Below are 52,593 nucleotides of genomic sequence, written 5' to 3'. Positions count from 1 at the left end.
TCAACGCCTTCGCGATCACCTTCGAAGGACGGCTCACACCGAGCACCACCAACTGAAACCGTCAGACCCGGTTACACCGGAAATCGGACAGTCTCGACGGAGGGAGAGATTCTCGCCAAGGTGAATTTGCCCGCCAACCAGATACGCGACTGCGAGAAATGGACGCAGGATCCCAGAACCGGAGCGCTCAAGCGTCGATGGACTTATCCAAATGCTCGCGGCTTCAGCGAGCCAGACGTGTTGAGTAACGTTCGAGAGCTGATTTGACGTGGCCGCGAACGACCACCTGCCCGAACTTGGCATCGAACCGCAGCGGGCTGCCGCCGCAGTGAGCTTCCTTGAAGGCTACGGCCGTTTGTGTGAGGCCGAGCTTGCAGAGATGGAACCGGGCAGCGAGACGTTCTGGAGGACGGCCACAGACGGTGCTTCGGCGTACCGTGAGGCGAGCCAGTGGGCCGCGATCCTGGAGGATCCCCGGTTGCCAGGGCTGATGGCGAAGGCCGCGACGCTCTATACCGCCACTGGGCAGGCGTTCGGTTGGTTCCTCAGCGTCGCGGGTCGACGATGGCGTACGTCGCCGGAGGCTCCCGTACAGCGGGAACACCTCGAGCAGCTCGCAACGGCGCTCGGCCTCGCCCAGTTCGAGGTATCCGTTCCGTCGCCGCTCCGGCACCCCCAACAGCAGGCCTACGCGTTCCTCGCGCTGGCGGGATGGGACGGGCTTGAACTCTCGCATGATTTCGTTCTCGATCGGATAGCGGCCGATCCGTCGGGGCGGCTCGGGACCGCCCCGGTTGGTGCGCTTGGCGTCCCGTTACGCGACTATTGGGCCATGGGCGCGGCGCTCTTAGGTCGCGATCGCGACGGCGTCCGAACCGTCGCACGTACGCTCGCCGCCATGGGTAACCGCTACGCGGTATCCGTCGAGCTGGCGCGAGTGAACTCGTACCTGTGGCGGAATGCGGCCGCGCCGGTCGACGTGGTGGACATGGACATGCTGGCAATATCGATGATCGCCGCCGACAGCTACGGTCGGGGTCGGCTTCGGGAGGCGGTCGCGAGCGAGCAAGATCGCCGGGAGATGTCACCCCTCGCGCGCACGCCGCTTGACGTTGCCGTGCAAGTGGCAACGGGAGGGTCAGGAAAGGCGGGGGTGTCATGAGCAATCAAACCGTCGTCCTCATACTCGGCCTCGCCGTGATCGCGGTCGTTGGACTGCTCCTGTGGCGAACCATCAGTGCCAGAGGGTCTGGCACGTGGAAGATTTCGGTCGGGGACCTCTTCAAGTCAGAACTTCAGCTCAGTCCCGCCCAGCAATCGGAGATGGAAGCGGAGCTGAAACGTGCGAACGAGGCTCGCGGGCCATCGGCTCCGGTGAGCCCGGCGCCGAAGCTGCCCAACGCACTTCCGCTCCGACGGATCTTGTGGGTGGACGACAACCCGGACGGCAACGTGTACGAGACTCTGGCCTTGGAGCGGCTGGGGCTGCCAGTAACGAAAGCAACCAGCAGCCGGGCCGCATGGCAGTACCTTGGCGCCGAGCAATACGGTCTAGTGATTACTGATCTCGGCCGGCCAAACGACTCGGTAGCCGGTGCTGTCTTCCTCGAACAGACCAAGACTCGGTTTCCCAAGATCCCCATCGTTGTCTACACGCTTGCTCCAGACATCCCGACCGCGGAACTTGTGGCAGCCGGGGCCAGTTTCGTAACCGAGACCCCGGGCAGGCTGCTCTCAGCGGTCGTAACCACGCTCTCGACGGCGAAGGACTGAGCCTGACGCGGTTGAGCGCCGTTCGATGCTGTCCCGAGCGGCCACCGGCGGCAGGTCGGATCCCAGTTATCGCGGCGGCTACGGCTGGGTCGTGGTTGCGATGTTCGGGATGTCCGTCAGTGGAGAACAGCTGAGACGCTTCACTGCGCCGATTCACCGGATCTTGGGCTCGCCCTCCTGGCAGGATCGTCCTCTGTCACGGGAGGACGAATCATGGACGCTCAACGACGAGCACCGTTTCACGGCCCATCTAGGCAGCAATCGTCCGGGCCGCCCCTTCGACTCCAGAGTGTGGGCGCTGCAGCGATCGGCATCTTCCTGCTCGCGGGTTGTTCCGCCTACGGTTCCTCCGCACAGGACGGCGCGCTTCGTCCGGCCGCTGCCATATCCACGTCGACGCCGTCGCCAACTGTCGAACTCACGGCGCTGCAGCGCGGCTATATCAAGCAGATCACCGCGCTCGACCCCGCCTTCGCCGAAGACCCTTCTCGCACCATCAGCCAGACCAAGCGGGTGTGCGCCTACTCGGCCAAGGTCACCCGCACAAGCGCCCAGGTGATTGCCTATACCCGCAAGACGATGACGGTCGCCAGCGCACGGCTGTCGTCGTCGGCCGCGCGGGACCTGCTCAACTACGGCAACGCCTACATCTGTACTGCCGAACAGAAGGCCGGAACTCGCGCCAGGGTCGCCAATGAAGAGAAGCGCAGGGCGGAAGCCGAGCGAAAGGCGCAAGAGGCGGCCCGATCCCAAGGATCGGGTTCCGGTGGTTCGGGTGGGTCCGGCGGATCGAGCGGTGGCGGATCGACTTCCGCTGGCGTCACACCAGGCGCCTTCTGCAAGCCGGCGGGCGCAGTCAGGATCGGCAAGAACGGCAAGACCTACACATGCAAGGGGCCGGGTCAGCCACGCTGGCGCCGTTAGTCCCTGTCACGTCTGGTTGGCGGTGCCGAACTAGGCTCCGCGCCGGGTCTCCTGCCCGTGTGATGGCTGGTGGGCTCCGTTCGGGTCGCCGCCGTCAACCCGGAATTGCGAGGTGGCGTCCACGGGCGACGGGTAACCGTTCTTGGGCGCCGGCCCGCTCTGGCGGATCGCGGCCAGACCACCGGCGGCGGGCTTCATGGTGCTCTGCCGGAACTGATTCGGGTCGACGGGCGTGCCGTACCCGTAGCCGTAGCCGTACCCGTCGTATCCGCCGCCGCGCTTCTTGCGGGGGGCGAAGTTGAGCACGGTTCCGAGCAGCTTGGCGTTGACCGCTTTCAGCGACTGGACGGCGCGGTCGAGCCCTTCACGCGTTGTCTTGCCGTGCCGGACGACGACGAGCGCGCCGTCGGCCATGGCCGCCACGATCGCCGCGTCGGTGACGGGCAGCAGGGGAGGGGCGTCGATGATGACGTAGTCGAAGTGAGTGCTGAGCGTCTCGAGCAGGCTGCTCATGTGCGCCGAGCCCAGAAGTTCCGACGGGTTGGGCGGCTTCGGACCCGACGGCAGCAGTGCGAGGTTCTCCTGGCCGTACGGCACGAGCACCTCGCGCAGGTCGTACTGGCCCGCGAGCACATTGGTCAGCCCGGCGCCGCTGCTGACGCCGAGGTACTTACTCATTGCCGGCTTGCGCAGGTCGGCCTCGACGAGCGCGACGCTGGCGCCGCTCAGCGCCAGGGTGAGGGCGATATTCGCGGACGTCGTGCTCTTGCCCTCGTCGGGCAGCGCCGACGTGACGACGATGACGCGCGGTGGGTCGTCGACATTCGTGAACTGCAGGTTCGTTCGCAGCGTGCGGAACGCCTCGGCACGACCCCCCTGGTCGCCGGACTGGACGAGAGGTTGCTGAGCAGTCAGGCGATCAAACGGAACGACCCCAAGCGGGATACCGTCAGTCACCTGCTCGATGTCGTTTGGGTTGGATATCGTTGTGTTCAATTGATCTCGGAACGTGGCCAGCGCAAGCCCAAGGATGAGTCCTACGACGGCCCCTGCCAACAGGTTTAGTGTGACATTCGGCGAAACGGGAGCCGTGGCAGGTGTTGCAGCTTTGGTCACTGAGACAAGGACTGGTGAGACGGCGTCAGGCTGCGCGGGGGTCTCGATCTTTCGAATAAATTCCGAAAACGCTGGCGCGAAAGCATTTGCGATATTGGCGGCACGTGAGGCACTCCTGTCCCGAACCGTTATTACAAGAATAGTCGTTCCTATAGGGCTGTCCGCAGAAAGCTCCTCGTTCAACTCTGTTGTTGAGTAAGGGAGCCCCAGTTCTGCAACGACTCTGTCGAGGACGGCGGGACTATCGATTAAGCTGGCGTAAGACTTTACGCGCTGCTGGGTAAAGGTGGAACCCTGCTGAAGGGAAGCGGCATTAGCGTCCTCACCACTGACGGACACAAAAAGGGTTGTGCTTGCGACATACATGGGAACGCGAGTAGACGTAAAAGCAGCGGCAAGTGCGAGCATCATAGACAAACTCAGTAGGACCACATACCACTGGCGCTGGACCACACTCAAGAGCTTGAGGTTCACATCGCTCCAACGTAGGCGGGCGGTCGCAGCGGAACGCTACGCATGCTGCGTCCCAGGGTACCCCCCTCCCTCAGCGGGCACGACACCAATTGCCGTAGCTCACAGCCCAGCAACATGCACGTCATGGAATCCCGGCGAAACCGGACCACAGGGGTATTACTGCGCCTACGAACAGTTACGCAGCTGAGTCAGATCGGCGGACCTCTTTCAGCACCGACCGCAGTTGATCGTATTGACTAGGGGTGGAGGCGAGTTGCGCCCCAGCCGCCCGCGCTTCGTCCGCGAGCAATCGCCGCTCATCCTCGCTCATGTTTGCGCACCGCGTTATCGCATCTGCGAGGCCAGTGATTGTGGCGGCGGCTAAGACGCCGCCGCCATGTCGAAGAACTTCTGGAGTCGCGCCGGAGTTCACACCAATAACAGGAATACCGAAGCCGAGGGCCTCAGCAGTCGTGCGGCCGTAGGCCTCGTTGCCGGAAGTCATGAGCGCCATGTCCGCCTGCCTATAGCGGCTCGCCATGTCTCGCTGCCACCCATTGAAACGGACACTTCTCCGAACTCCAAGCAAGATGGCGGTGGCTCTTAACCAAAAAAGCTGAAGCCAGGACCCGGTTCCGACCAACTCTAAGACGGCGTTCGTCCCCGCCCGTCGACTTACGGCGAGAGCGCGGATCGCCCGGTATTGACCCTTCTCAAAGGAAAAGAAGCCCGGGAGCAGCAACTTAAGTGGAGGTGATAATCTAATCGAACGGCCAGCCCGATCGACTGAATCCATTGGTCGAGGCGACACAAGGTGAATGCGCCTCGGATCGCCAGGGAAGAGGTCCAAAAGCTGTCTAGATACGAAATTGCTGATGCAGCATATTGCTATCGAGTTTTCAAAGATAGTTCTTGATATGAATCGCTTCGAGAGGCCGGAGCGTAGCTGCCTGTTAGTCGCCAAAGATTCCCTGACGATCCAGACATGCGGGATCGCCAACGACCTCGCCGCCATTGCGGCGGCGGGGAGAATAGATGTATTAGTCACGACAACGTCAGGATCCAGTTCCCGTAGTAGACAAGAAATGCGGTTCACGCTCAGGCGCGCTTGACAATAGCGGGCAAGACCCAGCGGAAAAAGATGGTGCTTAGGCCCCATCCAGGAAAATGCCGGCGCGAGGTACGTTTTGGCGCCAGCTTCGTGGAGTAAGTCTTGCAAGGGCCCCACGTTTGGAATCAGAACGGCAACTTCATTTCCGTCCATCACAGCACCTTGCGCGATCTCCAGTAGAGAACGCTCAGCACCAAGTAGTCCGCTGGAATGACCAACTAAGACCAACTTCACCTTGCCTCGCCCCTCGCGCCCGGGAGGGAGCCACTGTAACGGCCTCCCTCTTTTCGCATCCCAGCCCACAGGGCCAGCACACGAACTCTGAAACCAGCGCCGCGCCCTAGGGCGAATCCCAGTAGTGTCAGCATAGTGAAACGCAGTAGTCTTGGCGAATACCACCTGTATCCGCGTAGATTCAGGTAGAGAAGCTCGTTACGGATCTTATAGAAACTTGCCAATGGTGACCCGTGAGCCAAGGAGCCGCCACGTTCATGCCACACCTCAGCGCGACAGGCCAATCGTACTTTCCCGAGGCGGCGGAGTCGTTCCAGAAACTCGAACTCTTCCTTGTAGTGAAAGAATTGGCTGTTCATGAGGCCCGCCTGGAGGGCGGCCCCAACGCCGATAAGTAGGCCCGTCCCCGTTAGGACGTCCACGTCGTGATAACCAGCAGAGCATGTGCCATCGCAAACCACCGGCACCACCCTGGACCCAACGAGCCGAGCGGCGCTTGCGTACACCTTCCTCCTACCATCGACGCTGGTAGTTGTCTGCCTTGGACCTACAGCAACAGATCCATCCGCAAGAAGAAGTAGTTCTTCCAACGAGCCGGCGCCGACGGTCGAATCTGGATTGGTCAGCCAGGCCCAGTGAGCGCCAAGGACGTGTGCGTGCTCAAGTCCGGCGTTGATTCCAACTCCATAGCCGTCGTTGCTTGCGCGGGCAATCAGTTCAACCTGTGTCGGCAACTCCGATTCTAGACGTTTAAGATCGTCAAGTTCAGAACCGTTATCCACTACGACAACCTTGATATCCGGATAGAGCTCAAGTATGCCTTTTGAGCAGCGTAAGCAGTCGTCAGCTGAATTCCAGTTCACCAATATTGCCGCCACTCTGTCGAACTGCGGCCGGCCGAGCCCGTCCTGGGTATGCATCTGAGTCGATCTACCTGACCAACTTGCGCTGGCAATGCTTGGCAAAGTTCTTCACGGTGGAGGCCACCGCTTGAAGCAGGCTCTGCGCAAAGGCCCAACTAAGGTGGGCGATAAAGGGGTGAGACACTCTAGGATGGCGGAAGTTCGACTCTACATGAATATTCCAATTCGAAGCACGAAGGTAGGCGTCACCGTACTGATGATCCGGCTCTAGGTATGCTCCTTCAGCCCATTCGTTCCAGGCGTTGACGAAGACCAACCCGGTTCCAGGACGCTGCTCCTGTTCATCACGCCGAGCGCGGGTCAGCCAAAGTCCGTATCGCTCGGGGGTGGATCCATGGAATAGCGTCGCTTTCAGCATACGCCTCGGGGAATTATCCCAGCGCGGAACTAGACCTCTATGACGAGGAAACGGCGGCGTCGAACGATTTTCGTACCATCTCGCAAGACGCGAATACGACATCAGGCGACCGCGGAAATCTGGGTTAAGCGAATTGGGAGGATGCAGAAGGGCCGACGCGATCGTGTTATCTCCAACAGGAGGGAACTCTGCAGCTGCGTCAAAGCCAAAATCGCGGGGGTCAAGACCCGGTGATGTTTCTGAGGCGACCAGCCATAGCTCACCGATGTTGTGTTCGTGAGCCAACCTACGCCACTCGCTTGCGTAGTGCTTTGCGTCCGGAAGATGATCTACTCGATGGACAAGTAGGACGCATTTGTTGTCGCGACGGACGTAGCGGGAATCACTAAGATAGGGCACAAAAGATTCGAACACCCTTCTTGGTGTCTCGTTGTCGTAGTCTTGGGCCATGAGAATCTCATGATTCTTGCCGTCCCAGCGCCGAGACCAGTTCTCGTTCGCCCAGCAGATGGCGAAGGGCATGGAAATTTGCGATTCTAGATAGTTGTCAAGAGGCTGCTCGAGAAGGCGCACTCCAGCGAACCAGTAGTGGTAATAGCAGAATGCGTCAATCCCGTTCTCCATGGCGATCTTGGTCTGCCACTCGACAACGCTGGGGTCGAGGAGGTTGTACTCTCCAAAGGGAGTCGCCGGTTCGTTCGGCTGAACGTGACCCCTATATGCTGGTACTGCTCGCTTTACGTTGGTCCACTCAGTGAAACCAGCGCCCCACCAGTCGTCGTTCTCTGGAATGGCATGGAATTGGGGCAGATAGAATGCAATTGTCATTGGTGCCGCGTCAGGTTTCGTCAAAGTCGTTTCTACCCCTTGGTCGGACTGGAAAGTGTCGGATCGGCCGGACTTACAGCCATCTTCGACAGGCGTCGATTGCTAAGCCGGTAGACGGCGATAACCAACAAGAGATACCCTAAGACCTCATACAGCGAACCGCGCAGCACGATAAATAGCAATGCCGCCGTTGCCGGTGCCGTCAATTCAGAAGGTAGGGCCGATTCTCCCTGGAGCTGCAAAGTGGGACGAGAAGCAACACCGAACCAGGCTCCCAGACCCGCCATTAGAACGATCGTACCCGGAATGCCCGCTAATAGGTCTCCTTCGCCCCATAGAGGCATGCTCACATTTGTGTATTGCATTCCCGTGGCGTCGGCGACCACAGCGCCACCGGCCAAGCCTATGTATGGGCGAGCTAACAGAGGAACCCAGCGAACAACGGGAGCGATGGCGAGCTTCAGTGAACTTGGAAGTTGAGACCGATCGCTAGACGACAGTGACTGTTCGCGCATCAGCATTTCGAATGCGTCGAAATTGTAGGTGGTCAATGATTCGTCGGCAGCGACTATTTGAACCTTCTGAGACCCAGTCCCGTCGCCGCGTAGAGTGTCCAGGCTCGGAAAAAGCACGACGAGCAATACGACGCTGGCCGCGGGCAGCAAGCGCGATAAAGCGTGGCGTCCTAGCGCGGCCGCGCCAACAGATACCAGGAAGCTCCCCGTAAGAAACCGTGAGCCGAGGAGTGGATTCGTGGCAATCCCAGCAGTGATGAGCGGGGCCGCGACAGTTAGACGCTCACTGACGATTCCAAATCGCCACGCGACAATCATAAGTGACGGCACTAGAATCGCGCCAGCCGTAACAATAAAATACATTGTGCCGCCCAGAGGCAACTGAGCGATCGCCAACACTTGCTGTCGAAAATCGGCCCGAGCGTGAAAAAGGCTACCGCCCATCAGGGCAATAAATCCTGTTGTTATAAACGAATACCCGTAAGAGATTCGTTTGAGCGTCTGGCCAAGATCAATATTTCTGGGCGCTGCCACTGGCAGGTTCAACTCGTGCTCTTTGGGCCTTAGTTGGCGTTTCCCAATTGCCCAGCACGCTGCAGCGGAGGCTGCGCATCCAATGAGGACGAGACGCTGAGACGCGGACACTACTGTACTGGGCAATTCCGCCAACCACGGAAAGGCATCCTGTGAAAGTTGATAAGCCGGCGCCAATCCCATGAAGACAAGGACCCATGCCCAAAAGACGGCCAACGGCAGGTTGAAGCGTCGAGCTGCAGTCGCAATCGACATCCCAATGCTAGCTGTGGCAATTATAAGCAGTTGCTGCCATACGACCACTTCCCCCCAACGTCTTCCTCCGAATCCCAGCATCGCTTTAGTGGCTGGCAAACTCACCCACAGCGCAATGCTAAGCGTTGCGAGTGCAAATAGGATAGGGCGAGCGGCCAACGCCGTTGCCGGAGAAGTTCCACGGGCTGGCAGCCGGCGCAGGATCCGTGTCCCCGCCACTTTATCGGCCTCCCATGTTGCCATCCTATTGGCCCCCAAGATCGCGTGCAGGACGAGCGATTGTTCTGGAAAGCTTGGGATGTAGACGAGGGGAACTATTCCAGACAGCGATGAGCGCAACGGCCTGGATCAGGAGAACAAGAGTCTCAGTTATGAGGACCGCGACAAGAGCTCCTGTCGCTCCCCATGCACTCGATGAAAGAAATAGGGTGGGAACTCCCGTCAGTGCGCCTACGATAGCGGAGTAGCCAACCCATTTCTCGCGACCAAGGTGAACGAGACAGAGTCCCCCTGTCGCTCGCGAGGCGCAGGTCAGAAATGCCAAGAGCCCGCCAATCGCGAGCTGAAGCTTTGAGGGTGTGGCTACGCCAGAAAAGAGCAGTTCTGCACCTATCCGGCCGAAGAGGTACAATATGCTCCCCGCTAGTAGCCCGAGGATTACATTTGCCTGAAGGGCCAAGACCAAGCGTCTGCGTAGCTGTTCACCCTTTACATCGGAGAGCCATTTCTGCAGTGAATTGGGAACAGCTACCAGGAGCAGCAGCCCCAATCGCAAGAGGCGATCGGTAGCTGCATACGTGGCAACATCTGAAGGTCTTACAATCCCAACCACAACAATAGGTAGGCTGAGATAGACGAGGGAGAACGAGCGTCCGAATGTAATTGATAATCGCTGTCGGATCTCAAGCGCGATGGCCCGTGGTCGTAGGGCACCTCGGTGTTGGTCTCCAACCCCAGTCATTCTAATCGCTAGGATTAGACCGATAACGGATAGAACGGAAAGCAATATGGGAAATGCGATAAGAGGTGCTCCTGCGTAGAATGCGCCGTAGCTAGCTGCCGCTGCGATCACCCGTGGAAGGGCATCCGTGAGGAATATGAGGGATGGTTGCCCGGTGCCAATAAAGTACCAATTCAGAGACGTCCCGGCCAAGGCTGTTGCAACCGCGGTCAAAGCTGCGGCTAAGGGGTAAGCGGGCGCGACTTGGTAACTGATGGCCGCAGCAATAGTGGAGACTGGAACGAAGGTCGAAAAGGTGGTCGCGATTGCAAGCGATACCAACTCTCTTGTATTACCGCGAGAAGCGGATGCGGCCTTGCGTGGGCCATTGAGGCCCCAGCCTAGCTCCACCAGAGACGATGCAAAGACCCCGACTGCTTGTCCAATGGCGATGCTCGACAGACCAGGGGCGCCGAAGTGACGCGTGATGGCTGGGTAAACCAGGAACGGCCCCGCAATACCGATCGCAGGGATGAGAGCGAACTTGAGAAGTAGTACCAACTGTCCTTTGAGGGCCGAGCTTGATTGAACTCGGATAACCGAAGGATCTACTTTCAGCGAGTCTTTGTCTTCACCTGCTGAGGCGCTACCTGTCCGCACGCTGCTCATCCTGCGATATGTCCAGGGTTGGCGACGGCTGCGCGAATACGTATCTCTTGAGGCCGTGGGATCGGAAGAAGAGTGCTGCCGATCGAAGATGTGTCCGGAGCAAGGGGTTGCTCACCAGTCCGAACACACCATGCTTTCGACTTGCGCGTCCATGATTATGCACAAAGGTGGCGGCCGGTGAGAACACCACGCGCCACTCTTTTTTCCACATTCGAAGACACCAGTCTACATCTTCGAAATACAAGAAGTATCGGGCGTCCATAGCCCCCACTTCCGTGATGGCCTTTCGCCTCACGAGCATTGCTGCTCCAAGGGCCCAGTCCACATCCATCTCTGACGTGGAAGTTGCGGCCCGGCGGCTCGGCTCCTCGAAACGTGAGAGTTCGCGTTGGCCCGGTGGGAGGAGGCCCAGAATGGTTCGCCGGTAAAGGAGGGTCATGGGCCTGTAGAATCGGAAGACGCTGCTTTGAAAATCCCCATTGGGATAGAGAAGGCGAGGGACCGCAATGCCTATATCTAATGATCGGGAAAGGGTCTCGAGTAACTTTTCCAACCCGTCCCTATTTACCAGCACGTCGGCGTTTATAACAAGAACGTACTCCGATTGAGAGTCGGCTATGCCGGCATTCACTAGACGCGCAAAACCGACATTGTCTGAGAATGGCCTATATGAAACTTCCATACCTGAACGTTGTACCGCCAAGTTGGCGACTTCTTCGGCTTCGGAGTCGCACACGATGACTTCACTCACGCCTCCTATAGCTTTCAAGCTATGCAGGCAAGTAGCCAATTGTTCTGGAGTCTTGTAATGCGTCACGACGACCGAGATTGAGTTGAGAGGGTCGATCTCGGGCTTGGTGGATACCAGTGAAAGCCCCTCAGACGGCTGGGCCGTCTGCGTAGGGGCATCGCTTGGCTTGCTCATGTGCTATGCCTCCCGAGCGTTGACCCCGCCCGCTCCGTGGGTTGCAGTGGTCGTTCGACGTTCAGATCAATCGCGCGATACGGACATCAATGTCCATACGTGTTCATTTGTGTCTGTCAGAAGGTGGAGAAGCTGCAGTGTCTGGCCATGGCGAGCAGCTTCACCCTAGTGGCTCAGGCAGGGTCATCGGCAGCGATGCCCAGTTGCTTCCTTCTGTGACCTAGGTAGCATGTCGGACCTGTCGGATAGAAGGCGGTCGTTCACTCAAAATTTACTTACACTGCTGTTCAGTTAGTGAGATTGATGAGGTACTCCCCGTACCCAGACTTGCGCAGCGTCTCGGCTAACTCTTGAAGCTGCTCACTATTGATCCATCCATTGCGCCAGGCCACCTCTTCGATACAGCCGATCTTGTTACCCTGACGCGCCTCGATGACTTGGACGAATTGGCCAGCGTCCATCATGGATTCAAAAGTGCCTGTATCTAGCCACGCCGTGCCTCGTTCAAGAACGGTGACGCGCAGCGAACCACGCTGCAGGTATGCGTCGTTGATGGCGGTGATCTCCAACTCACCTCGGGCGCTAGGCTTAATACTTTGGGCGATCTCCACCACGTGATTGTCGTAGAAGTAGAGGCCCGGCACCGCGTAGTTGCTCTTCGGCTGCGCAGGCTTCTCCTCGATGGACGTGACCCTGCCGTCGGCGTCGAAGTCGACGACGCCGTAGGCCTGCGGGTCCGACACGTGATAGGCGAAGATGCGCCCGCCGGTGATGTTGGTGTTGTCGGCGAGCGCCGTGCCGAGACCGGTTCCGTAGAAGATGTTGTCGCCCAGCACGAGGGCGACGGGTTGGTCGCCGATGAAGTCGGCGCCGATGATGAACGCCTGAGCTAGACCGTCCGGTGAGGGCTGCACTGCGTATGCGATCCGCATGCCCAGATCGGAGCCGTCGCCGAGAAGACGTTGGAACTGAGGGCCGTCATCGGGAGTGGTGATGATGAGTACCTCGCGGATGCCGGCCATCATCAGCGTCGACAACGGGTAGTAGATCATCGGCTTGTCGTAGATCGGCATTAGCTGCTTGCTGATGCCCTTCGTGATCGGGTACAGCCGGGTGCCAGACCCGCCCGCCAGGATAATTCCGCGCACCTGACAGTCCTCCTCAGCCGGTCACGACGCTGTCGGCCAGGCTGGCGTAGAACGCCCGGCACGTTTCGTAATCGGGTAGCAGACCCGACTCCGCGGCAGCCTGCAGACCCGGGGCCGCCAGATCCTTCTCCGACAGCAGTGGCTCCACGTCGCCCGAAAGCCCCCAGTCGATGCCGAGCCCCGGGTCTAACGGATTCAGGCCGTGCTCACCGGTGGGGTTGTACACCTCGCTGCACAGGTACATCACCGTCGCGTCATCCGTGAGCGCGGCGAAACCGTGTCCCAATCCTTCGGCGACGTACACGGCCGTTCGCTCGGCGTCGTCCAAGCGCACGGCATCCCACGTGCCGAACGTCGGCGAGCCGACCCGGATGTCGACCACGACATCCAGCACGGCTCCCCGCACGCACGTGACGTACTTGGCCTGCCCGCGTGGGACGTCGGCGAAGTGCAGCCCGCGGACCGTGCCCCGGCGCGACACGGAGAGGTTCGCCTGCCGGAGGTCGAGCCGGTGTCCCACCGCCTCGGCCAGCGGCTCGAAGCGGTAGGTCTCCAGGAACGCCCCCCGGTCGTCGCGGAACTGCCGCGGCCGGAAGGAAAAGGCGTCGGGGACCTTGAGTGGGCTGACCTCCATGGCCCAACCGTAATCAGGTCACAGGAGGACCGGCCCGTGTCGGCGGCACTGTGGCCAACATCCCATCCGAATTGCCCCCCAAAATCCCACCAGAAGAGGGGGCTATGGCCTGGACTGGGCAGGGGTATCGCGAGGGGCTCGATAACGTGGCATCCGTCGTCCGAACCAGATCGGGAGTCCCAGTGAAGATCCTTGTAACGGGTGGTGCCGGATTCATCGGTTCGGAGTTCGTGCGAAATCTGTTGTCAGAGGGGTACCGCGGGCTCGAGAGCCCCGGGGTAACCGTTCTCGACAAGCTGACCTATGCCGGTAACCCCCGCAATCTCGACCCTGTTTCTGATGTGCCGGGCTTCGAGCTCGTGCAGGGCGACATCCTCGACCGGCCGCTCGTCGACGACCTGATGCGCGGCACCGACCTCGTCGTGCACTTCGCGGCCGAGTCGCACGTCGACCGCTCGATCGCCGGGGCCGCGGACTTCGTGGTGACGAACGTGGTGGGCACGCAGACCCTGCTCGACGCGGCGCATCAGGCGGGCGTGGGGCGGTTCGTGCACGTGTCGACCGACGAGGTGTACGGGTCGATCGACTCCGGCTCGTGGTCGGAGTCGCAGCCGCTGGAGCCGAACTCGCCGTACTCGGCGTCGAAGGCCGGTTCGGACCTGCTGGCCCGGGCGTACGCGCGCACCCACGGGCTGGACGTGGTGATCACCCGCTGCTCGAACAACTACGGGCCGTACCAGTTCCCCGAGAAGGTCATCCCGCTGTTCGTGACCAACCTGATCGACGGCAAGAACGTGCCGTTGTACGGGGACGGGCTGAACGTGCGCGACTGGCTGCACGTGGAGGACCACTGCCGCGGGATCGCGTTGGCGGCGGCCGGCGGGCGCGGTGGCGAGGTCTACAACATCGGCGGCGGCACCGAGCTGACCAACCGCGAGCTGACCGAGCGGCTGCTGGCGGCGACCGGCCGGGACTGGTCGGCAGTGACCCCGGTGACCGACCGCAAGGGCCACGACCGCCGCTACTCGGTGTCGATCGCCAAGATCTCCGAAGAGTTGGGTTACGCCCCCCAGGTGCCGTTCGAGACCGGCCTGGCCGACGTCGTCCAGTGGTACCGCGACCGCCGCGACTGGTGGGAACCGCTCAAGGAGAAGGCCGGCCTCGCCTGACCCCTCCCCACCTTTCGCTGTCGATCATGCACAAACGCAGCATCGACGGCGCAATGCACCTCATTCTGAGACAAGCCTTGACGGCTCAGAGTCGAAGGGTTGCATGCTGGCTGTAGTCGGGCTAGCTTGTTGGTCGAAGCCCCGTGTGGACCTATGGCCTCTGGCTATGTCGCCGGGGCTCAGCCTTTTTGTCACGGGGGATACGTTGACTGGGCCGTGGGTCGAAGCATGGTTGGGCGCTCCGCGATTCGCCGCATACGTCCAGGCGGCCGCAGGTGACCGTGGGAACGGGCTGCTTCTCTATGAGTGGAACGTCCAGCTCGGACAGGCATTGATGCGCGACATCGCGCACCTCGAAGTCGGCCTGAGAAACGCTTACGACGCGGTCCTTTCCGAGCGCTGGCCCGGCCCCACACACTGGCTGCTGGCTCGGGACTCGCCGGCCACTACCCCTCTCATGCGCACGAAGGGCAGCGGCGCGCAGAGGCGCATGGTCGACATCAATCACCGCGGTCGAACGAACGTCGAGCGCGCCATCGTGGCCTGTGGGGGAAGTGCCGCCACACCCGGAAAGGTCATGGCCGAACTGTCCCTGGGCTTTTGGCGCAGCCTGACGGCCAATCCGCGGGAGCAATCGCTATGGATCCGGTATCTCCGGCATGCGTATCCAGAGGGCACGGACCGCAGGGAGGTGGACGAGATGTTGCAGCGGATCAACACCCTGCGGAACCGAATCGCGCATCACGAACCGGTGTACGCCGCCCGGCCCGGACAGTTGGCGCCGGCCGAAGCACACACGGAGATCGTTGCGGTCATGCGCATGATCGCCCCGGAGGCCGCCGGATTTGTGGAGGGCAACTGCGCCGTACCCGAGGTCTTGGAGGCGCGACCGTGTTGATTCGAATCAGAGTCGGGGGGAGCCGGAAGCGACACGGCCGCCGGATGCGTGCCGGCTGTCGCTAGCCTGGGTGACGAATCGGGAGCCACATGCAGAAGGCAGGTCGAGAGTGAGTTTCGTGCCCGAACGCTGGGTCGTCACGGGTTCCGCCGGGATGCTCGGGCGGGACGTCCAGGCCGCGCTGACCGCCGCCGACGTGCCCGTCGACCGGGTCGTGGGCCTCGACCGCGCCGGGCTCGACATCACCTCACCCGCCGACGTCCTGCAGGTGCTCGCCCCGCTGCTCGGGCCCGACGTCGTGGTCGTCAACTGCGCCGCGCACACCGCCGTCGACGCCGCGGAAACCGAAGAGAGCCAAGCGTTCTCGGTGAACGCCGTCGGCCCGCAGCTGCTCGCCCGGGCCTGCGCGACGATGGGCGCCCGCCTGGTCCAGCTGTCCACCGACTACGTCTTCGGTGGCGACGTCGACCCGCTCACCGCCGACCCGTACGCGGTCGACGCGCCGCTGGCCCCGCGCAGCGCCTACGGCCGCACCAAGGCCGCGGGGGAGTGGGCCGTGCGCGCCGAACTCCCCACGGGCTCGTGGATCGTGCGCACCGCCTGGCTGTACGGCGAGCACGGCCCGTCGTTCCCGCGCACCATGGCCCGCCTGCTCGCCGAACGCGAGTTCGTCGACGTCGTCGACGACCAGCACGGCCAACCCACCTGGACCCGCGACCTCGCCGAACGCCTCGTCGAGATGGTGCTGGACGACGTCCCGCCCGGGGTCTACCACGGCACCAACTCGGGGCGCACGACCTGGCACGGCCTCGCGGCCGCCGTCTTCGAGGGCCTGGGTGCCTCACCCGACCGGGTCCGCCGGACGACGTCGGCGGCCTTCGCGCGCCCCGCGCCCCGCCCGGCGTTCTCGGTGCTCGACAACGCCGGCTGGGAGAAGGTCGGCCTGCCGCCCATGCGCCCCTGGGACGTCGCGCTCGCCGAGTTCCTGCCGACCCTCCGCTGAGTCAGCCCACGATCCGGAGCAGGGTCGCGGCCGCGGCGTCCCGTTCGTCGAGATACTCCGGCGACAACGGGTAGTCGGAGTGCTGACGCACCGGCGGGTCGAGCACCTCACCGGGTGGCACCGGCGTGTACCCGGCGGGGTCGACCACCGGGCGGTCGATGCGGTTGTCGGCGTCGACCTCGCCGTCATCGCGCGTCAGGCGGGCGGTGGCGCTGATCGGCCACCCCAACGGGTCCGTCGGGCGCCACAGGCTGCGCCACCGGGCCTGGACGTCGGGGCGCGACTCGTCGTCCGGCCCGCCGGTGAGACGCTGCTCGATGCGCCCACGCATCGCCGGCCCGAAGAAGGCGGGGAAGGCGCGCCCGTAGAACCGGGTGATCTGCGTGCCGTAGGTGAGCAGGAAGGTGGTCCGGCGCCGCTCGTCCGGCGTGCGCAGCACCGCCGCCACCGCCAGCAGCCCGCCCTGACTGTGCCCGGCCAGCACGAGTGGCCGCTCCGGCCGACCCGCCACCCGGGTCAGCAGTTTCGGCACCGCCTCCTCCGCATAACAGGGCGGCCCGAACGGGTGCGCGGCCCGCGGCCAGAACGTGACGACGTCCCAGACGATCCCGAACAACCGGCGGACCTCCCGCTTGCGGAACAACCCGCTCAGCAACGCGACCACGGCCAGCAGCACCCCGACCGCCACGAAGCCGCCCACGTCCGACAGCCAGCCGGTCACGACGACCACGTGCTCCGGGAGGTTCGACGGGTTCCTCGGCAGGAACGGGCACGGGCCGTGCGGGTTCTGCGCGGCGACCGACCAGGAGAGCTCGGCCGCCCGCCCCTTGCCCCGGTCGAGCACCTCGCAGCTCGACGGGGTGCCCGTCCCCTGCACGTTGAAGGCCTGCGCCGTCCCCAGCCCCCACCCCAACGCCATCACGAGCGCCGCCCCGGTGGCCAGCCAGCCGATGTAGGAGAACACGCGGTAGCCGTCGAACAGGTGCAGGCCCCGCCACCGCGCCGCGACCGCCGCCGCGACCCGGGCGTGTTCCCCCGACAACCCGCCCGCCTCGACGACCCGTCGGCGTTCCACCACGACCAACCGCCACCAGTGCAGCAACCCGATGCCGACGGCCGCCACGGCCAGCACCGCGCCGAACACGAGACCGACCGCCGCCCACTGCATGGTCGCGCTCGTGCGCGCCGTGTGGTTGGCCGCCTCCCGCACGAGGCCCGCCTTCACGTCCTCCTTGTTGTCCCCGGTGTTCAGCCACCACGAACCGCCGAGCAGCACCCCGGCGCTGAACACCAGCCCGATGGCCCACCCGCCCCCGGCGAACAGCGTCGTACCCAGCCCCCGCCAGGCGGGCCGGTCCGGCCCGTCGCGCAACTGCGGATCCAGCGCCTCGCGCGCCGCGTGCGCCTCGAAACCGTTCTCGAGCAGGCACCAGATCAGCAGCGCCCCCTGCACGACGTACAACCAGCGCGTCGTCCCCTCGAACCCGGGCAGCGACCGCACCTGGTACGTCGCGTACGAGCCCGACGCCGTCCAGTCGGCCGCCGGCCCGGCGCCGTTCCAGGCCACCACCTCGCCGACCGCCACCAGGACGACGGCCAGCGTCGTCGCGACGCGGCCCACCCAGGTCGCGGAGCCCGTCAACCGGCCCGACTTCCCGGCCAGCCCCATGAGCAGGACGGCGACCGCCGCCAGAGCGACCACCACCCCCGACCCGATCGAGACCGCCGCCGCCGCGCCGACCGGCCCGGCGTCGTCCACCACGCCCGACGGGTACGCCCACACCGTCGCGGCCAGCGCATGCGCGACCGCGGCCAACGCCACCGCCAGGTGCGCCCACCGCAGCACCCGGACGAGGGCGGCGCCGCGCCAGAAGTTCTCGTCCTCCATCGGGTGCAGCTCACCCGGCTCCTGCCCCGACACGACCCGCCCGGCGCCGGGCGCCGGCACGCTCGCCTCGTACCGGAACGTGCGCCACACGACGGCCACCATGAACGCCAGCGCCAGCAGCGGCAGCAGCGACCCGACGACGGCCAGGCGACCGCCCTCGACGTCCTGCAGGAACCCCAACCCGTACACGTTGCGACCACACCCGCCGCGGCACTGCCAGGCCAGCTCGTCCATCCCGAAGCCGACCGCGGTGAGCACGATCGTCCCCGTGAGCGACAGCGCCAGCAGCCGCACGACGAAACCCAACCGGAACGACCCGCCCTCGTCGCCCGGCGTCGCACTGACCCGCGGCCGCGCCCACATCGCCACGTTGAGCAGCGCGAACGGCAGCAGCACGCTCCACGCCGCGCGGCGCAGGTCGCGCACCGTGCTGCCGTCGGTGATCCGACGCCCCGACGTGAGTTGCCCCCAGCTGAACGCCTCGACCTCGAACCGTTCGTCGGCGCCCGTGGGGCGCTGTTCGAGCTGGTAGAAGCCGACCGTCTCGTCACCGGCGACCCGCTTGAGCTTCGGCAGCGGATCGTCCGGGGCGGGCTGGAGATGGTCGACGCCCGGTGGCCGGGTGCGCAGCACCGACTCCGGGGGCGTGTCCGAGACGCCGTGCACCCGCAGTTCCCACACCGTCGCGTCGTCATCCGGCATCGCGTCTCGCCCCCGAGCGGTCGTCCGAGCCCTCAGTGAACTCCCCGCACGGGTGCGTGATCAAGGAAGAGGCCGGATATGAGCTTCGTCCCGGCTTTACGAGTAGGGGACGCGAGCCCGGAGAGCCTGTGATCAGATGTTCGCCATGTCGGTGACGACGGGCGTGCGGGCGCCAGGGGCGCAACGCGATGCGGGCATCGATCTGGCGCGCGTCGTCGGCGTCACCGCCGTCATCGTGGGGCACGTCTGGGCCTTCGGCATCACCCGTGACCTGCTCTACGCATGGCACGTCCCCCTGTTCTTCTTCCTGTCCGGCTGGTTCTGGCGGCCGGGCCGCACCCTCGGCGACGAGTGGCGTACCCGCGTGCGCACCCTGCTCGTGCCGTACGTCGCGTGGCTGGTCCTCGTCGGCGTCGCGTTCCTCGTGATCCGCAAGCCCGACGTCTCGACGTTCCTCGTCCACGCGCTCGAGGGCGGCGTGCACATCCGCCGCCCGTTCTCCGCGTTCTGGTTCGTCACCGCCCTGTTCGCGTTGTGCCTGCTGCGCCGCGCGCTCGACGGCCTCTCGGCGTGGGCCTTGACGACGCTGGCCGTCGTCCTGTGGCTGGCGTCGTACCCGGTCGCCGACCCGCTGCACCGCACCTGGGAGTCCGTCGGGATGGCGGTCCCGGTGCTGGTCTTCCTCGTCGCCGGGGAGCGGCTGCGGCCGCTCAGCGAGAACCTGCGCTCGCCGGCCCTGGTCGGCGCCTGGCTCGTCCTGCCGGCGCTCGGGCTGGTCGGCGCCGGGATCGTCGACCCCGTCGACCTGAAGGAAGGCGACCTCGGGACGCCGGTCGCGGGCTACGTCGTCGCCCTCGCCCTCTCGTGGGGCGTGGTGCTGCTGTCCATCGCCGGCGCGCAGCGGCTGTCCGCGGCCGCACAGTCCGCGGTGACGTCGCTGGCCGTCGTCGTGCTGCCGGTCATCCTCAGCCACGCGGTCGTCTTCTGGCTGCTGAACACCCCCAAGCACGGCCGGTTCGTCGACTTCCTCCTCGCGCTGGTGCTGCCGTGGGCGATGGCGCTCGTGCTGGCCCGCACCCCGCTGTCGCCCTGGCTCGTCGGCGTGCCCGCCCCCGAACCGGCGGCGGCGCGCGCGACGCACGCGTCCGTCGTCCGGCAGCGCACCCCACCCACCGCCGGGCCCACGGCCCGGGCCACCGCGCGGGTGACGCGGGAGGCGTCCGCCGTGCGCGAGCGGATCGCGCGCGAACGCGAGGCCCGCAACCGGACGGCGCCGCCCCCGCCCACCGAGGTCGGCCTGCCGTCGATCATCGACGAGCTGGTCGCCATGGGGGCCGTCGAACCGGACGACGAGCGCGAGGTCTCGTTCGACCTCGACGGTCTGCAGCTGGACGAGTCGCCGCAGGCCCAGGAGGAGCGTCGCGCGCGCCGCGAGCTGCGGGCGGCCGAACAGGAGGCCGACCGAGCGGCCCGCGCGGCCGACGCCCCGGCGCCGGTCGTGGACCAGCGGCCCGCCGAGATCGTGGCCATCGAACGGCGCCTGGCCGAACTGGCGGCACCCGTCGAGCCGCTCGCCGGGCCCGTCGTCCCCGAGCCGGAGCCGGCGGACGTCGTCCCCGAGCCGGAACCTGAGCCGGAACCCGAACCCGAACCCGAGCCCGAACCCGGGCCCGAGCCCGACGCCGAGCTGGTGGTCGCGCTCGAGGACGCGCCCGAGCCCGTCGACCAGACCGTCGCTCCCCAGCGCGTGGAGATCGACCTGTCCGACGACCTCGACGCGCTGGAGCTGCCCGACCGGCCCCGGCCCGTGCGTCAGGTCGTCGACACCCAGGAGATCTGGTTCGGTCGTCGCGCCGCGGCGGCTCCGTCCGACGGGACGGCAACTGAGCGTTCCAGCGGCTCCGGGCAGTAGGTCGCCCCAGCAGCTCGGTTTCCGGTGTCCCACAGCTCGATGATCGGTTGGTCATCCGTGACGGCAGGCGTGGTGGCAGCAGATGCGTCGCCCGCCGGCGCGACGGCCGCCACCAGGGCTGCCACCACGGGTGCGGACTCGCCCGTGGATGCGACCGCATCGCACCGGCATTTGAACGCCCGGCGAACGGCAGGTTGACGACACCCGGAACGATTCGCGGTGAGGCGACACCCCGTGGTGGCATGGTCACGTGGCGGTCGAGAAGCGTGACGCAGGAGTCGATCTCGCCCGGGTCGTCGGTCTGACGGCGATGGTCGCCGGTCACGTCTGGACCGAGGGCCAGCCCTACCGGCTCACGTACACGTGGCACATGCCGCTGTTCTTCCTCCTGGCCGGCTGGTTCTGGCGGCCGGGCCGGTCGCTGTCCCGGGAGTGGGTCAACCGGCTGCGCACCCTGCTCGTGCCCTACGTCGCGTGGCTGGTGCTGGTGGCCGCGTTCTTCTTCGCCTACGAGGCGCCGAACATCCTGTACTGGTCGAAGGAGATCGTGGTCGGCGGCGCCGTGGCGCGGCCGTTCTCGGCGTTCTGGTTCATCACGGCACTGGCGGCGGTCTGCCTGCTGCGGCGCGGGCTCGAGGTGGCCGGTCTCGGGCTGCCGGCCGTGACCGCGCTCGCCGCGGCCGGCTGGCTGCTGTCCTACCCGTTCGGCGACCGCCTGCACGACGTGCCGGAATCCCTCGGAACCGTCGCCTACACACTGGTTTTCGTGGTCGCGGGGGAGTGGCTGCGCCGGTTCACCGACCGGCTGGAGCGGCGTCTCGCGCTCACGGCGGCCCTCGTGCTCGTCGCGTCCGGGCTCGCGTTGGCCGCCACCGGCGTCGTCGAGCCGATGAACCTCAAGCAGGGCGAGCTCGGGACGCCGGTCGCGGGCTACCTCGTGGCCGTCGCCGTCTCGTGGGGGCTGCTCGTGCTCTGCACGGCGCTGGGGCGGGTGTCCGCCGAACCCGTGCGCCGGGCGGTCACCGAGCTGGCCGTCGTCGCGCTACCGCTGGTGCTGCTGCACGCCTCGGTGATCCTGGTGATGGGCACGCAGCGGTGGAGCACCTTCGTGGTGGCCCTCGTCGTGCCCTGGGCGGTCGGGCTCGTCCTCGTGCGCTCGCCGCTGGCCCCGCTGCTCGTGGGCACCGCCCCGGCGGCCCCCGAACGTCCGGCGGACCGGAGGGTTGCCGTTACGCGCGAGTAGGCGGAACCCTGGTCCCGACGGCGTTCGGACGAGGAGGTCCGCATGGCTGCTCACGCGAACCAGCACGGCCCGCACGGCCCGGCGTCCGACCAGGTGCGCCACGGCCCTCCCGCTCCGGAGTCCATCCGCAACGTGGTGCTGGTCGGGCACGCCGCGGCCGGGAAGACGACGCTGGTCGAAGCGCTCCTGACCCACGCGGGCGTGCTCACCCGCCCGGGCCGCGTCGAGGACGGCACCACCGTCTGCGACGCCGAGGCCGTCGAGAAACGGCTGGGCCGCTCGGTCACCCTGTCCGTCGCGAGCTTCGCCTTCGACGGCCGCACCGTCAATCTCGTCGACACCCCCGGACACCCGGACTTCGTGGGTGATGTGCGGGCCGGGCTGCGCGCCGGCGACGCCGCCCTGTTCGTGGTCTCGGCGATGGACGAGGTCGACGGCCTGACCCGCGCCCTGTGGCAGGAGTGCGCCGCGGTCGGCCTGCCCAGCGCGGTCGTCGTCACCCACATCGACCAGCAGCGCGGCGATTTCGAGCAGACCCTGGCGACGTGCCGGCGGGCGTTCGGGGACGGCGTCCAGCCGCTGTACCTGCCCCACGACCGCGGCGCGGGGCTGAGGGGGCTGCTCTCGTCTTCCGACCCTGCCGTCCGGTCCGGCCCGGAACGGGCCGAGCTAATCGAGGCCATCATCCAGGAGTCTGAGGACGACACCCTGCTCGAGCGCTGGCTGTCCGGCGACGACGTCGAATACGACACTCTCGTCAGGGATCTCGAACGCGCGGTGGCCCGCGGCAGCTTCCACCCGGTGCTGCCCGCCGTCCCACCGAGCGGGGTCGGCGCCGCCGAGCTGCTGGAGCTGATCACCCGCGGCTTCCCCTCACCGCTGGAGCACCCGCTGCCGGCCGTCACCACCCCGGACGGCGGCCCGCGGGCCCCCGTCGGCTGCGACCCGGACGGGCCGCTGGTCGCCGAGGTGCTGCGCACGACGTCGGACCCCTACGTGGGCCAGCTGAGCCTGCTGCGGATCTTCTCGGGGCGGATCCGCACCGGCGACACCGTGCACGTGTCCGGTCACCTGGAACGCTGGACGGGCCCCGACCGTCGGGGGCAGGGCCACCCCGACCACGACGACGACGAGCGGGCCGGGGCCGTGTCCCGGGCGCTCGGCCAGACCCTGACGCCGGTCGGCTGCGGGACGGCGGGCGACATCGTGGCGGTGGCCCGCCTGGCCGGGGCCGCGACCGGTGACACCCTGTCCGACGTCGGCGCACCGGCCCTGCTGGAGCCGTGGTCCATCCCGGATCCGCTTCTCCCGGCGGCCCTCTCGGCGCGTACGTCCGCGGCCGAGGAGAAGTTGTCGTCGGCGCTGGCCCGGCTGGCGGGCGAGGACCCGGCGGTGCGCGTGCACCAGGACCCGGCCACCGGGCAGCTCGTCGTCTGGACGATGGGGGAGGCGCACCTCGAGGTCTTCCTCGACCGGCTGGCCTCGCGGCACGGCGTCGACGTGGAGCTGCAGCCGGTCAGGGTCGCGCTGCGGGAGACGGTGCGCGGCGCGGCCACCGGCCACGGCCGGCACGTGAAGCAGAGTGGCGGGCACGGGCAGTACGCCGTGTGCGACCTCGAGATCGAGCCGCTGGAGCCGGGTTCCGGGTTCGAGTTCGTCGACCGGGTGGTGGGCGGCGCGGTGCCGCGGCAGTTCATCCCCAGCGTCGAGAAGGGGGTGCGGGCGCAGCTGCTGCGCGGGGTGGCGGGCTACCCGATGGTCGACCTGCGGGTCACCCTGGTCGGCGGGAAGGCGCACAGCGTCGACTCCTCGGACGCGGCTTTCGCCGCGGCCGGGGCGCTCGCGCTGCGCGAGGCCGCCGAGCACGCCGGGGTGGCGCTGCTGGAACCGGTCGACGCGGTCGAGATCGAGGTCGACGACGAGTACGTGGGCGCCGTGCTGGGCGACCTGTCGTCCCGCCGGGCCCGGGTCACGGGGACGGCGCCCGCCGGCCCGGGCCGGACCCTCGTCTCCGGTGAGGTGCCCGCGCTGGAGCTGACCGCCTACGCGCCGGCGCTGCGCGGTCTCGCGCACGGGACGGGGACCTTCCGGCGGGCCTACGCCCGGCACGCCCCGATGCCCCCGGCGGTCGCCGACCGCGTGCTGGCGCCGGCCTGAGAAATCCTGCGTTTGCGCATGATCAACACAGGAATGTGAACGTTCGCCCCTGAATCGCGTCGATCATGCGCAAACGCAGCATGATCATGCATGGAACTGTGTGATGAAGGGCGCATGCGCAACGTGTTGGGGGCATACCCGGGCATGGTTGACTTGTCGCCCCGTGCCACCCCCTGAGGCACGTGGGACACGATCGGAGAGCCATGGCCTTGGCCGTGCCCGGTGCGGGAGCGCCGGAATGAGCGAATTCGGCATCGAACCCACCGTCGTACCCTCCGACCCCCTGGTCGAAACCCCCCTGGACGTCGTCGACACCCCGGCCGGCCGGGCCTCCACGTTCACCGTCCTGCACGTGGTCCGCAGCCTGGCCAGCGGCACCGCCACCGCCATCGCCGACTACGCCGCCGCCCTGCCCGACGCCCGGCACGTGGTGCTCTGCGACACCGAGAACAGCTTCCAGATCACCCAGTCGTTCCCCGTCCAGGTCCTGGCCCGGATGCCGCAGTCGTTCCGCGGAGCCGTCGGGGTCATCCGCGACGTCGTGGCCGGGCTGCGCCCTGACGTGATCCACGCGCACTCGTCGTTCGCCGGGTTCTACGTGCGGGCCGGGCTGCGTGGCGGCACCCTGCGCCGGGTCGTCTACACCCCGCACTGCTACTCGTTCTTCCGCCGCGACGTGGGGCCCCTGACCCGGTCGGCGTTCTGGCTGGCCGAGGCCGCCCTCACGCTGCGTACGCCGACCGTGGCCGCCTGCAGCCCCGACGAGGCACGCGCCGCGGCCCGCCTGCCGCGGGCCCGTCCCACCTACGTGCCCAACGTCGCCGCCGTCCCGGCGACGCTGCGCGAGCAGGCCCGGACGACGCCCCGCACCGGCGGCGGGGAAGCTCGCCGCCCGCTGGTCGTCAGCATGGGCCGGCTCTGCCCGCAGAAGGATCCGGCGCTGTTCGTGGACGCCGCCGTCGCGTCCCGGGAGGCCGGGCTCGACCTGGACTGGCTGTGGATCGGCGGCGCCGACGACGAGAACCGGCACTACGAGGAGCTCTTCCGCAAGCACGGCGTCGGGTACACCGGATGGGTGTCGCGTTCGGCGGCGCTCTCCCAGCTGGCCCGCGCCGACCTGTACGTGCACACGGCCGCCTGGGAGGGGGCCCCGCTGAGCGTGCTGGAGTCGGCGGCGCTCGGCGTCCCGGTGCTCGGCCGCACCACCCCGGCGCTGCGCTCCCTCGGCCTGGCCCCGCTGTGGCGCACCCCGCAGGAGCTGGTCCGGCTGCTGCAGGACGGGCTCGAGGGCGCGGGCGTCCGGGAGGCGGCCCGGCACACCGAGGCCCTGCTGGCCACCCACACCCGCGAGGCCCAGCGGCAGGCGCTGGCCGGGGTGTACGCCGACATCCGGTCACGGGTCGGAGCCCCGGAGCGTGCCCGGCGGTCCGCATGAGAGGTCGACGATGACGGTCTACGTCAACGGCCGCTTCCTCGAGCACCCGATCACCGGGACCCAGCGCTACGCCCTGGAGATCACCCGGCGGCTGCTCGAGACCGAGCGCGACGTCGTCCTGCTGCTGCCCTCGGGCACCCCGGTGCCCGCCGGCGTCGACCCGGCCCGCTGCCGCACCCTGCCCCTGCGCGGGATGGCCTTCGAGCAGGTGACCCTCCCGCTCGTGACGGCCGGCCGGATGCTGCTCAGCCTGGGCGGCCCGGCCCCCGTGCTGAAGCGCAAGCAGCTCGTCGTGATGCACGACGCCACCCCGTTCCGCTGGCCCGGGACGTTCAGCAAGGGGTTCGTCGCCTGGTACCGGCTGATGTACGGCGTGCTGACCCGCACCGCCCGGCACCTGGTCACCGTGTCCCGGTTCAGCGCCACCGAACTCGGTGACGTGTTCGGCATCCCGGCCCGCCGGTTCCACGTCGTGCCGTGCGCCGTCGACCACCTGCAGGCGTACGGCGCGGGGGAGCGGCCGGCGAACCTGCCCGCGGCCGTCACCCGGTACGCGCTGATGCTCGGCACCCTGGCCCGGCACAAGAACGTGGTGCCCGTGGCGAAGGCCGTGGCCGAGGCCGGCACCGACCTGGTGATCGTCGGGAAGCTGGGCGGCGACCGGGTCTTCTCCGACCCCGGCGACCTGGGGCTGCCCGCCAATGCGCACCTGGTCGGCCGGCTCACCGACGCCGAGATCGTCTGGCTGTACCGCAACGCCACCGTGTTCGTTTTCCCCTCGTACTACGAGGGTTTCGGCATCCCGGCGATCGAGGCGCAGCTCGAGGGGTGCCCCGTGGTGGCGTCGAGCGCCGCCTCGATCCCCGAGGTGCTGGCCGGCTCCGCCGACCTGTTCGACCCCGACGACCCGGCCGCGGCGGCCCAGCTGGTCAAGGCCGTGGTGAGCGAGGACGACGAGGCGCGGCTCGTGCGCGTCGCCGCCGGGCTGCGCAACGCGGCCCGGTTCTCCTGGGCCGACAGTGCGCGCGAGATCATGACGGTCGTGCGCAGGGGGCGGGCCCGATGAACAAGCAGAACCGGGCGCTGGTCGCCCGGCTCGCCGCGATGCCCGTCGCGGGCCTCGGGTCGCTGCTGGTCACCCGCTGGATCGCCACCGGCCGACCGGTCACCGAGTTCGCGTTCCTGACCGTGGTCACCGGCCTGCCGCTGCTGTTCACGTTCGGCGAGCTCGGCTACGGCGGTGTGGCCAGCTCGGCCGTCGGCGCCCACCGCGACGAACCGCACCGGGCCGGGCGCACGATCGGCGCCATCGCCACGGTGTACGGGCTGGTCGCCGTGCTGGTCTCGGCCGTGGTGCTGGCCGGAGCCCTGCTCGGCGGAGAGGCGGGGCCGGGCGGCTGGCTGGGCTTCCCCGACCTCGGCGCGGCCGGGGCGGCGGCGCTGATCTGCGCGGCGCTCGGCGTCCCGGCGTCGCTCGGGGCGCGGATCTACATCGGGCTCGACCGGGCCACCTTCGTGATCCTGGTGCAGGCGGTGCCCGCCGTCGTCACCGCCGTCGTCGTCTGGCTGCTGCTGGCCGCCGACTCGTCGGTGCCGGTGCTCGCGGTGGGCCTGCTGTTCGGGAACCTGGCCGTGAACGTGGTGCTGACCGTGGCCGGGCTGGTCGCGGTGCAGGCCCGCCCGGTGAGTCTCGGGTCGTTGCGCCGGGTGCTCGGTGCGGCCGGCTACCCGGCCTGGCCGAACTTCGCCAGCTCGGCGGCCGCGATCGCCATCGTCCAGGTGCCGCGGCTGGTGTTGGCCCACCGCGGGACCGACGCGGCGGTGGCCGAGTTCGGGGTCGCCCTGGTCTTCCTGATCCCCGCGACCAGCGTGGCCTTCGTCGCCGGGCAGGCCCTGTGGTCGGACTTCAGCCACGCGAACGCGCGCGGCGAGCTGACCTTCGACCACGTGCGCGGCGCCGTCCGCTACGGCGCGGTGGTGGGCGGCGTGATCGGCGCCGGGTTCGCCGTGGTCGGCCCGTTCGCCGCGAAGCTCGTCGCGCCCGACACCCCGGCGCACTGGAGCACCTACCTGTCGCTGGCCGTGCTGCTGTTCGTGTTCTGCATCGACCTGCCGCTCAACGTGGCCATGCTGACCGGCCCGCACGTGCTGCGCCGCGGCTGGGTCGTGATCGCCCAGCTCGTGGTCGCCGTCGTGGTGTCCGTGCTGCTGCCCTCCCCGACGTCCGCCGGCCTGGCCTGGGTGCAGACGCTCACGGTCGTGCTCGTCGTCCTGGTCCCGAGCATCTACACCCTGCGCCGCGACCTCCCCGCCCACCCCGCCCACCCCGCCCACCCCGCCCACCCCGCCCACCCCGCCCACCCCGCCCACCCCGCCCGTGATCATGCAGAAACCTCGAATCCCGGGGACGACCCGGCTGCGCGCGCTGCGGGAGATTCGAGGTTTCTGCATGATCACGAGCAGGGAAGACGATGAGGATCGCGCTGGTCCACAGCCGGTTCGACCAGTTCGGCGGCGCCGAGCGGTACCTGACCGCGCTGGCCGCCGGGTACGTCGAGGCCGGGCACCAGGTCTCCCTGTTCACCACCACGCCCCCGCCGGAGGGCACGTGGCCCGCGGGAGCCCCGGTGCACCTGCTCCCGACGCCCGGACCGCACGCGCTGTGGGCCCACCCCTCGCCCGCCGGCAAGGTCTTCCGGCACCTGGCCGACGCCTCGCCCGTGCGCCCCGGACCGGCCGCGGGCGTCCTGCAGAAGCCGGCTGACGTCGTCCACCTGCACAACTGGCACCACATCGGGGCCGGTGCCGTACGCGCGATCGCCAAGCAGCGCCCGGTCGTGCACACCGTGCACGACTTCGCCCTGGTCGACCCCACCACCACGCTGGACAGCGGCACGTGGTCGCCGGCCAAGACCGCCGCGCTGAAAGCCCGTGCGGCCGTAGTCGTCCCGCAGTTCGCCGGGGTGCACCTGCACTGGCCGTCGAGCCGCACCCGGGAACTGGCCGCGACGGTGACCGGCGCCGTGCGGCGCGAGCCCGCGTCCGTCGTCCCGCTGTCGGTGCCCGCGACCAACCGCCTGCGCGAGCTCGGCCCCGGCGACCCGCACACGTTCCTGCTGCTCGGCCACCTGTCCGCGCACAAGGGCGTGCCCGACGCGCTCGAGGCCTGGCAGGCGGCGCGCCGCCGCCCGGGGGCGCGGCTGCTGATCGCGGGGGACGGGCCGCTGCGGGACGACGTCCGCGCGGCCGCCGCGGCCGACGACACCATCGAGTACCTCGGGTTCCTCGACGCCGACGGCGCCCGGGCCGCCCTGGCCCGGGCCGGCTGGCTGCTGTTCCCGAGCACCTGGCACGAGAACTTCTCCATCTCGTGCGTGGAGGCGCTGGCCGCCGGCCGCCCGATCCTGACCTCGGCGGTCGCCAACCCGCCGATGGCCTCGCCCGGCAGCGTCGTCGTCTTCGACACCCCCGCCCGGCTGACCTGGGAGCTCGAGGGCATCCTGCGGATGGGCCGCGAGGCGTACACCGCCGCGGCGGACAGCGCGCGGGCCGACGGGCAGGGCATGCTCTGGGACGTGCACGTCAAGACCATGATCGACCTGCTCCAGCAGGTCGCCCTCGGTCCGTCCGGCGCGGGCGGGCCGGCCCGGTGAGCGCGCTGGTGGCCACCCGGCCGGGGGCGCTGCGCGGCGTCACCTCCAGCGCCGGCTGGTACGGCGGCGGCGCCCTCGTCGCCGTCGGCGGTGGGGTGCTCCTCGGGTGGCAGCCGCTGGCGCTCGTCGGCGTGACGGTGGGGCTGCTGGTCATGCGCTACACCGCCCTGGCGCCCGTGGTCGTGGTGGTCGCCGAGGGCACGATGCTGCTGGCCCGCCTCGTCACCGGGACGTACACCGTCCCGACCCTGGCCGAGTTCGGCGCCTGCGTGCTGGCGCTGGCGGTGCTGAGCGTGACCCAGCGGGACCTGATCTCCTTGCGGGTCTACCTGACCTCGCTGCTGGTGCTCGCCCCGTGGCTGATCGAGGGCACGATCCAGGAGAGCTTCGGCCAGGCCTTCACCGGGCTGCGCATCACGACCTTCCCCGTGCTCGCCGTGGCCATCGGGCTCTCGTTGTCCCGCAACGCCTTCCGGTTCATGATGAGCGCGGCGGCGGTGATCATGGCGGCCAACGGGGTGGCGTCGCTGTACGAGCGGGCGGTGGGCGTCGAGGGGCTGCTGGCGGCCGGCATCACGTACGGCGACCAGGTCACCGAGATCGGCAACCACGTGCTGCGGGCTCCCGGCCTGATGCGCAACAGCTTCCACCTGGGCCTGTTCTCCGCCGCGTTCGTCGTGCTGGTGATGCTGTCGGCGGTGCTCGCCGAGGAGCGGCTGTCGCGCTGGGTGTACCTCGTCGGCCTGCCCGGCGCGGCCGCCTGCCTGCTGCTGTCGACCAGCCGCACCAGCCTCGTGCTGGTGGCCGTGTCGGCGCTGATGTGCGCGGTGATGTCCGACCCGGCCAGCCGCATCGGCCGGGCCTCCCGGGTCGGCGCGGCCGTGCTGCTGCCCGTGCTGCCGATCGGGGTGGCGCTGGTCGGTGCCGGGTCGACGACCAGCCTGTTCCAGCGGTTCGGCGTCTGGCAGGACCTGTTCGGCTCCCGGCTCAACCTGTTCGGGCACGGTCTAGGGTCGGTCGGGGCGGCGTCGTTCTCGCAGTTCTCGTCGGCCGACAAGGTCTTCGTGGACAACTACTGGCTGTCCCTGGCCTTCCAGTTCGGCGCGCTCGTGCTGCTGGTGGTCTACCTGGCCTTCATCGCGCTGCTGATCGCCGTGGTGACCGGGCGGGTGCCGCAGGGGCCCGCGCGGGCCATGGCCGCCGTCCTGGTCAGCGTCGGGGCCGCCTCGATCCTGCTCGAGGTGTGGGAGTACCCCGGAGCGATGGCGCTGCTCGGGTTCGGTTTCGGCCACTGGTGGGCGCTGCACCGTGAGCGCGCCGTAGGCTTGATCGACGATTCGAGGAGGACCTGATGGGCGCCGGCGGGAGCTACTGGCGGACGTTCACGCGTCAGTGGCCGCTCATCGTGCTGATGCTCGTGCTGTGCGAGGCCGGGGTGGCGGCGTACTCGCTGCTGGTCACGCCCTCGTACTCGACCGAGGTGCGGCTCTTCGTCGCCGCCCGCAGCCAGTCGCCGCAGGACCTGCAGGCCGGCGCCCAGTTCGCCCAGCAGCGGGTCGCCTCGTACGCCGAACTCGTCGACGCCCCGCCGGTGCTGAAGGCCGTCATCGACCAGCTGCACCTGGACCTGACCACCGACGAGCTGGCCAAGAAGATCAGCGCCGCCTCGAGCCAGACCACGGTCAACCTGGTCGTCACGGTGACGGACTCGGACCCGGAGGAGGCCGCCGAGATCGGCAACGCCTTCGCCCCGATCTTCGCCCGGTACGTGGCCGGCATCGAGGATGCGACGGAGCGCACGGCCGGCAACCAGACGCCCGGCTCGCCGATCAAGGTCTCGATCACCAAGGCCGCCGAGGTCCCGGCCAAGCCCGACAGCCCGAACATCCCGCTGAACCTCGGGCTCGGCCTGTTCGTCGGGCTGGGGCTCGGGCTGGTCGGCGCCGTCGTGCGCGACCAGGTCAACACCGTGCTGCAGGGCGTGGACGACGTCCGCGGGGTGACGGGGTCGGTGCCCCTGGGCATCGTCCCCTTCGACCGCTCGGCCCGGCGGGACCCGGTGATCACCGGGGTGAACGACTCGGGGCGCGCGGAGGCCTACCGGGCCCTGCGCACCAACCTGCAGTTCGCCAGCGTCGACAACCCGCCCGGCGTCATCGTCGTCACCTCCGCCCTGCCGGGCGAGGGCAAGAGCACGACCGTCACCAACCTGGCCCTCACCCTGGCGCTGGGTGGCGCGAAGGTCGTCCTGGTCGACGGCGACATGCGCGAGCCGAAGGTCAGCGAGTACCTCGGGCTGAACAAGGCGGCCGGGCTGAGCAGCCTGCTGGTCGGCCGGTACGGGCTGCGCGACGTGCTGATCCGCTACCGCACCGACAACCTCGCCGTGCTGCCGGTCGGCCCGCTGCCGCCCAACCCGTCGGAGCTGCTGGCCAGCACCCAGATCGAGAAGCTGCTGCGCCGCCTCGGCGACTACTACGACTACGTACTGATCGACGCACCGCCACTGCTGGCCGTCTCCGACGCCGCGGCGCTCGCGGCCATCGCCGACGGCGCGCTCGTGGTGGTGCAGCACCGCCGCACGAAGCGCGACGAGCTGCGCCGGGCGGTCCGGGCGTTGGAGACGGTGAACGCACGGGTGCTCGGCACCGTGCTCACCTTCGCGCCCCCTACGAAGCGTCAGGTGGGTTACAGGACAGTGACTCTCGACGGGGACGACGGGGCTTACCCGCCGCTCGGGGACCTTCCGGCCAGCGTCGATCTGCCGGAGGACGAGGAGACCAGGTAGCAGCGATGCCATTCCAGGACGGACGGTACGACGCCAGGGACCGGTTGTGGCTCGGGGTGAACAGCGTGCAGCTGATCTCCCTGGCCGAGCCGCTCGACCTGGACGGGTTGCGCGCGCGGGTGCGGGCCCTGGCCGAGCAGGACCCGGGGCTGGCCTACTTCCGCCGCCCGGGCGCGGCCGCCGACCGCTACCGGCAGGCGGCCGACGGGCCCACGGCCGCGAGTGTCCTGCCCGAGGTGCGGGTGCTCGACGCCGGTTCCGGGCCCGGCACGCCGCTGGAGGCGGCCATGTCGGCCGTCATGACCGCCGACGAGGGGACGCCGGTCGCGGAGGTCTTCGCGTTCGACGACCTCGTGGGGCACAAGTTCCCGCACGTCTTCGGGGACGGGCTGTCGGCCGCCACGCACCTGCGCCGGCTCGGGACCGGCCCCGAGCCGGGTTCGGCGCTGCCGTTCCCGATCCCGGGCCTCACGCACCCGGTCGAGCGGGCCATGCGCAGCCGCTACCTGGCCTCGGGGGCGCTCAAGGCGCCCGGGCTGGTGCGCCGCGACCTGGACCTGGAGCGGTTCGCACCGCCCGCCGAGGCCACCGGCCCGGACGACGTGGCCTGGAACCCGGCCGCGGGTACCGGCGATCGGGCCGCCGAGAACACGGTGCAGGTCGTCATCCGGCAGCTGGACCCCGAGGGCGGGGCCGCGCTGAAGGCCTGGCGCAAGCAGCACGGGGCGGGCGCGTCCGCGGCCTCGGTCCAGCTGGCGGCCATCCGGCGCGGGCTGGCCGACGCGGGGGTGATCCCCGCCGAGGACGGCATGTTCGTCGTCTACGACCTGCGGCACACGCTGCACCCGGCGCCCGTCGGCGGGAACTTCATCTCCGTGCCGTACCTGAAGCCCACCTCGTCGCTCGACCCGGTGGCCATCAACACGGCGATGAAGGCGGCCAACGCTTCCGGGTTACCGCTGGTGCAGCTCGCCCGGGGAACGGCGAAGGCCGCCCTGTCGCGCAACCACGACCTGCCCCGGATGCGGCAACCCGCGAACCGGCGCGACGTCTCGTTCTCGCACATGCGGGTCGAGGGCATGCTGCCGACCTCGGTCGTCGGGCGGCCCGACGGGACGGCGCAGATCGTGGCCGCGGCGATGCCGCCGAACGTGGGCAGCCTGTCGTTCCAGATCGTCGAGCACGGCCCCTACGTGACGGTGACGGCGGTGTTCTGCTCGCCGTTCACGCCGCGCGAGGGCGTCGAGGAGGCCCTGACCCGCTTCGCCAAGGACCCGGTGGCCCTGCTCTCCTAGAGCACGGGCCGGGGCTCAGGCGACGAGACTGCCGACCCACCAGACCAGGTCGTCGGTGTACTTCACGTAGTCCTGGTGCGCGGACGGCTGGCCGTTCGAGATCGCCTGGCAGACGCCGTCGTACTGGTTGCACACGTTGGCGATGTGACCGTTGAACCGGCTGAACGAGTCGGCCGGGCGGGGGATCTGGCCGTTCAGGCCGCGGACGAACGTGCCGTACGCCTCGGGCCCGCTGGCGTTGAACCGCCCGTCGCCGAAGATGGCGACCGCCGCGACCTTCGAGTCGACCGTCGTGGGCAGCGCGTACTTCGTGACGCCGGAGTAGCGCAGCGACGGTGGGGTGAACGCCTCACCGGCCACGAGCGCGCCCAGCGAGAAGCCCAGGATGACGAACTTCTGGTTCGGGCACGCGCTGCGCTGGGCCACGAGGTGGTCGATCAGCAGGGGGATGCCCTGGTTGGCCGCGCCCAACGTGTCCTGCCCCGCGGAGTAGGGCAGCGGGTACAGCTTGACCGTCTGGCTGAGCCGCGTCTCCAGCGCCTGTTGCATCGGGCCGAGCACGTAACCGCCGCCGCCGTAACCACTTCCGGCCGGCTCGCCTTGCCCGCGGATGCTGATCACCTCGACGGCCGCGCACCCGGTGCCCGTGTACTTCACCGCCTGGGCCGCCGGCGCGGCGGCCACGGTGCAGAGCGCGAGAACCGCCAGGGTGCCGACCGCCATGCGCCTGGTCCGCTTCATGACCCGCTCCCTTACCCCGATGGGCTCCGGGTCAAACGTACTACTTCGGGCCGGTCGCCCAGGAGATGAAGCGCTGCCACCAGGACTTCTGCGCCGTCGTGGCCGGAGTCGTCGGGGCGGCCGGCGCGGGGTAGGCGGTCGGGACCGGCACCGACGTGGCCACCGGCGGTACCAGCGTGGGGGAGGCGGCCGGCTGGCCCGACCCCCCGCCGGACGACCCCGATCCGACCCCGTTCACGGGGTTCACCGTCGAGGTGCGCAGCAGGTCCCGGATCTGCGCGAAGGCCGGCTTCCGGCTGCCGTCGGCGCGCAGGATGCCGAACCAGTCCTCGCGGTCACCGGCGTTCGTGCCGCGGTCCTGCAGGCTGTAGACGAAGAGCGGGCCCGACCACGAGTACTCGCCGAACAGCTTCAGACCGTCGGTGATCATCTCGGCCTGCTGCGCCTCGCTGGGCGCGCCGCTGCCGCCGGTCGGCGCGCCGTACTCGGTGGCCCACACCGACTTCCCGGAGTCACCGTGCGCGGCCATGACGCTGCGCAGGTTGGTGCCGGTGCGCGACATCTGCGACCAGGCGCTCCACGTCATCGTCTTCTCGGGGCACTCCGACTTGCCCTCGTAGCAGTACGGGTGCGTGCCGATCACGTCGAAGTTGCCCTCCGCGCCGGCCGCGTACATCGCCTTCACGAAGTCCAGTGGCGAGTACATGCCACCCGCCGTCGCGGCCGGGGCCGTGCCCGCGGTGATCACGATCGACTTCGGGTCGGCGGCCTTGATGCTCTTGTACGCGGACTTCAGCATCGACGTGTAGAACGCCGGGTCGGGGGCCGGCTGGAAGAACTGCGGCACGTTCGGCTCGTTCCAGATCTCCCACGCGTGCACGCCCTGGGGGGCGAAGTGCTTGGCCACCGCACCCGCGAACGTGCCGTACTCCGACGCGCTGCGCGGCTTGCACATGCCGTTGCCGGCGCACGACGAGCTCTGGGCCCAGGTCGGGGCGTAGGCGATGGTGCCGAGGATCTTCAGGTCGTGCTTCTTCGCCGCGCTGACCAGCCGGTCGTAGGGCGCCCAGTCATAGGAGTTCTGGCCACCCAGCTGCACCGTCGTCCACGCGATGTCGACCCGCAGCCACGAGGCCCCCACGTCCTCCGCGGCCTGCAGGTACTTCTCCCGCTGCGCGTCGGAGGCGTAGGCCAGCACGCTGCCCGCGGCGATGCCGAGCGGGGCGACCGTCGTCGCGGCGGATGCGGAGGTGGGGGTGAGGGTGGCGGCCGGGAGGGCCACGGCGGTCATGAGCAGGGTGGCCACGACCGTGCGTCTGGCAGAGATCACGATGTCCTCGGGTGCGGGCGGTCAGGGTCTGGCTGGTGGTGCGCGGTGCAGGCCCGATCCTTCAACACGGATTGCCCGTTTTGCCAGTCCATCGACCCGGGTGAGAAGAACTCTTAACCGAGTCCTGAATGTCCCTTGGGAGGTCGGGTCCCTCCCGGTCACCGCTGCGGATGGCGGCGTGGGTGGTGTCAGGGGCTAGACGCGGGTCGGGACCGGGCGGCCCTCGCAGGCGGGGCACAGCTCGCGGATGTTCTGCACCGGCCCCTTGGCCCGCCAGTCGTTCCACTCGGCCGAGTAGACGGTGCCGGCGCCGCCGCACGTGGTGCAGCGCTGGCGCACCCGGTACGCGGCGACGCTACGGACCATCAGGAGGCCGCCCAGGACCAGGACCACGCCCGTCGCCACCAGGCCTGCGGCGCCGCCGAACGGCAGCTCGACCGCCATCACGGCGCCGGCGATCAGGGTGAGGATTCCCAGTCCACCGCTCATGCCACTCACGCGTCTGCCCTCCTCGTTCCGGCGCCCTTGCCGTCTCGTGTTTCCCGTCCGCAGTCTCGGTGAAACAACCCAGGTCTGCATAGTGCCTTGGGTTGGGCCCACCGTCGTCCGAACATAGGAAATTTCTGCTGTGCGTTACCTGAGACGCGCATCATCATGCACCGCAATCGCGTCTGCACCACCCGAACCACGCGGACGATCCGGTTGCGGCGCGCCGACTAGGGTCGCCTCGTGATCGGCATCGTGACCACCGACCTGTCGGCCTTCCCGTTCGGTGACGAGGACCTCCCGCACCTGTTCGAGGCGCTCGACGCGGCCGGTCTCGAGGCGCGGGCCCTGCACTGGCGGGACGACGACATCGACTGGGGCGCATACGATCTCGCCGTCCTGCGGTCCCCGTGGGACTATCCGTTCCAGGTCGAGGACTTCCTGGCCTGGACGCGTCGCGTCGCGGGGGTCACCACGCTGGCCAACCCCGCGCCCGTCGTCGCGTGGAACAGCGACAAGCGCTATCTGGCCGAACTGGCCGCGAACGGAGTGGCGACGGTACCGACGCGCTACGCGACGAACCCGGCCGAGTTGGGGACGGCGCTGGTCGCGGCCCGCGCCGGATCGCCGTCCGGCGAGCTGGTGGTGAAGCCCTCCGTGTCGGCCGGCAGTGACCTGACCGGCCGGTTCGGCGTCGACGACCCGGCCGCGTCGGTGCTCGTCGAACGCATCTGGGCGGCCGGGAAGGTGGCCATGGTCCAGCCGTACCTGCCGTCCGTCGGCCGACGCGGCGAACTGGCCGTCATGCACATCGACGGCGTCTACTCGCACGCCGTCCGCAAGGGGCCCATCCTCGACTCCGACGGTCGGCTGTTGGGCGGTAGCTACCGCGAGGACATCGAGGCGGCCGTGCCGAGCGAGCGCGAACGGGCGGCGGCGGACGACGTGCTGGCGCGGCTGCCCGGGTGGGTCACGGAGGCGGGGCCGCTGCTCTACGCGCGGATCGACCTGGTCGAGGCGGACGACGGGTCGCTCGCCCTCCTGGAACTGGAGCTGATCGAGCCGAGCCTGTTCTTCCCCGCCGTGCCCGCGGCCGCCGGTCGGCTCGCGGCCGCGATCGCGAGTAGGGTCTGAGCGTGCTCGCGAACCCGGTGACACCCCTGTTGCTGGGGTTGCTGCTCGTCGGTTACCGCGCGGCCGGGATGCTCAGCCCGCTCAGTCGCCGACGTCGCGAGGCGCGCGCGGTGCAGCGCCTGGTGTTGCGTGAGATCAACGAGGGCAAGCGGTCTTTCGACGACCCGGACGTGCGCGACCTGTTGACCTGGTGCCGCACGCGACTGGTGTGAGCCTCGTCGTTCGACGGTTCACCGGGTCCGGTTCTCCTTGCGCCAGCAGACCTTCAGGCCCGACCAGTCGGTATCGATCGCCGCGACCTTGACGTCGACCAGCCCGAGGCCGAGCGCCGTGGCGCGGATCAGGTTCTCGTCGACGTCGCTGACGTGCCCGGCGGCCTTGCGCGGCCAGGCCACCCAGATCGCCCCGGCCGGGAAGATGCGCTCGGCCAGGTCGGGCAGTGCGTCGAGGGCGGCCGCCGCCGGTACGAACCAGACCACGACGTCGGCCGGGGCCGCCCCGCCGACCTGGCTCACGTCGTCCACCGCGACCTCGGCGGGCGGCTCCTCGAAGTCCCAGCCGGGCGGGCGGCCCACCACGGCCAGCCGGACGCCCGGCTTCAGCCCGAGCTTGCGGGCCTGGGGAGTCGTGGAGTAGCCGGCCATGATCGACATCCTGCCGGGTGTCGGCCCGTTGGGCCGATAGGGGGTGGCCTGGCTCACATCCACCTGTTCGGCGGAGTACAGTGACGCTGCTAACAAGCTGACTGGCAGTGATGATCGTCACGGAGTGTTCCCCATTTGGTGGACCGGACTTCACCGGGGCGATCGGTACGTGGACGAGGAAGTGACCATGGACGTTGGAGTGCTGGCCGAGCAGGCCGTGCATGACCTGAAGACAAGGTTGTCGGCGCAGGACGAGCTGGCCGTCGTACGGCCCGCCGGCCCTCCGGTCGACAAGTCTGCCGACGATGCCCTGGTGGCCGCCTTCGACCTTCTCGCCGCCGCGGACGGGTGGGGCAAGCTCGCCTGGGAGCGGGTCAGCCGCAACCCGTCGGACGACGCCGCGGCCCGGGAGCTGTGCCGCAGCCTCGAGCACGCCGCCCGGCTGCACCCGGGCCTGGCTGCCCAGTTGGCGACGGCCTGCGGGGACCACGTCGGAGTGCCCAGCCCGCGGTAGGTCGTGGGTGCGCTGTGAATGCGCGCGGCTCACGTGACCACTGGGTCTCACATCACGTGATTTCCTGACTCCGCATCGTAATCTGCTGCGGTGCCGTGGTGGTCGAAGGTCGTGACGGGCGGTGTCACGGGCCTGGTGCTGTGGGGGGCGTGCCAGCTCGTACCGTGGGATGCAGGTCGGGTCTACGACTCGAGGGTGGGGATGGACGGCGACGTCCAGCTCGCCTCGGGAGACCGGATGACGGTCGTCGGGTTGGGTGACTCCCTGCTCGTGCGCCCCGACTCGTGGTTCCGGCGGGTGTGCGCGACGGGCGACGTCGGCTCCTGCGAGAACGCCGGCGTCCGCGGCGACACCACGTCGGGCATGTACACCCGGCTGGGCGTCGACGTCCTCGAGCGCAAGCCGAGCGCCATGGTCCTCATGGGCGGCACCAACGACCTGCGCGACGACACCCCGGCCGACGTCATCGTCGGGCAGCTCGACGAGATCGTGCGCGGGGCCGAGGATCACGGCATCCGCGTCGTGCTGTGCACGGTGCCGCCCCGCGACGAGTACCGCGAGCAGGCGCTGGCGCTGAACGACGCGATCCGCAGCTACGCCGCCGGCCACGACCTGAAGCTCCTCGACCTGTACTCCGTCGTCGGCACCTCGGAGGGCCTGTACGGCCCGGGGCTGTCCGACGACGGCATCCACCCCAACGCGGTGGGCAGCGAGCGGATGGCGAAGCTCGCGGACGTCGAACTGCCCTCGCTGCTGGGCTGACCTCGCTGCTGGGCTGACCTCGCTGCTGGGGTGAGCCCGACCGCCTGATTGCCCCACCGGGAGTCCGGGACGACCGCCCCACCGAGCTTTGCGGTGAACGCCGATCGGCTATCGCCGGCCGTCGCTCACCTGGGGCTCGCCGGCCGTCGCTCACCTGGCGCTCGCCGGCCGTCGCTCACCTGGCGCTCGCCGGCCGTCGCTCACCTGGCGCTCGCCGGCCGTCGCTCACCTGGCGCTCACCGGCCGTCGCTCACCTGGCGCTCACCGGCCGTCGCTCACCTGGGGCCCACCGGCCGTGGTGAAGGTGTCGACGGCCGATAGCCGATCGGCGTTCACCGCAAAGCTGGCAACCGTGAGTGGGTCGGCTTCCCGGTCTAGCGGCGGGAGTCGGCGTTCGAGCGCTGCTCGGCGCGCGGGCTGACCACGCGCGGCAGGGGCTGGGTCTCCACGTCGGTGAGGTGAGGATCGGCACCCGCGGGCCGGGCGTCGTCCACCGGAACCTCCGGGAGGGAGACCTCGCGCGGGAGGGAGACCGCCACGCGGGCCGTGGACGCCTCGGGCGTCGAGGCCCGGGCATGGCGCGCGACGGGCGCCTCGGGTCGGCTCCGGGCCGCCTGGCGGGCCGCGTGCTGCTCCCAGGAGCGCTCGATCCAGCGGTGACCGACCTCGGCCGCCGCCAGCGACAGGACGATCGTCCACACGATCAGGAAGGCCTCGACCTGCGGGGCCTTCTTGTTGTAGTCGAGGAAGCGCATCAGCCACTCGCCGCACATCAGCATCGGCCCGTGCAGGGCGTAGAGCGCGAACGACCGGGTGCCCAGCCACTGCGCGAGGCGGGTGTTGCAGAACCGGTGCACGGGCCCGGCCGAGGGCACGGCCAGCGTGTAGACGGCGAAGCCGCCGACCAGGGCCATGAGCAGGAAGTGCTCGCGCTTCACGAGGTCCGAGCGGTACATGGACGCGATCAGGAAGCCCACCGCGAGCATCGAACCCGCCGCCGCGAGGTGCCGCGAGCGCGGGGAGCCGGGTGTCCCGTGCGTGGCCTCCTGGGTGCGGATCGTGCGCAGGTAGAGCTGGTAGACGATCATCCCGGCGCCGAGGCCCAGCGCGCCGCGGCCGACGCCGATGAAGCCGACCGTGTTCGGGTCGTGGTGGTCGCGCGACAGCAGCAGCACGGCGCCGAGGACCAGCATCGCCGGCCCGACGAGCGGCTTCAGCCGGACCCGGGGGACCAGGGCGATCGCGACGACGATCAGCACGTTCAGGTAGAGCTCGACCGACAGCGACCAGGCGGCCGAGTAGGAGGCGAACTCCGGGCCGACGAACCCGTGCAGCAGGAACAGGCTCGACACCCAGGCCCACGGGGTGGCGTCGGACGCGGCGAACGCCATCTTGCGCGGCGCGTCCGGGTCGCCGGTCAGCTGCCAGAGGAAGGTCATCAGGCAGAGCGCCAGCGCGATCGACCAGGCCGTCACGTGCAGCGGGGCGAAGCGCCGGACACGGGCCACGACGAACCGGCGCGCGTCACCCGCGGTCGCGGTGCTGAGCATCTTCTTGGACAGCACGAAGCCGGACAGCACGAAGAACAGGTCGACCATCATGTAGCTGCCGCCGACGATCTCCCCGACCCAGTCCCACGCGCCCAGGCCGATCACGTAGTCGCGCAGGTGGAAGAAGATCACCGCCAGGGCCGCGACGCCGCGCAACCCGTCGAGTTCGGTGAACCGGGAGCGGACGGCGGGGGCAGGGGTGGGCCTGGTGCGAGCGTCGTGCGGGTCGCTGACGGTCGGGGTTCGGGCCTCCACGGGCGGCCACGTTAGGTGATTACTGAGCGTCCCGCCACCGCTACTGGAAGTTGCCACACGACCGTTTCAGTCTAGCGACGGTTTGTCCGGAATCGCACGTCGGCCGATGGCCGAACGGCGGATTGCGCGACCCTCCGAAGGGGTAGGAGTTCGCGAATTTGTAGAGCAAGAGGGCGTTTTCAGCCCCTGACCTCGACATCGGTGATCCGGGCGCCGTACCCGCCGTCCGTCGCGGCGAGCTTCGTGACCCAGATGAGCCAGTACTGGTGCGCGCCGCCGCCGGATGCGCGCAGCGTCGTGGCGCCGTCGGCCGTGGTGGCGCTGCCGACCGGCGTCCAGTCGGCCTGGTCGTTCGACGGTGAGTCGGCCGCCCGGAGTTGCACCGTGATGCCGTTGGCCGTGAAGCCCACCTGGCTGATCGCCCGGGCCGAACCGAGGTCCAGTACGAGCCCGACGCCCGGCTTCAGGTTGCCGAAGTCGGCCGTCGTGTACGTCTGCGTGCTCCAGGCCCTGCCCTTCTGCGCGAACCCCGAACCGCCCACCGGGTCCATGCTCGACAGGGACACCTGCAACGGGGCCGCCGTCGTGGGCGTCGCCGTCGGGGTGGCGGTCGGCTCCCCGCCGTCGCGGGGCAGCAGCCAGGCGGCCAGGGCCACGAGCAGCACCAGCACGAGGCCGCCCACGACCAGCGACGGGCGCAGCCCGCGGTTCGGCCCGGCCTCGCGGGTGGCCGTCGGGGGGACGCCGTCGGCCGGCGTCGTACTCGTCGGCGCCGCCGCGGCGGTGGGCGTCGCACTCGTCGCACGGGGGGGCCCGAACACGGGGGAGACCGGCACGGACGACGTGAGCGGCGGCTCCCCGGGCAGTGGGGACGGTTCGAACAGGCCGGTCAGCGAGCTGTCCACGGCGAACGGCTTCACATGCGGTTCGCGCACCGGGGGCAGCTCGCGGGTGCTGCGCAGGGGGTCCACCGCCGGGATCGCGGCGGTGTCCGGCTGCAGCGGGTCGTACGTGTCGGGCAGCAGCGACGGCTCGGTCGCCGGCTCCGGGCTGCTCGCAACCGCGTCGTCAGCCGCTTCGTCGGCGGCCCGCGGCTCCGTCTTCGCCTCGTCCTGCTCCGCCATCGCGCCAGTTTCTCAAACGTCCCTGAGAACGGCAGCCCGGGACCTCAGAGCAGGCGGGCGACGGCCTTCAGCGGCACCTCGACCCAGCCGGGCCGGTGACGGGTCTCGTAGACGGTCTCGTACAGCGCCTTGTCGAGTTCGAGCGCCCGCAGCAGGACCTCGTGCTCACGCGGGTCGGTGCCGGCCTCCTCCGCGTACCCGGACAGGTAGGCCTCACGGCACTCGGCCGCCCACATCGACGCGGCCAGCACGCGCGGGTCGTCCTCGGGCAGGCCGAGGGTCGCGTGCCGGGCGGCGTAGTCGAACGAGCGCAGCATGCCCGCGACGTCGCGCAGGGCCAGGTCGGGCTCGAGTCGCTCGGCCAGGGGGCGCAGTGGTTCGCCCTCGAAGTCGAGCAGCACCCAGCCACGCGTCTCGCTGTGCAGGCACTGCCCCAGGTGCAGGTCGCCGTGCACCATCTGGAGGTCCGGCGCCGTCGTCAGGGCGCCCACCGACTCGATCACCGCCGACACCTCGACCGCGTACTCGGCCAGCACCGGCGACGCCCCGAGCGCCCAGGTGAGGCGGCCCTGCAGGTGCCCGGCCAGCGCCTCGAGCGTCGCGGGGGTGCTCGGCCGGGTGGGCAGCGCGCGGGCCAGGGTGGCGTGCACCGACGCGGTGGCCTCGCCCAGGGAGCGGGCCAGCCCGCTGAACGTCTCGCCCGCGTGTACCGCGCCGGTGGCCAGCTTCCAGCCGTCGCGCGCGCCGGCCACGAACTCCGCGAACGCCGACAGGTGCCCCCAGGCGGGTTCACCGGAGGGCAGCAGCCAGCCGCCCTCGACCCAGCCGACCAGCCGGGGCACCCGGTCGCAGCCCGCCCCGGTCAGCGCCGAGGGCACCACGACGTCGGGATTGCGGCCCGGCTGCAGCACCCGGAAGACCTTGACCATCAACGGGTCCGGGCCGTCCGGGCCCACGATCACCGACGTGTTGGACTGTTCGCCGCTCAGCACGGTGGCCGGGGCCGACGCATCGGGCTTCGACTCGCCCGGCCGCAGCAGCCCCCGCACCCGGCTGTCGCCGCCGCCGAGGACCTGGGCGCCGGTGCCGACGAGTTCGATCCAGGCGTGCACGAACCGCGGGTCGTGCGGGCCGTCGTAGACCCAGCGGTCGCCGTCGGCCGTGGCGAGCTCGCCGACCAGCGCGTGCGCGAGCTCCGGGACCGGGGCCCGGTGGTAGGTGAGCGGGACGCAGTAGGTGGCCGGGGCGCCGCCGTCGACGGGTGCGGCGTTCACCAGGTGGACGACGACGCCCTCACCGAGGACGTCGTGCCCGACGTGGACGTCGCCCGCCTCGTCCTCGAACGAGGTGACCGAGAGCGGTACGTGGCCGGCGAGGGTGAGCGTGACGCCGCCCCCTCCGGAGGCGAACCAGCGCTGCCGGGGCAGCCAGCTGGCCAGCAGACCGGCGACGTCCTCGGCGCCGATCACCACGTCCGTCATCCGCCACCACCCGCCGTCTCGCGTGCCTGCCCTGCTGCCGCCCCCTCAGTCTCTCCCAGTTCGGCGCCGGCCGCAGGATAGGCGCGCCCTTCCTGCACCGGGGTCACCCCGGAGACGGTGAGCCAGAAGAAGTCTCGCGATCCGAGCGTCAGCGGCTGCACGCCGTCCAGGGAGACCTCACCGAACCCGGTGCCGCCGAACACGTCGTCCAGCGTGCCGCCGCGCACCCACTCCGGCAGCCGCAGCCGGGTGGCCTGCGCGGTGCGCGAGAGGTTGTTGACGCACAGCAGCACCTCGCCGGCCACCCCCTGGTCCGGGTCGGGCGCCAGCACCCGCAGGAAGGCGAGGACCGCCGGGTTGTCGGCGTCCACCGCGACGTAGGAGCCCATCCCGAAGGCCGGGTGCTCGCGTCGCAGCTGCAGCATCGAGCGGGTCCAGTTCAGCAGCGACGACGACGTGGCCTGCTGGCTCTCCACGTTCAGCGCGGCGTAGTGGTAGTTCAGCGACTGGATCGTCGGCAGGTACAGCTTGCCCGGGTCGGCGGTGGAGAAACCCGCGTTGCGGTCGGGCGTCCACTGCATCGGGGTGCGCACGGCGTCCCGGTCGGGCAGCCAGATGTTGTCGCCCATCCCGATCTCGTCGCCGTAGTACAGGGTGGGGGAGCCGGGCAGCGACAGCAGCAGGGCGTTGGCCAGCTCGATCTCGCCCCGGTGCCCGTCCAGCAGCGACGACAACCGGCGCCGGATACCGATGTTCGCGCGCATCCGGGGGTCCGGCGCGTACCAGCCGTACATCGCCGCGCGCTCCTCGGTGGTGACCATCTCCAGGGTCAGCTCGTCGTGGTTGCGCAGGAACGTGCCCCACTGGCCGTGGCTGGGGATCTCGGGCGTCTCGGCCAGGATGTCGATGATCGGCTTGGCCCGCTCCTCACGCAGCGAGTAGTAGATCCGCGGCATCACCGGGAAGTGGAAGCACATGTGGCATTCCGGGTCGTCCTCGGTGCCGAAGTAGGCCACGACGTCCTTCGGCCACTGGTTCGCCTCGGCCAGCAGCACCCGGCCCGGGTACTCGGTGTCGATGACGCCGCGCAGCGTGCGCAGGAAGGTGTGCGTCTGCGGCAGGTTCTCGCAGTTCGTGCCCTCCTCCTCGAAGAGGTACGGCACGGCGTCCAGCCGGAACCCGTCGATGCCCATGTCCATCCAGAACCGGACGACGTCGAAGATCGCCTCCTGGACGGCCGGGTTCTCGAAGTTCAGGTCGGGCTGGTGGGAGAAGAACCGGTGCCAGAAGAACTGGCGACGGACCGGGTCGAACGTCCAGTTCGACGTCTCGGTGTCGACGAAGATGATCCGCGCGTCGGCGTAGCGCTGGTCGTCGTCGCTCCACACGTAGAAGTCGCCGTAGGGGCCGTCGGGGTCGGAGCGGGAGGCCTGGAACCACGGGTGCGCGTCCGAGGTGTGGTTGATCACGAGGTCGGTGATCACCCGCAACCCGCGCGCGTGGGCCTGGGCGACGAACTCCTGGAAGTCGGGCAACGTGCCGAATTCCGGCAGCACGGAACAGTAGTCGGCGATGTCGTAGCCGCCGTCGCGCAGCGGCGAGGCGTAGAACGGCGGCAACCACAGGCAGTCGACACCCAACGACTGGATGTAGTCCAGCTTGCCGATCAGCCCGGTGAAGTCACCCGAGCCGGACCCGTTGGAGTCGGCGAAGGCGCGCACCAGCACCTCGTAGAAGACCGCCTTGCGGTACCACTGGGGGTCGTACTGCAGACCCGGCGACGCGGTGCTGCTGGAGCTCGACCTGGCCATGGATGTCAGTTCCTCCTGACGGACAGGACGTGTGCGGGTGAGTGGAACGGGTCGAGCCGGACGTAGTTGTGCTCCTGCCAGGGCCAGCGCTGCCCGGTGAGCAGGTCCTCGACCTCGAAGCCGTCGAACCAGTCCATCCCGAGCTCGGGCATGTTCAGGTGCACCCCGGTCTCGCGGGGCCCGTGCGGGTCGAGATTCACCACGACGATGATCACGTCCTCGGGCTCACCCGTGGTGGGATCCGACTCCAGCCGCCGCGAGTAGGCGATCACCTGATCGTCGTCGCAGTGGTGGAACACGGTGTTGCGCAGTCGGTGCAGGGCCCGGTGCGAGCGCCGGATCCCGTTCAGCGAAGCGATGAACGGGGCGATCGTACGGTCCTCGTGGTCGCCTCCTGGCTCGTAACTCGCCCAGTCCCTCGGGCGGTACTGGTACTTCTCGCTGTCCAGGTACTCCTCGCTGCCCCCGCGGACCGCGACGTGCTCGCACAGCTCGTACCCCGAGTACATGCCCCAGCTCGGCGACAGCGTGGCGGCCAGCGTCGCGCGGAGCTTGAACGCCGGCGGGCCGCCGTACTGCAGGAACTCGTGCAGGATGTCGGGCGTGTTCGGCCAGAAGTTCGGCCGCATGTAGTCCGCACTTGAGCCGCGCAGTTCCTCCACGTACTCCGTGATCTCCCACTTGGCGGTCCGCCACGTGAAGTACGTGTAGCTCTGGTGGAAACCGATCTTGGCCAGCGTGTGCATCATCGCCGGGCGGGTGAACGCCTCGGCCAGGAACAGCACGTGTGGGTACTTCTTGTTCACCTCGCCGAGCAGCCACTCCCAGAACGCGACCGGCTTGGTGTGCGGGTTGTCGACCCGGAACACCGTGATGCCGTGGTCGATCCACAGCTTCACGACGTCGAGCACCGCCTCGGCCAGGCCGACCGGGTCGTTGTCGAAGTTCAGCGGGTAGATGTCCTGGTACTTCTTGGGCGGGTTCTCCGCATAGGCGATGGTGCCGTCGGCGCGCTGGGTGAACCACTCCGGGTGCTCGGTGGCCCAGGGGTGGTCGGGGGCGCACTGCAGGGCCAGGTCGAGCGCCACCTCCAGGCCGAGATCGGCCGCGGCGGCGACGAAGTGGTCGACGTCCTCGATCGTGCCGAGCCCGGGGTGCACGGCGTCGTGCCCGCCCTCGTCGGAGCCGATCGCCCACGGCACGCCCGGGTCCTGCGGGCCGGGGGTGAGCGTGTTGTTCGGGCCCTTCCGGTTCACCCGCCCGATCGGGTGGATCGGCGGCAGGTAGACGATGTCGAAGCCCATCTCCTTGATCTTGGGCAGCCGCGCCTCGGCCTGGCGCAGCGTCCCCGAGACCCAGTTACCGGCCTCGTCCACGTGCGCACCCTCGGAGCGCGGGAACAGCTCGTACCAGGCGCTGAACAGGGCCCGCTCGCGCTGCACCTCCAGCCGCAGCGGCTCGGAGGGCGAGACCAGGTCGCGCAGCGGATGCACGGCCAGGGCCGCGTGGACGGCGGGGGCCAGGCCCGCGTTCAGCCGCTCCACCGGGGAGAGGCCCGGGTCCCGCAGCGCGGCCACGGCGTCCATCAGGGCGTACGCCGCCTCGGGGGCGACCTCCGGGCGGGCGCTGGCCCGCTCGAGCAGGCGGGCGCCCTCCTCGAGCATGAGGTCGACGTCCACGCCCGCGTGCACCTTGATCGTCGCGTCGTGCTCCCACGTGCCGTACGGGTCGCTCCAGCCCTCGACGAGGTACGTCCAGGCGCCGGTGCGGTCGGGGGTGAGGGTCGCGCTCCACGAGTCGCTGCCGGCGGGGCCGGGGGTCATCCGGACGACGGTGTGCCGGGCGCCGTCCGGGTCGATCAGGACGGCGCTGGCCGCGACCGCGTCGTGCCCCTCGCGGAACACGGTGGCGGTGACGGGGACGGCCTCGCCGACGACCGCCTTAGCGGGCCAGCGGCCCCCGTTCACGGTCGGCGTGACGTCCAGGACGGGGATGCGCCCGATGGGCGGGTTGCCCCGGGACCCTGTCGAGTAGGTGCTGACCAGCGAGGAGGCGAGCGCGCCGGCCTCGCCGGCGGACGTCGTCCCGCCCGTGCGTCCGGCCGCGGGCGCGGGGGTGGGTGAGGCCTGGACGAAGGGCATGTCACGCCTCCACCTGGTGAGGGACTGTAGAGATCTAGCGTCGGGCACGGTCGGGGGGTTTCGCATGTTCACATCACTCGAACATCACTCGAACATGACGGCACACCCGCGGCTCGACTGAAACTTATCGCCCGAATATGTCGCACGCGCGCGTGTCGGCGTTCGTGGCTTTACGGTTGGTGATCGTGAGAGCGATCCGCCGGTTCACCGTCCGCACCGTGCTCCCCGAAGCCATCGCCGCCCTCGGGGACCTGGCCAACAACCTGCGCTGGTCGTGGCACCCGCCGACCCGCGAGCTGTTCGCCGCCATGGACCGGAAGAGATGGGAGGCGGCCCGGCACGACCCGATCGCGTTGCTCGGCCGGTTCGCCCCCGAGGAGCTCGAGGCCTTCGCCGCCGACCCGGAGTTCGTGGCCCGGGTCGAGGCGGCCCGCGCGGACCTCGAGGCGTACCTGACGGAACCGCGCTGGTACCAGAAGCTGAGCGAGCGCACCGACGGTGCGGTGCCGTCGTCCATCGCGTACTTCTCGCCCGAGTTCGGCATCACCGCGGTGCTGCCGCAGTACTCCGGCGGCCTCGGCATCCTGGCCGGCGACCACCTGAAGTCGGCGTCCGACCTGGGGGTCCCGGTGATCGGGGTCGGGCTGCTCTACCAGTACGGGTACTTCAAGCAGTCGCTGACCCGCGACGGCTGGCAGCACGAGGACTACCCGGTGCTCGACCCGAACGAACTGCCGATCTCGATGCTGTTCGAGGCGGACGGCTCGCCCGCCACGGTCACGCTCGCCCTGGCCGGCGGGCGCACGCTGGTGGCGCACGTCTGGAAGGCGCAGGTCGGCCGGGTGCCGTTGCTGCTGCTGGACTCCAACCACCAGGCCAACGACGAGGCGGCCCGGGCGGTGACCGACCGGCTGTACGGCGGGTCCTCGGAGCACCGGCTGCACCAGGAGCTGCTGCTGGGCGTCGGCGGCGTGCGCGCGCTGCGGCTGTGGTCGCGGCTGACCGGGGCGCCGGCGCCCGACGTCTACCACACCAACGAGGGGCACGCCGGGTTCCTCGGGCTGGAGCGGATCTCCGAGATCGTCACCGCCGAGCGGGTTTCCGTGGACGCCGCGCTCGAGCAGGTGCGCGCCGCGACCGTGTTCACCACCCACACGCCGGTGCCTGCGGGCATCGACCGGTTCGGCCGCGACCTCGTGCTGGCCCAGTTCTCCGGCCCGGGCGCGCTGCCCGGGCTGCCGGTCGAGCGGGTGCTCGAACTCGGCGCCGAGAGCTACCCGGGCGGCGACCCCGCGGTGTTCAACATGGCCGTGATGGGCCTGCGGCTGGCCCAGCGCGCCAACGGCGTCTCGCAGCTGCACGGCGTCGTCTCGCGCGGCATGTTCGTCGGCCTGTGGCCGGGTTTCGACCCCGGCGAGGTGCCGATCACGTCGATCACCAACGGCGTGCACGCCCCCACCTGGGTCGACCCGCGGATGACCGAGCTGGCCGAGAAGTACATCGGGCCGGCGATCACCGAGCAGGCCCGCGCCTGGGAGCAGATCGAACAGGTTCCCGCGCAGGACCTCTGGGCGGTCCGGCGGCAGCTGCGCTCGGACCTGGTGGACGACGCCCGGCGCCGCGTGCGGGCTTCGTGGGTGAAGCGGGGCGCATCGCCCGCGGAGCTCGGCTGGGTCGACTCGGTGCTCGACCCCGACGTGCTGACCATCGGGTTCGCCCGGCGGGTGCCGACCTACAAGCGGCTCACGCTGATGCTGCGCGACCCGGACCGGCTGCGCTCGCTGCTGCTGTCGCCCGACCGCCCGATCCAGCTGGTGATCGCCGGCAAGTCGCACCCGGCCGACGAGACCGGCAAACGGCTGATCCAGCAGCTGGTGCACTTCGCCGACTCCGCCGACGTCCGGCACCGGATCGTGTTCCTGCCCAACTACGACATCGCCATGGCCCAGGTGCTGTACCCGGGGTGCGACGTGTGGCTGAACAACCCGCTGCGCCCGTTCGAGGCGTGCGGCACGTCGGGCATGAAGTCGGCGCTCAACGGCGGGCTGAACCTGTCGATCCTCGACGGCTGGTGGGACGAGTGGTACGACGGCGAGAACGGCTGGGCCATCCCGACCGCCGACGGCGTCACCGACCCCGACCGGCGCGACGACCTGGAGGCCGCGGCGCTGTACGACCTGATCGAGCGCGAGGTGACGCCCCGCTTCTACACCCGCGACGACGACGGCCTGCCGCACCGCTGGCTGGCGATGGTCCGCCACACCTTCTCGTCGCTGGGGCCGAAGGTGCTCGCCTCGCGGATGGTCGCCGACTACACGCGCCAGCTCTACGTCCCGGCCTCGGCCGCGGGGCATTCCGTGGGCAAGGAGCGAGCGGTCGAGCTGTCGAAGTTCAAGACGCGGCTGCGCGCGGGCTGGCCCGCCGTGCGGGTGGAACACGTCGACTCGTCCGGGGTCTCGGCGGCCCCGCAGGTCGGTGACGAGCTGACCCTGCGGGCCGTGGTCGCGCTGGGCTCCCTGGCCCCGTCGGACGTCGACGTGCAGGTCGTGCACGGGCGGGTCTCGCCGTCGGACACCCTGACCGACACCGTCGTCCAGTCGCTGGCGCCGGTCGAGTCCGTCGGGGACGGGCGCCAGGTGTTCGAGGGCACCCTGCGGCTGCGCCGGACCGGGCCGTTCGGTTACACCGTGCGGGTGCTGCCCGCCCACGAGGGCTTCGCCTCGCCCGCCGAGCTCGGGCTGGTGACCAACGCCTGACCGCAAGCGGTTCTGCCCCAGTAACTGGGGTCAGACCGCTTTGGATACGAGGTCGCGGATGGTGGAGACGACCCAGTGCGGCCGCTGGGTGAGGTCTGCCCAGGTGAATCGCACGACGCGGTAACCGGCTGCGGTCAGGCGCGTGTACCGCTCCGCGTCGCGGCGCAGGTCGAGGGGCGACGAATGTCCGGTGAAGCCGTCGACCTCCACCACCAGGCGGGCGGTCCCGAACAGGAGGTCGACCACACCGATCAGCCCCTGCCGGTCGCGGACCTCCACGTTGGCCGCCCAGCCGGTCACTGCGGCGTCCCGGAGAAGGTCGTGCAGCAGCCGCTCAGCCCGACTGACGGCCCCGGTCGCTGCGAAACGCGCTAACCGGCGCAGGTTCTCGGTACCTGTCCAGCCGCGACGTCGCTCGATCGCCGTCTCGAGGTCGCTGACGTCGAGAATGCGGCGCGTGCTGACCCAGGCCCACAACGGCAGGGCCTCCCCGAGGTCGTACGTCGCGAGGAGGTCCAACGCCGTGCGTCGTCGGTCGGTGATCGTCACCGGTGCCGAGGATCCGGTCGCGAACCGGAGGGTCTCCGACGCGGTCAGGCGAAGCTGATGGGTGACGATGCCACGGTTCGATCGGCGACCGGGCGCGACGATGACGTGGGCGTCCCGTGACTGTTGCACGCCGCGTAGTCCCAGCAGTGCGGCGGCGGTGGCGTGGCTGACCGTGGCACCGGGGTGCGTGAGCCGGGCGGCCCAGGCCAGTTGCATCGTCGAGGGTGGTTCGTCGCCGGCTAGGGACAGGCCTCGCCCGGCGACGCGCCGCCAGCGACCCGCCGCCAGCCGCCGCCGGACCTGCCGTTGCGACATTCCCTCGGTCAGCGCCTGCGCGGCCGTGAAGATGCCGGCCTGGCGCCGGGCGACCCACGGCGCCTGGTCGGGATCGGCTCGCGGCATGGTCCAAGCCTGCCCCGGATCCGCGGAGCGCCCCGATCGCGCCTGTGGATAACGCCATCCAAGGCGATTCTGCCCCAGAAGGTGGGGTCGAACAGCTTTGGATCAGCCCGTGACGTAGAGGTCAACGGTGAGGGGATCGACCGTGGTCGTGCTGGACGGCGGGCGCGGGGCCTCGGGGTCGCGCGGGCGCTCCCAGCCGCTGGACCAGACGCGGGCGTAGCGGCCGTCGCGGGGCAGCCGGATCTCCTGCTCCTCGGCCGCGCCGTTGACGACCAGCAGCAGGGCCTCGGTGCTCTCGTCGAGGTCCGAGGCGGCGAAGCGGACGAGCAGCGTGCGCAGGTGGCTGTCCTCCCAGTCCTGCCACTGCATCTCGGGGCCGTCGGCGCGGAACCAGGTCAGGTCCTTCATGCCGTTTCGGCCCTCGAGCCCGGTGAAGAATTCGGTCGCCCGTACGCCGCCGAACCGCTTGCGCAGGGCGACGAGCTGTCTCGTGGTGGCCAGCAGGTCCCGTTGCCAGTCGTCGAGATCCCAGTCCAGCCAGGAGGTCTCGTCGTCCAGGCAGTACGGGTTGTTGTTCCCGCCCTGGCTGCGGCCGAACTCGTCGCCACCGGTGATCATCGGCACCCCGGCCGCGAACAGCAACGTGGCCAGCAGGTTGCGGATGCTGCGCCGCCGCTGCGCCGCCACCTCCGGGCCCACCTCGACGTCGAGCGCCGACCAGCCCTCGACCCCGTGGTTCCAGCTGCGGTTGTGGTCGCTGCCGTCCCGGTTGGCCTCGCCGTTGGCCTCGTTGTGCTTGTGGTTGAAGGCGACGCAGTCGGCCAGCGTGAAGCCGTCGTGCGCGGTGACGAAGTTGACGCCGGCCAGCGGCCCGCGGCCCGGCTCGAACATGTCCGCGCTGCCCGCCAGCCGCGTCCCGAGATCCCGCAGCCCGCCCGGCGTCTCACCGGCCAGGGCGCGCGCCGCGCCCGGCAGCCAGAACTCGCGGACGTCGTCCCGGAACCGGTCGTTCCACTCGGCGAACGGCGCGCCGAACCCGCCGGTCACCCACCCGTCGGGGCCGACGTCCCACGGTTCGACGACGAGCTTGACCCCGGCCAGCACCGGGTCGACGCGCATCGCGACGAGCAGCGGGTGCTGCCGGTAGAACTCGTTGTGGCCCCGGGCGAGCGTGGGGGCGAGGTCGAAACGGAAGCCGTCGACGTCCATCTCGGTCACCCAGTAGCGCAGCGAGTCGAGGACGAGTTGCACCACCCGGTCGCTGGTGGCGTCGAGACTGTTGCCGCAGCCGGTGAAGTCGATGTCGTGCCCGCCCGAGTCGAGCCGGTAGTAGCCGGGGGCGTCCAGGCCGCGCCAGGACAGGGTCGGGCCGGTGACGCCCACCTCGCACGTGTGGTTGTAGACGACGTCCAGCAGCACTTCGAGGCCGG

General features: G+C 69.2%; 41 protein-coding genes and 1 pseudogene (1 of these 42 running past the window's edge). 21 read left to right on the top strand and 21 right to left on the bottom strand.

The features are described from left to right. Positions 1-268: 268 nt before the first annotated feature. The 3 genes from ACIB24_RS12485 (at position 269) to ACIB24_RS12475 (ending at position 2,697) form a co-directional block, all read left to right on the top strand. On the top strand, positions 269-1,162 hold the full coding sequence (locus tag ACIB24_RS12485) for a hypothetical protein (RefSeq protein ID WP_398280381.1): 894 nt from the start codon (positions 269-271) through the stop codon (positions 1,160-1,162). Then, the gene (locus tag ACIB24_RS12480; protein ID WP_398280378.1) at positions 1,159-1,773 is read left to right on the top strand and encodes a response regulator; all 615 of its coding nucleotides are present in this window, start codon (positions 1,159-1,161) and stop codon (positions 1,771-1,773) included. The genes ACIB24_RS12485 and ACIB24_RS12480 overlap by 4 nt, the downstream gene beginning before the upstream one ends. A 291-nt stretch (positions 1,774-2,064) precedes the next feature. Beyond that, positions 2,065-2,697, top strand: coding sequence for a hypothetical protein (locus tag ACIB24_RS12475; RefSeq protein ID WP_398280376.1), 633 nt, complete (start codon positions 2,065-2,067; stop codon positions 2,695-2,697). 30 nt (positions 2,698-2,727) lie between these two features. On the opposite strand, the gene ACIB24_RS12470 is transcribed toward ACIB24_RS12475, so the two are convergent. From ACIB24_RS12470 to rfbC, 9 genes and pseudogenes are all read right to left on the bottom strand, one after another. Continuing rightward, on the bottom strand, positions 2,728-3,654 hold the full coding sequence (locus ACIB24_RS12470; RefSeq protein ID WP_398280444.1) for a CpsD/CapB family tyrosine-protein kinase: 927 nt from the start codon (positions 3,652-3,654) through the stop codon (positions 2,728-2,730). A 378-nt stretch (positions 3,655-4,032) separates the two neighbouring features. After that, positions 4,033-4,266: pseudogene (locus tag ACIB24_RS12465) on the bottom strand (Wzz/FepE/Etk N-terminal domain-containing protein); the annotation flags it as partial. A 196-nt stretch (positions 4,267-4,462) separates the two neighbouring features. Beyond that, the gene (locus ACIB24_RS12460) at positions 4,463-5,611 is read right to left on the bottom strand and encodes a glycosyltransferase family 4 protein (protein WP_398280374.1); all 1,149 of its coding nucleotides are present in this window, start codon (positions 5,609-5,611) and stop codon (positions 4,463-4,465) included. After that, on the bottom strand, positions 5,608-6,531 hold the full coding sequence (locus ACIB24_RS12455) for a glycosyltransferase family 2 protein (RefSeq protein ID WP_398280371.1): 924 nt from the start codon (positions 6,529-6,531) through the stop codon (positions 5,608-5,610). Before ACIB24_RS12455 ends, ACIB24_RS12460 begins: the two co-directional genes overlap by 4 nt. Positions 6,532-6,541: 10 nt before the next feature. Further along, positions 6,542-7,720 carry a glycoside hydrolase family 99-like domain-containing protein gene (locus ACIB24_RS12450; protein WP_398280368.1) on the bottom strand — a complete coding sequence of 393 codons (1,179 nt, stop codon included), beginning with the start codon at positions 7,718-7,720 and terminating at the stop codon, positions 6,542-6,544. A 32-nt stretch (positions 7,721-7,752) separates the two neighbouring features. Next, entirely contained in the window at positions 7,753-9,024 is a 1,272-nt protein-coding gene (locus tag ACIB24_RS12445; RefSeq protein WP_398280365.1) for a hypothetical protein, read from the bottom strand. A gap of 1,586 nt (positions 9,025-10,610) precedes the next feature. Beyond that, positions 10,611-11,558 (bottom strand): glycosyltransferase family 2 protein, encoded by a 948-nt coding sequence (locus tag ACIB24_RS12440; protein ID WP_398280362.1) that lies wholly within the window; start codon positions 11,556-11,558, stop codon positions 10,611-10,613. Between the two features lie 287 nt (positions 11,559-11,845). After that, positions 11,846-12,706, bottom strand: a complete 861-nt coding sequence (gene rfbA / locus ACIB24_RS12435) for a glucose-1-phosphate thymidylyltransferase RfbA (RefSeq protein ID WP_398280359.1) — start codon at positions 12,704-12,706, stop codon at positions 11,846-11,848. A 13-nt stretch (positions 12,707-12,719) separates the two neighbouring features. After that, the gene (rfbC, locus tag ACIB24_RS12430) at positions 12,720-13,340 is read right to left on the bottom strand and encodes a dTDP-4-dehydrorhamnose 3,5-epimerase (RefSeq protein WP_398280356.1); all 621 of its coding nucleotides are present in this window, start codon (positions 13,338-13,340) and stop codon (positions 12,720-12,722) included. A gap of 182 nt (positions 13,341-13,522) precedes the next feature. Between rfbC and rfbB the strand changes: the two genes are divergently transcribed. From rfbB to rfbD, 3 genes are all read left to right on the top strand, one after another. After that, positions 13,523-14,509, top strand: a complete 987-nt coding sequence (gene rfbB / locus ACIB24_RS12425) for a dTDP-glucose 4,6-dehydratase (RefSeq protein ID WP_398280353.1) — start codon at positions 13,523-13,525, stop codon at positions 14,507-14,509. 166 nt (positions 14,510-14,675) lie between these two features. Beyond that, positions 14,676-15,407 (top strand): hypothetical protein, encoded by a 732-nt coding sequence (locus ACIB24_RS12420; RefSeq protein ID WP_398280350.1) that lies wholly within the window; start codon positions 14,676-14,678, stop codon positions 15,405-15,407. 118 nt (positions 15,408-15,525) lie between these two features. Next, on the top strand, positions 15,526-16,410 hold the full coding sequence (rfbD, locus tag ACIB24_RS12415) for a dTDP-4-dehydrorhamnose reductase (protein ID WP_398280347.1): 885 nt from the start codon (positions 15,526-15,528) through the stop codon (positions 16,408-16,410). Position 16,411: 1 nt separating this feature from the next. On the opposite strand, the gene ACIB24_RS12410 is transcribed toward rfbD, so the two are convergent. Next, the gene (locus ACIB24_RS12410) at positions 16,412-19,000 is read right to left on the bottom strand and encodes a hypothetical protein (RefSeq protein ID WP_398280344.1); all 2,589 of its coding nucleotides are present in this window, start codon (positions 18,998-19,000) and stop codon (positions 16,412-16,414) included. Positions 19,001-19,145: 145 nt separating this feature from the next. Between ACIB24_RS12410 and ACIB24_RS12405 the strand changes: the two genes are divergently transcribed. The 10 genes from ACIB24_RS12405 (at position 19,146) to ACIB24_RS12360 (ending at position 33,483) form a co-directional block, all read left to right on the top strand. Further along, positions 19,146-20,912: an acyltransferase family protein gene (locus tag ACIB24_RS12405; RefSeq protein WP_398280340.1), complete on the top strand. Its 1,767-nt coding sequence runs from the start codon at positions 19,146-19,148 to the stop codon at positions 20,910-20,912. Between the two features lie 250 nt (positions 20,913-21,162). Continuing rightward, positions 21,163-22,155 carry an acyltransferase family protein gene (locus tag ACIB24_RS12400; RefSeq protein ID WP_398280338.1) on the top strand — a complete coding sequence of 331 codons (993 nt, stop codon included), beginning with the start codon at positions 21,163-21,165 and terminating at the stop codon, positions 22,153-22,155. Positions 22,156-22,197: 42 nt separating this feature from the next. Then, positions 22,198-24,312 carry an elongation factor G-like protein EF-G2 gene (locus ACIB24_RS12395; protein ID WP_398280335.1) on the top strand — a complete coding sequence of 705 codons (2,115 nt, stop codon included), beginning with the start codon at positions 22,198-22,200 and terminating at the stop codon, positions 24,310-24,312. Positions 24,313-24,550: 238 nt separating this feature from the next. Then, positions 24,551-25,747, top strand: a complete 1,197-nt coding sequence (locus tag ACIB24_RS12390) for a glycosyltransferase family 4 protein (RefSeq protein ID WP_398280332.1) — start codon at positions 24,551-24,553, stop codon at positions 25,745-25,747. 10 nt (positions 25,748-25,757) lie between these two features. Further along, on the top strand, positions 25,758-26,813 hold the full coding sequence (locus tag ACIB24_RS12385) for a glycosyltransferase family 4 protein (RefSeq protein ID WP_398280329.1): 1,056 nt from the start codon (positions 25,758-25,760) through the stop codon (positions 26,811-26,813). Then, positions 26,810-28,222: a hypothetical protein gene (locus tag ACIB24_RS12380; protein WP_398280326.1), complete on the top strand. Its 1,413-nt coding sequence runs from the start codon at positions 26,810-26,812 to the stop codon at positions 28,220-28,222. Before ACIB24_RS12385 ends, ACIB24_RS12380 begins: the two co-directional genes overlap by 4 nt. Further along, positions 28,219-29,400: a glycosyltransferase family 4 protein gene (locus ACIB24_RS12375; protein ID WP_398280323.1), complete on the top strand. Its 1,182-nt coding sequence runs from the start codon at positions 28,219-28,221 to the stop codon at positions 29,398-29,400. The genes ACIB24_RS12380 and ACIB24_RS12375 overlap by 4 nt, the downstream gene beginning before the upstream one ends. Further along, positions 29,397-30,752 (top strand): O-antigen ligase family protein, encoded by a 1,356-nt coding sequence (locus ACIB24_RS12370; protein WP_398280320.1) that lies wholly within the window; start codon positions 29,397-29,399, stop codon positions 30,750-30,752. Before ACIB24_RS12375 ends, ACIB24_RS12370 begins: the two co-directional genes overlap by 4 nt. Beyond that, positions 30,752-32,188, top strand: a complete 1,437-nt coding sequence (locus tag ACIB24_RS12365; RefSeq protein WP_398280317.1) for a polysaccharide biosynthesis tyrosine autokinase — start codon at positions 30,752-30,754, stop codon at positions 32,186-32,188. Before ACIB24_RS12370 ends, ACIB24_RS12365 begins: the two co-directional genes overlap by 1 nt. 5 nt (positions 32,189-32,193) lie before the next feature. Then, positions 32,194-33,483, top strand: coding sequence for a hypothetical protein (locus tag ACIB24_RS12360; protein ID WP_398280315.1), 1,290 nt, complete (start codon positions 32,194-32,196; stop codon positions 33,481-33,483). 15 nt (positions 33,484-33,498) lie between these two features. Here the strand turns inward: ACIB24_RS12360 and ACIB24_RS12355 are convergent, their stop codons facing one another. The 3 genes from ACIB24_RS12355 to ACIB24_RS12345 all read right to left on the bottom strand — a co-directional run bounded on the left by ACIB24_RS12355 (position 33,499) and on the right by ACIB24_RS12345 (position 36,043). Further along, complete coding sequence (locus tag ACIB24_RS12355) at positions 33,499-34,224, bottom strand: cutinase family protein (RefSeq protein ID WP_398280312.1); 726 nt, start codon at positions 34,222-34,224, stop codon at positions 33,499-33,501. 40 nt (positions 34,225-34,264) lie between these two features. Then, positions 34,265-35,554, bottom strand: coding sequence for a cellulase family glycosylhydrolase (locus ACIB24_RS12350; protein WP_398280309.1), 1,290 nt, complete (start codon positions 35,552-35,554; stop codon positions 34,265-34,267). 195 nt (positions 35,555-35,749) lie between these two features. Then, on the bottom strand, positions 35,750-36,043 hold the full coding sequence (locus ACIB24_RS12345) for a hypothetical protein (protein WP_398280306.1): 294 nt from the start codon (positions 36,041-36,043) through the stop codon (positions 35,750-35,752). A gap of 240 nt (positions 36,044-36,283) precedes the next feature. Here ACIB24_RS12345 and ACIB24_RS12340 point away from each other — a divergent pair, with 240 nt between their 5' ends. Beyond that, on the top strand, positions 36,284-37,174 hold the full coding sequence (locus ACIB24_RS12340) for a RimK family alpha-L-glutamate ligase (RefSeq protein WP_398280303.1): 891 nt from the start codon (positions 36,284-36,286) through the stop codon (positions 37,172-37,174). A 2-nt stretch (positions 37,175-37,176) separates the two neighbouring features. Next, entirely contained in the window at positions 37,177-37,386 is a 210-nt protein-coding gene (locus tag ACIB24_RS12335; protein WP_398280300.1) for a hypothetical protein, read from the top strand. Between the two features lie 18 nt (positions 37,387-37,404). Here ACIB24_RS12335 and ACIB24_RS12330 read toward each other — a convergent pair whose 3' ends face one another. Further along, positions 37,405-37,818 carry a DUF3052 domain-containing protein gene (locus ACIB24_RS12330; RefSeq protein WP_398280297.1) on the bottom strand — a complete coding sequence of 138 codons (414 nt, stop codon included), beginning with the start codon at positions 37,816-37,818 and terminating at the stop codon, positions 37,405-37,407. 187 nt (positions 37,819-38,005) lie between these two features. Between ACIB24_RS12330 and ACIB24_RS12325 the strand changes: the two genes are divergently transcribed. Further along, a complete protein-coding gene (locus tag ACIB24_RS12325) occupies positions 38,006-38,332 on the top strand; it encodes a hypothetical protein (protein ID WP_398280294.1) in 327 nt (108 codons plus the stop codon). A gap of 90 nt (positions 38,333-38,422) precedes the next feature. After that, positions 38,423-39,094, top strand: coding sequence for a GDSL-type esterase/lipase family protein (locus ACIB24_RS12320; protein ID WP_398280291.1), 672 nt, complete (start codon positions 38,423-38,425; stop codon positions 39,092-39,094). 374 nt (positions 39,095-39,468) lie between these two features. Here ACIB24_RS12320 and ACIB24_RS12315 read toward each other — a convergent pair whose 3' ends face one another. The 5 genes from ACIB24_RS12315 to ACIB24_RS12295 all read right to left on the bottom strand — a co-directional run bounded on the left by ACIB24_RS12315 (position 39,469) and on the right by ACIB24_RS12295 (position 47,456). Continuing rightward, positions 39,469-40,899, bottom strand: coding sequence for an acyltransferase family protein (locus ACIB24_RS12315; protein ID WP_398280288.1), 1,431 nt, complete (start codon positions 40,897-40,899; stop codon positions 39,469-39,471). 179 nt (positions 40,900-41,078) lie between these two features. Further along, on the bottom strand, positions 41,079-42,023 hold the full coding sequence (locus tag ACIB24_RS12310; protein WP_398280285.1) for a hypothetical protein: 945 nt from the start codon (positions 42,021-42,023) through the stop codon (positions 41,079-41,081). 44 nt (positions 42,024-42,067) lie between these two features. Continuing rightward, the gene (locus ACIB24_RS12305; protein WP_398280282.1) at positions 42,068-43,504 is read right to left on the bottom strand and encodes a maltokinase N-terminal cap-like domain-containing protein; all 1,437 of its coding nucleotides are present in this window, start codon (positions 43,502-43,504) and stop codon (positions 42,068-42,070) included. Continuing rightward, positions 43,501-45,315: a maltose alpha-D-glucosyltransferase gene (gene treS, locus ACIB24_RS12300; protein WP_398280279.1), complete on the bottom strand. Its 1,815-nt coding sequence runs from the start codon at positions 45,313-45,315 to the stop codon at positions 43,501-43,503. Before treS ends, ACIB24_RS12305 begins: the two co-directional genes overlap by 4 nt. 5 nt (positions 45,316-45,320) lie before the next feature. Beyond that, positions 45,321-47,456, bottom strand: coding sequence for an alpha-1,4-glucan--maltose-1-phosphate maltosyltransferase (locus tag ACIB24_RS12295; protein WP_398280276.1), 2,136 nt, complete (start codon positions 47,454-47,456; stop codon positions 45,321-45,323). Positions 47,457-47,641: 185 nt separating this feature from the next. On the opposite strand from ACIB24_RS12295, the gene glgP reads away from it, so the two are divergent. Next, a complete protein-coding gene (gene glgP, locus ACIB24_RS12290; RefSeq protein WP_398280273.1) occupies positions 47,642-50,212 on the top strand; it encodes an alpha-glucan family phosphorylase in 2,571 nt (856 codons plus the stop codon). A gap of 30 nt (positions 50,213-50,242) precedes the next feature. Here the strand turns inward: glgP and ACIB24_RS12285 are convergent, their stop codons facing one another. Then, the gene (locus tag ACIB24_RS12285; protein WP_398280270.1) at positions 50,243-51,163 is read right to left on the bottom strand and encodes a DUF559 domain-containing protein; all 921 of its coding nucleotides are present in this window, start codon (positions 51,161-51,163) and stop codon (positions 50,243-50,245) included. Between the two features lie 102 nt (positions 51,164-51,265). Further along, positions 51,266-52,593 carry the 3' portion of a glycogen debranching protein GlgX gene (glgX, locus tag ACIB24_RS12280; protein ID WP_398280267.1) on the bottom strand. The gene runs 805 nt beyond the window's last position, so 1,328 of the gene's 2,133 nt are visible here — the last part of the coding sequence; the start codon falls outside the window, past its right edge; it ends in the stop codon at positions 51,266-51,268.

The organism is Spongisporangium articulatum (genome assembly GCF_044465595.1).
In the GTDB taxonomy this organism is placed as follows: Bacteria; Actinomycetota; Actinomycetes; order Actinomycetales; family Kineosporiaceae; genus Spongisporangium; species Spongisporangium articulatum.
The sequence above is the reverse complement of the archived record's forward strand: the minus strand, read 5'-3'. Positions and strand labels throughout refer to the sequence as shown.

Coding starts and splice junctions, on each gene's coding strand:
- ACIB24_RS12480 (WP_398280378.1), top strand. CDS start 1,159: ATGAGCAATCAAACCGTCGTCCTCATACTCGGCCTCGCCGTGATCGCG.
- ACIB24_RS12455 (WP_398280371.1), bottom strand. CDS start 6,531: ATGCATACCCAGGACGGGCTCGGCCGGCCGCAGTTCGACAGAGTGGCG.
- ACIB24_RS12450 (WP_398280368.1), bottom strand. CDS start 7,720: ATGACAATTGCATTCTATCTGCCCCAATTCCATGCCATTCCAGAGAAC.
- ACIB24_RS12445 (WP_398280365.1), bottom strand. CDS start 9,024: ATGTCGATTGCGACTGCAGCTCGACGCTTCAACCTGCCGTTGGCCGTC.
- ACIB24_RS12440 (WP_398280362.1), bottom strand. CDS start 11,558: ATGAGCAAGCCAAGCGATGCCCCTACGCAGACGGCCCAGCCGTCTGAG.
- rfbC (WP_398280356.1), bottom strand. CDS start 13,340: ATGGAGGTCAGCCCACTCAAGGTCCCCGACGCCTTTTCCTTCCGGCCG.
- ACIB24_RS12420 (WP_398280350.1), top strand. CDS start 14,676: ATGTCGCCGGGGCTCAGCCTTTTTGTCACGGGGGATACGTTGACTGGG.
- ACIB24_RS12410 (WP_398280344.1), bottom strand. CDS start 19,000: ATGCCGGATGACGACGCGACGGTGTGGGAACTGCGGGTGCACGGCGTC.
- ACIB24_RS12405 (WP_398280340.1), top strand. CDS start 19,146: ATGTCGGTGACGACGGGCGTGCGGGCGCCAGGGGCGCAACGCGATGCG.
- ACIB24_RS12395 (WP_398280335.1), top strand. CDS start 22,198: ATGGCTGCTCACGCGAACCAGCACGGCCCGCACGGCCCGGCGTCCGAC.
- ACIB24_RS12390 (WP_398280332.1), top strand. CDS start 24,551: ATGAGCGAATTCGGCATCGAACCCACCGTCGTACCCTCCGACCCCCTG.
- ACIB24_RS12385 (WP_398280329.1), top strand. CDS start 25,758: ATGACGGTCTACGTCAACGGCCGCTTCCTCGAGCACCCGATCACCGGG.
- ACIB24_RS12380 (WP_398280326.1), top strand. CDS start 26,810: ATGAACAAGCAGAACCGGGCGCTGGTCGCCCGGCTCGCCGCGATGCCC.
- ACIB24_RS12375 (WP_398280323.1), top strand. CDS start 28,219: ATGAGGATCGCGCTGGTCCACAGCCGGTTCGACCAGTTCGGCGGCGCC.
- ACIB24_RS12365 (WP_398280317.1), top strand. CDS start 30,752: ATGGGCGCCGGCGGGAGCTACTGGCGGACGTTCACGCGTCAGTGGCCG.
- ACIB24_RS12360 (WP_398280315.1), top strand. CDS start 32,194: ATGCCATTCCAGGACGGACGGTACGACGCCAGGGACCGGTTGTGGCTC.
- ACIB24_RS12355 (WP_398280312.1), bottom strand. CDS start 34,224: ATGAAGCGGACCAGGCGCATGGCGGTCGGCACCCTGGCGGTTCTCGCG.
- ACIB24_RS12345 (WP_398280306.1), bottom strand. CDS start 36,043: ATGAGCGGTGGACTGGGAATCCTCACCCTGATCGCCGGCGCCGTGATG.
- ACIB24_RS12330 (WP_398280297.1), bottom strand. CDS start 37,818: ATGGCCGGCTACTCCACGACTCCCCAGGCCCGCAAGCTCGGGCTGAAG.
- ACIB24_RS12325 (WP_398280294.1), top strand. CDS start 38,006: ATGGACGTTGGAGTGCTGGCCGAGCAGGCCGTGCATGACCTGAAGACA.
- ACIB24_RS12310 (WP_398280285.1), bottom strand. CDS start 42,023: ATGGCGGAGCAGGACGAGGCGAAGACGGAGCCGCGGGCCGCCGACGAA.
- ACIB24_RS12305 (WP_398280282.1), bottom strand. CDS start 43,504: ATGACGGACGTGGTGATCGGCGCCGAGGACGTCGCCGGTCTGCTGGCC.
- treS (WP_398280279.1), bottom strand. CDS start 45,315: ATGGCCAGGTCGAGCTCCAGCAGCACCGCGTCGCCGGGTCTGCAGTAC.
- ACIB24_RS12295 (WP_398280276.1), bottom strand. CDS start 47,456: ATGCCCTTCGTCCAGGCCTCACCCACCCCCGCGCCCGCGGCCGGACGC.
- ACIB24_RS12285 (WP_398280270.1), bottom strand. CDS start 51,163: ATGCCGCGAGCCGATCCCGACCAGGCGCCGTGGGTCGCCCGGCGCCAG.